This window comes from Ferdinandcohnia jepli (genome assembly GCF_047246645.1).
In the GTDB taxonomy this organism is placed as follows: Bacteria; Bacillota; Bacilli; order Bacillales; family Bacillaceae_L; genus Ferdinandcohnia.
The window spans coordinates 1-42,440 of sequence record NZ_JBFOKR010000029.1; the positions used below are offsets into that span (position 1 = coordinate 1).

Genomic DNA, 42,440 nt, shown 5'->3' on the forward strand with positions numbered 1-42,440 from the left:
TTTTGCCTCTGACGGAGGAGTTGAAATTTCTCGAGTTTCTAGCCGCTGAAGCTAGACAAGTCGTTACACTCCTGCGGGGTCTCACTTGACTTTGCACAGTGCTGACGTCTACGTTCGCCACAGGACGTGGCGGTATTTAGTAGACGATCCTATGACTTCCCGCAGGACTTTGAGATGCTCCTTGAATTCACCCACGCACGAAGAAAATGCAAAGCATTTTCGAGGAGTCTCGTACCATGCGCTCCAATCACCGGTGTAAAATCATTATTCAACTCAAAATAACCTTTCTGAAGAGGTTAAAAAGGAATCAACATAATTTCTCAAAAGAGCCAAAGCAAAAGAACAGGTCAATGACCTGTTCCCATCTATTATTGTTTTTGAAGCACCTTATCTTTTAAGGCACGACGAAGTATTTTTCCTGTTGTGTTTTTAGGAAGTTCTTCTAAGAACTCAATTTTACTTGGAACTTTGTACTTCGCTAAATGTTCTCGGCAGTACTCAAGTATTGCCTCTTCTGTTAATGATTGATCCTTTACTACTACATAGCAGTTAACTGCTTCACCTAGATTTGGATCAGGTACACCTAGAACTGCAACCTCTACTACTTCAGGATGATTATATAGCACCTCTTCCACTTCACGTGGATATACGTTGTATCCACCAACAATGATCATATCTTTCTTACGATCAACGATATAGAAATAGCCTTCTTCATCCATTTTTGCCAGGTCTCCTGTATAAAGCCAACCATCTTTAATTGTTGCTGCAGTTTCTTCAGGTAGCTTATAGTACCCTTTCATAACATTTGGGCCACGAACGACTAGTTCACCGACTTGGCCAGCAGGTACTTCTTCTCCATTTTCATCAACAACTCTATTTTCAACGTTGACAATACTTGTTCCAATTGAACCTGCCTTTCTTGGACGGTCAAGTGGATTAAAGCATGTAACAGGAGAGGCTTCTGAAAGGCCATATCCTTCTGAAACTAAAACATTGAACTTTTGTTCGAAGCCTTTTAAAAGTGCAACAGGCATTGCAGCTCCACCTGAGATACACAAACGTAAGCTCTTTAGATCCTCCGGATTTCCTTCTGGATATTGAAGTAGGAAGTTATACATTGTTGGCACCCCAGCAAATACAGTTGCTTCGTGTGTTTTCGCAATATGGAAAATTTCCTTCGGGCTAAATTTTGGAACAATAAGCAGTGTACCGCCATTCATTAATGGCGCATTCAATGCCACTGATAAACAAAAAACATGGAACATTGGTAATGTAGTGATTACCTTATCCTGATCTGTAATTTTAAGATATTCTGCAATATCCCTTGCGTTACTGTACAGATTCTTATGAGTTAACATTGCACCTTTTGGCTTTCCCGTTGTTCCAGAAGTATACAGGATTACAGCCATATCGTCTTCATCAAGTTCTGGTCCAACGAAAGTCAAATCACCAGAACCGATTACCTCTGAAAACGATTTCAATTTAGGCAAGATTATTAGACTTGAGATGTCAAATCCACTACTGGCCCCCTGAGGCGTTTCACATGCAATGATATGCTCTACATTTGGTAGATGCGCATTCTTTTTTTCAAAGAGAGGTACCAATAAGTCTAGTGTTATGATAGCCCTTACATCTCCGTTATTGACAATATATCCAATTTCATCTGGAGTATAAATTGGATTGATTGGAATAACTGTTGCCCCTAAACGTAATGCACCATAAAGACCGATTACAAAATGTGGTGTATTCCCCAAAACGAGGGCAATATGATCACCCTTTTTTACACCTAATTTTTCTAATCCACTTGCAAATTTTGTGACGGCACCATCCAACTCAGCATATGTACTTGAAGTATTATTAAAAATATATGCTGGTTTGTCGAAGTATTTCTTAGCTGTTTCCCCTAGTTGTTTAGTTAAGTTCACATTTCTCCCTCCCCTGGTCACTATATGAATGAATAGTCATTCACTTTGTGACAAAAAATAAAATTCTAAATATATTATATTGAAAGAAAATTATAGTAGCAAGATGGATTGGAAATATTTTTAAAAAAAGTAGAGAATTATCCTATTACTAATTAAAAACAACAACTTATATCTTCATTACCAAACCCTTATTAATAAAAAGAAAAAGGAGCCGCCTATCCTTATTTAGAATTAACGCAGCTCCTTTATAAAAATCAATATATTAAATTAATAAAATCCTCCTTGGAAATTTTCCCAAAATAATGCTGGATATTAACCTCGGATAATTTTTCTTCCAATTGTTTTTTCTCATAGCGTGTCCCAATTAAAAGATTTTCAATTTCTTCAACATCTCCTACTCCGAAGAAATCTCCGTATATCTTACAATTTTCTACAACACCCTTTTGAACTTCTAAACGAACATCAATTTGTCCAACAGGGAATCGGTGTGTATGCTGAAGATTAAACTTAGGTGATCTTCCGTAGTTCCAATCCCAGTTTTGATACCTTTCTTTTGAAAGTTGATGAATTTTTTCCCAATCTTCTTCTGTAAGTTCATACTTTGGAATCTCTTCATCAGTTGTATTAAAGATGTAACGTAAAAGCATTTCTCTAAATTCTTCAATTGTTAACTTTTCTGTTAAAAATTCACTTATGTTCGCTACTCTACTTCGTACAGACTTAATTCCCTTTGATTCAATCTTATCCTTTTTCACTTTTAGAGCCGAAACAACATGATCTATTTCAGAGTTGAACATCAATGTTCCATGACTGAACATTCTTCCTCTTGTTGAAAATTGTGCATTCCCGGAAATTTTTCTGCCTTCTACTTCTATATCATTTCTACCGCTAAGCTGAGCATTAACACCTAATTTATGTAATGCTTCAATAACAGGCTCAGTGAACTTCTTAAAGTTATGGAAACTCTCTCCGTCATCTTTTGTTATAAAACTAAAATTTAAGTTTCCAAGGTCATGATAAACTGCTCCACCACCAGATAAGCGTCTAACTACTTTAATGCCGTTCCCCTCAACATACTGAGTATTAATTTCCTCAATTGTATTTTGGTTTTTCCCTATGATAATGGATGGCCCATTAATATAAAATAACAAGTATGTTTCATTAATATCTAAATTTTTCAGTGCGTACTCTTCTATTGCCAAGTTAATTTGCGGATCCGTAATTCCTTTATTATCAATAAATAACACGTTTTTTCACTCCCAGATTAATCCTAATTTTGCTAGTTTAATTTCTCCACTATATTCTTGCTTTGCTTGTTCTATTAAATCCTGATGGCTTCCGAAATGTGGCAAGTGAGTAAGCCATAGTTCGTTTACCCCTGCAGAGGTAGCAATTTTCCCAGCCTCTGTACTTGTCATATGACCCATTTTTGAGCCATCTTGGTTAGCATAAAGATTACATTCACATATAAAAAGGTCTGCCCCACTTGTAAAAGGAATAAATTCATCCATATAACTAGAGTCTGCTGAAAATACAACCGTTTGATTACCTGCTTTAATTCGTAATGCATAACACACAACAGGATGATTCGTTTTCAAGAAACCAATTGAAAATGGTCCAATCTTAATTTCTTCCTCCGGGTTATATGGGATACTCTTTGTATATCCTTTATGCTCTAATTTAGAAAATCCTTCTTGATCATCAGTGTGGCCATAGATAGGTAATACCTTATCTAGATTATGTATGTTACTCGTAACAAGTCTTGCATATTGCATTGGACCAATATCTGCAACATGATCATGGTGATAATGGGTTACGATGAGGGCATCAAGCTGGTCAACTGAAATATAATTTTGCAACTGTGCTAGTACACCACTTCCACAATCAACTAATAATCGATAATCATCATGTTCGAATAAATATCCTGAGGTTGCCTCATTTGCTGCAGGGAAGCCACCCCAATACCCACAAACAGTTACTTTCATACAATCACCTTTTCTTTTTAAGAGGATTTTTTATGCTCTCTCCAGTAGCTATCAATGGTTTACCTTAACCTCTTTTACTATAATCCATTCTCTATTTTTTTTCATTATTTTTACCAATTGTTACAAAACAGAAATTGACATATTTTAATCTGTTATAGTACAATATAAATAACAAATGAAACGGAGGGGTTAAAAATGTTAGTAAAAAGTACTGAATTTTTCAAAAATCTCCCACCAAAAAAATGCGTTGAATGCGGAAGCGAAATCGATGAGCAACATGAGTGTTACGGTAACACATGTGATACCTGTATCCAAGTGAAATGAATTTTGAATTAAATGTTAAAAAGGAAGGCAAATGCCTTCCTTTTCCTGTTTTCAATTAGTAACTGCTTTTTTCGCTAGGTATTGTAAAACCTGGTCTACAGCAACTTCACCTTGGTCAATACAGTCTGGTAACCCTAATCCTTCATAAGAGGCACCTGCTAAAAATAAACCTGGCAGCTGCTCCGCCACATTTTTCTTAGCAAACTCAACTCGGTCTTTATGTCCAACTGTATATTGAGGCATTGCATCTTTCCACCTGGTTATAATTGAAAAATCAGGTTTTTCATTAATAGCCATCGTCTTATTCAAATCATCAAGGACAACATTAACAATCTCCTCATCTGACTGATCCACGATTGCTTCATCCCCTGCTTTACCTACATAACAGCGGAGTAGCACCTTCCCTTTTGGAGTTGAGTGCGGCCACTTTTTATGAGTCCATGTGCATGCTGTAATAATGTAATCATTATTTCGTGATACAACAAAGCCTGTTCCATCTATATCTCTTTTAATCGCATCTTCAGGGAAAGCCATTGCTACAGTCGCTACCGATGTAGATGGCATTTCTTTAAAGGGTTCTAAAAAAGGATATTGGCTTAGCATTGCTTGTGTAACATGGTGAGGAGTCGCAACGACGACACTATCAGCCAAGATTTCTTCTCCATTACTTAAACGTAAGAGATATTGTTCTTCATTCTTTTCAATGCTGTCTACCTTTACGCCTTTATAAACAGACCCGGGATTAAGCTTTTCCTCAATTGCATCAATAAACGACTGCAGTCCTGTAGTAACAGTGAGGAATTGGCCTTTTGGACTCTTTGTTTGAGCTGCATTTTTCGGTTTGGCTGGTTTGGTTTGCTTCATCCCAATAATTAAACTGCGGTATTTTTGTTCAACCTGGTAAAACTGTGGAAAAGTTGACATTAAGCTTAATTGGTCAATATCCCCTGCGTATATTCCAGACAAAAGCGGCTCGATGAGATTCTCAACCACTTCATCTCCAAGTCTTCTTCTAAAAAATTGTCCAAGTGATTGATCTTTGCCAGGAGCTGTACGAGGAAGAACAAAATCCATTGCCGCACGAAGTTTACCTAGTGGCGTAAACAATCCCGTTGTAATAAAGGGACCAACTTCAGTTGGAATTCCCATAATGGAACCACCTGGCATTGGATGTAGTTTTCCATTAACAAGTACATATGATTTTCCAGCAGTGTTATTAACTAATTTATCTCCAAGTCCGACCTCTTTTGCTAAACGGGCAGCACTTTGTTTTCGTTCTAAAAAGGAATCAGGTCCTCTCTCGATGACAAAACCATCACGTACAACAGTCTGCACTTTTCCTCCTAGTCTATGACTTGCCTCTAAAAGTGAGCAGTCAATGCTGAGGCCCTTCTCCCTAGCTTCCTTTTGAAGATAATAAGCTGCTGTTAAACCAGTAATCCCACCACCGATGACAATAACCTTTTGATTACTCACTTTAACATCGCCTTCTTTTCCTTTTCAAATAAGGTATATCCGCGTAAACGTCCAATACTTCAAACCTCAAATTAGAAGTATGAAGGTAACGAACACCAATTATAGTAACAAAACTACGTTACTGTCGGATGTAACTAATAATCAGTGGGAGATTAACAAATTCCCACTGATTTAAGTATCACTTTATTTTGCCTTTAGTTCTTTTAATACAACGTTAGCTAAACAATCTATAAATTCTGGTTTTGCATTCGGCATTTCAGGACGGTAATAGCTTACGCCAAGATCTTGAGTGACCACTTTACATTCATAGTCATTGTCGTATAAAACCTCTAAATGATCTGCAACAAACCCAACTGGTATATAAACAAACGCTTTATATCCTTTTTCATTATATAAGTCCCTTGTTAAATCCTGAACATCTGGTCCAAGCCAAGGTTCTGGCGTATTTCCAGCACTTTGCCAGCCAATTTCATAATTTTTCACGCCTGCTGCTTCTGCAATTAAATCTGCAGTTTCTTGTAATTGATTAGGATAAGGGTCTCCTGCGGCAATAATCTTCTCAGGAAGACTATGCGCTGAAACGATTAATACAGCATTATCACTTTCCTCAGCAGTCATTGAAGCGTAGACTTGCTTCACTTGATTAGCCCAGTACTCTATGAAAGAAGGTTCACTATACCAGCTTTCAACAGAAGTGATTGTTAATCCACCAAGTTTTTCAGCTTCTTCTTTTGCACGGCCATTGTATGACTTCACACTGAAAGTTGAAAAATGAGGAGCTAACACGATGCTAACTGCTTCTTTAATTCCATCCGCATGCATCTGAGCTACTGCATCTTCAATAAATGGTTCGATGTGTTTTAAACCTATATACATCTTAAATTCAACTTCGTCTTGAATGTCATTTAAATGTTGTTCTAGTTTTTCAGCTTGTTCTTGTGTAATTTTCGCTAATGGTGAAATACCACCAATTGCTTCATAACGCTGACGTAAATCTTCTAATGCTTCCTCGGAAGGCTTTCTGCCATGGCGAATATGAGTATAGTATCTTTCAATATCTTCTTCTTTATATGGGGTACCGTATGCCATTACTAGTAATCCCATCTTTTTCTTAGTCATTTATAACACCTCTAAAAATATGCTTTTATTTGTTTTTCGCTGAATATTCATGAATGAAAGTTGTTAAACGTTTTAATGTTTCAGGTTGTACCTGTGGAAACACTCCATGTCCAAGGTTAAAGATATAACCTGGTTGTTGCATACCTTGGTCTAACACTTCTCTTGCTCTTTCTTCAATTACTTCCCATGGTGCTAGTAGAATCGCAGGATCAAGATTTCCTTGAACTGTTTTCGTAATCCCCATCTCTCTTGCTTGAGAAATTGGCAGGCGCCAATCTAACCCAACTACATCTAGCGGTAGGTCATGCCATTCAAGTGCTAAATGACTTGCACCTACTCCGAACATTATTAGTGGCACACCTTCTTCACGGAGTTCAGTAAAAATGCGATTCATAATCGGCTTTATGAAATAACGATAGTCAGCAACATTTAATGCTCCTACCCATGAATCAAATATTTGAATTGCCTTTGCACCAGCTGCAATTTGTGACTTTACATAAGTAATCGTCATATCGGCTAACTTGTCCATTAACGCAAACCAAGCCTTTGGCTCAGCATACATAAACGCCTTTGTCTTGTTGTAATTCTTTGAAGGACCACCTTCAATCATATAGCTTGCTAATGTAAATGGTGCTCCTGCAAAACCGATAAGCGGTACAGAAAGTTGTTCTTGAGTTAGAAGTTTAATCGTATCTAACACATAAGGAACATCTTCTTCCGGGTTGATTTCTCCAAGCTTTTCTACATCGTTTAGTGAGCTAATTGGATTGCTGATTACAGGTCCAATGCCAGCTTTAATGTCCACATCCACGCCAATAGCTGGTAGTGGTGACATAATATCTTTGTAAAGAATTGCTGCATCAACATTGTACTGCTCAACTGGTAGTCTAGTTACGTATGCACATAACTCAGGTTGATGAGTAATTTCAAACAAACTATATTTTTCCTTAATAGCTCGGTATTCTGGTTGAGATCTACCTGCTTGTCTCATATACCATACAGGGACATGGTCCGTCTTTTCCCCTCTAGCCGCTCTTAAAAAAGTATCATTAAAACCGTTCTGCATTATGTATATTACCTACCTTTCGACATTTTTCACACATAAACTCTATAATAACATAAAAAGCAATTTTTCATGCTTAAAAAAGCACTGACAGTTCTAATAAAAACCTCTGTTTTATCCCCTATTCATTAGAATCCAAACTTAAAATAGAAGATTCAATAGGTCTTGGATAATTTACATAAATAATTAATTACCACCAAACTATCAGTATTTATAACTTCACTTTATTCTCACCCTACAACTATATATGTTTCTACTATGTATGTATAGCAAACTCGAGTAAATGTCAAAAAATTGACGAACATTTGACAGGGTGGTGAGCAATACGTTACCCACCACCCCAATAAGGTAATATCCTAATTTGAAAAAAAGGCTGGCTTTACTACTTCAGACTTTGTTCCTTCTTCCTTCGTTTGGGAATTATACGGAACGATGAAATAGGAAGGGATTGAAAATATATTTACATTTTCAATTTCAAAGCTTCCATTTCCTTTAACTGAGCCAATATAGGTATCATTCTTAGAATGTTCTTCATAGATTCTATATTCAATTCGATTGTCCTCAGCTGCATTCCAGTTTAATTGGACGGTGAATAAGCTAAGCGGCTTAAATGTGATACTGGCAGCCACATCTGTAATCTCAGGCAAACGAATTGGTGGCTCTAATTCCTTAACATCTTTAGGGGCATCAAAAACAGTAACCTTTTTAAACTCTGATTGATCCAGTATTTTTTTAAACAGTTTTGTTGCTGAGGCACTGCCACTTTTTAGATAGTGTTTTGAATCTGTATAGTCATAGCCCATCCAAACAGAACCTACTACTGAAGGTGTAAACCCTACAAACCAAGCATCCTTAATACCATGATCCATTCCGGGAATATTGGTTGTCCCTGTTTTTCCGGCAAGAGCGCCTGAATAAGAGCCAACTCTTCCGGTACCGTTATCAACAACTCCCTCAAGCATCCTTGTCATATACCATGCTGTTTGCTTTGAAAACGCCTCTGTTTCATGTACAGATGCTATGCCAATAACGTTTCCATCCCGATCAGCTATTTTGCTAATAAAGTGTGGCTCAATTACCTTACCCCCTCTAGCAAAAGCACGATATGCTTTCGCCATATCAAGTGGTGAGATACCTTCTTGGAGCCCCCCTAACGCTATTGAAAGGCCTTGATCAGGAATTGAAATCCCTGTTTTTGTAAGGTACTTTTTCGCTGTTTCAATACCAAGTCTATCAAGCATCCAGACAGCCGGAGCGTTTGCAGATTCTATAAGAGCATCATACATTGAAATTTGTCCCCGATAAATCCCACTTAAGTTACTGGGCTCATACTTTCCATATGCAAGCTTTCTATCGACAAGCATTGAATATGGCTCAAACTGATTTTCCTCCATTGCCGGACCATACACAGCCAATGGTTTAATGGTAGAGCCAGGCTGTCTTTTTACAAGGATACGGTTCGTTCCCTTACTGACGTACGTACGACCTCCAATACTTGCCAAAACACCACCTGTGTCATTATCGAGTAAAACAAAAGCACCCTCTACATTGTTATCAACACCAGGAAAATTTGCTTCATCTTGGAATAATTCATATGCTGTTCGTTGAACCTCAAGTTTAAGTGGTACCGTAACTGTATATCCACCTCTTAATAATTCTTCATTTGACAGCTTGTAACGGGTCCTTGCTTCTTCAAAAACCATGTCAATATAAGTTAGTAGAGAAGGGTCATTATCTAACTGTTGCACATCTAATGCAACTGTTTTACCTTGGACCCGAACTGCCTCTTCCGCAGTAAGAAAACCCTTTTGTTCCATTAAACTTAATACTAAATCTCTTCTCTCCTTGCTTTTTTCAGGATGCAACAATGGAGAATAAGTAGACGGAGCTTTGGGAATTCCAGCTAGTAACGCACCTTCTTCAACTGTTAATTGGGTTGCATCCTTATTAAAATACATCTTTGAAGCAGTTTGAATTCCGTATGCACCATGACCAAAATAGATTTGATTTAGGTACATTTCAAGCAATTCCTGCTTACTGTATTTTTGTTCAAGATTAATGGCTATGATTAATTCCTTCGTTTTCCGTAAAAAAGTTTTTTCATTTGTTAGGAAAACATTCTTAGCAAGCTGCTGGGTGATTGTACTTCCACCCTCTACCTTTCCTCCAGCAACAATATCTTTATAGACCGCTCGTAATATGGCTTGGATATCAATTCCATGATGTTTATAAAAACGTGTATCTTCAACGGCTATAAAAGCCTGCTGAACATAATCTGGTATATCCTGAATTGAAACAATGTCTCTGTTTTCATAATATAATTTCGTAATAAATCTTCCTTCTTCATCAACTAGCTTTGTTGCAGAATTCATAACTAGCTTTTTGTCATCAATTACATAATCACCTGCATATATGATAAGCAAATACCCACATAATCCAAGGACAAAAGAACCGATAATAGCTATAAAAGAGACAATGAACTTCTTTTTCATTAAGATGACCCCCTTGGAAATTTTAAAAAGAACAAAACCTATGAAAATAATATCGACCACGATCTATTTCTGTTGTGGCTTATAAATAAAAACATGCTTTGTTTGTAAAAAATTGTTATGTTATGTTTTAGTATAACTGTAAAGGTTTCTCACTATGTATTCGGATAATAGAGAATTAATAAGGGAGAGAAAATGATGAATTTTTTTATCGCATTTGGGACTGTTGATTTTCTTGAAAAGCTTAAAAGGAAATATAAGAATGAGAAGATGTTTGAGTTTTATAATAATGAAACAGCTATTCTACTCCATGAAACTAATAAGAAAAAATCGGTTTTTGCCATGCCAAAAAAATATGAAGTTATCTCTGGTTATGGTGAACTAGGTGAAGCTCGTTTTGTGGTACTAACATATGCACCTGTTACAGAGGAAGGGAAGCCACTTTTTGAATACAACTTTAATCAACCAGACCTATTTCGATATCTACCTGGCATCGTCTCTCTTCGGGTTCTTCGTCCAGTTAAACATGACACATATCTTATACTTACTGCATGGAATAAGGAATCATTTTATACACAATGGAAGCAATCGGCTTCTTATAATGAATTTGAACAATTGTTAGGGAATACAAAGGTAGGAATTGAACAAACCATCTTTTCTGGAGGTAGCTACACAAAATCGTATTATGCTTTTAAGTATGAAGAATAATTAATAAATTCAGAAGGAATGTCGTTCATTAACCATACACAGAAGACACTCTTATCTTATTTCCACACCTTTTTGTCCTTCATCACCGTTATGAAGGACACATCTCCTTGTCATTTAATGATTGTCACTCCTCTCTACTTTCACATCTTTTTTTCTTCAGCTCTATGGACGTATTTTCCCTAGTCGGTTTGTCCTTAACCCTTGTAAGCAAAAAACTGCTGCTTACTCTTACTATTTTAAAAATTTTCAGTCTCTTTTCACATGTTTTTACTCCATTCATATTCTGTAATTACAAACATAGGTAACCGTCTAATTACCTCTGTTGAATATGTGAAATGGGGGTTTTACAATGCTAGTGGAATTAACAGCACTACATTGGATTTATGTTTCGTTTATCCTCTTCATCATTGGGTTTATGGTTATGAAGAGAGACACCTCACTTATTTGTATTATAGGTATTTTTTTGTTAGCAATTACTGCTACAGGTTCTATTAGCGCATCAATCAGTGGGGTTTTTAACAGCTTTATTTTTGCAATAACCGAACTACTCTCAACAATACTAGTAATATCAATTATCGTCTCAATGAGTAAGGCTCTAACTGTAACAGGGATTAACGATATTATGATATCTCCGTTTACAAAGCTAATTCGCTCTCCTGCACTTGCATATTGGACGATCGGAATTGTTATGATGGTAATTTCTTGGTTCTTCTGGCCTTCACCCGCTGTTGCATTAATAGGGGCAGTTCTCCTTCCTGTTGCGATGAGAGTCGGTCTGCCAGCCTTAGGTGTCGCGATGGCGATGAACTTATTTGGACACGGAATTGCATTATCTGGGGATTTTATTATCCAAGCAGCACCAAAGCTTACTGCTGATGCGGCAGGACTAGATGTGATGGAAGTTGTCAAAGCAAGTGTACCACTCGTTTTTGTGATGGGTATCGTGACAACTGTTGCTGCATACTTCTTCCTTAGACGTGATATGAGAAAAGGAACTCTTTCAGTTAATGGTTCCTCTGAATATAGCAATCCATTAACAAAGGAACTTTCAGCCGAAGAGGAACAAAAATTAAAATCGTTACTTTCACCTACTATGAAGCGTGTTTTTGCAATACTAATTCCAATCTTATTTACACTTGATGTTACAGCCATGTCTGTTTTAAATCTATCAGGAGGAGATGCAACAGCATTAGTCGGTGGAACTTCCATCTTTATTCTCATCTTGATTTCTCTTTTTGCTCATAAAAATGCTGGACTTGAAAAGACGACATCGTATTTAATAGAAGGTTTTCAGTTTGGATTTAAAGTTTTTGGCCCTGTAATTCCAATTGCAGCCTTCTTCTACCTCGGCGATTCTGGTTTCGGAAAAATAATCGGTGACTTTTTACCAGCTAACTCACAGGGAATCGTTAATGACCTTGGTGTAGGCTTAGCTTCTGTTGTGCCATTGAACGCCCCAATTGGTGCCATCACTTTAACAGGTGTAGGTGCGATTACCGGTCTAGATGGTTCAGGTTTTTCAGGTATCTCATTAGCCGGTTCAATCGCCACATTATTCTCATCAGCAATTGGTGCAGGTGCTGCCACGTTAACCGCACTCGGCCAAATAGCAGCGATTTGGGTTGGTGGGGGAACATTAGTCCCATGGGCGCTTATTCCAGCAGCAGCTATTTGTGGAGTTGACCCATTCGAACTTGCTCGTAAGAACTTACTACCAGTAACAATTGGATTGGTTGTAACAACTATTGTTGCGATGTTTCTGATATAATTTAAATTTCAATGAATCCCCCTGCCAACTGCTGTGGGGATTTCTTTGTTTCATAAAAAATTTGATTATTTTTACATATATAATAGAATATAGTTTATACAAAATTGAATGGTAGTACATTTGGAGGCACTATGATACTTGAAAAACTGAAACCCTTTATTATAAAAGTCTGGCAATCTATTAAACGTTTTTGGCGAGAAAAACATATTACGAAAATTATTTTGCTGATTGGTCTATTATTCATTTTACTGTCTATGTTGTTTTTTGCTTTTATGGCGAGTCAGGCAAATGTTCAGTCGTTGAAGGATGGGTTACGACAAGCAACTGTTATTTATGATAAGGATGAAGAGGTCGCAACCAATATCGTCACGAATCGGACTGATGGTGTTTCTGTAGACGAGTTACCAAAGCATGTAAAAGATGCTGTAGTCGCAATTGAGGACGAACGTTTCTATCGTCATAATGGTTTTGACATTAAAGGAATTACACGAGCATTTGTTAAAAATCTATTTACTGGCAGAATAACCGGTGGTGGTAGCACTCTAACTCAACAGTTAACGAAAAATGCACTACTCTCACCCGAAAAAACCTATAAGCGTAAAATTGAGGAGCTTTTTTTAGCATTAGAAATTGAAAAGCACTATTCAAAAGATGAAATTTTGCAGATGTACGTAAACCAGGTTTACTTTGGAAGTGGAGCGTGGGGAATTCAACGAGCATCTCAAAAATATTACAATAAAGACATTGAGAACGTGACAATAAGTGAAGCTGCTCTACTAGCAGGTTTACTTCAAGCTCCTTCTGCACTTGATCCTTACAGAAATCTTGAAGGTGCTGTTAAACGTAGAAATATCGTTCTTACTAAAATGAAAGAATTAAAGATGATTACAGAAGATGAATACTCACAAGCTATTAAGCAAGAAATTCAGCTTGAAGATGGTGGAGGCAGTAATATTCAGAGAAGTTATCCATATTATGTGGATGCTGTTTTAGATGAAGCAATAAAAAAATATGGACTAACTCAAGATGAAATACTGACACGCGGATATAGAATTTACACAGAAATGGACCAAGACATTCAAGCTGCCTTGGAAGATGTATATAAACGTGATTCTTTATTTCCTAGAGGTAAAGATACTCTTGTTCAAAGCGGTGCTGTCATTTTACATCCTGAAAGTGGTGGTGTTCTTGGTCTTGTCGGTGGACGTGGTGAACAGGTATTTCGAGGCTTTAACCGAGCAACCCATCTAAAGGCACAGCCAGGTTCAACAATGAAACCATTAGCAGTTTACACTCCAGCACTCGAGCAAGGTTATGAGGTTACTTCTCCCCTTGTTGATGAGTTAAAAACTTATGGTGATTACACTCCTGAAAACTTATCAAGGTCTTATCAAGGAGAAGTCAAGATGTACGAAGCATTAGAAAATTCATTAAATGCACCAACAATTTGGTTATTAGATCAGATTGGTCTTGAAAAAGGTTTGGATGCTTTAACAAGGTTTGGCATTCCTTATGAAAAGGAAGATAAATATTTAGGGATAGGACTTGGCGGTATGCATAAAGGTGTTTCTCCACTACAACTCGCAGAAGCATACTCGGCATTTGCAAATGAAGGGAAACGCTCAGAAGGTCATGTAATTAAAAAAATTGTGGGACCAACCGGTAACATTATTGCCGAGCATCAATCTAAAACGACGAAGGTTACCTCCAAAAAAGTAGCGAATGAGATGACCTCTATGCTTTTAAACGTTGTTGAAACAGGGACCGGAAAAGGTACGAAGCTTAAAGGAGTAGAACTAGCCGGAAAAACAGGAACAACCCAACTTCCATATAAAGATATCAATGGAACAAAGGATCAATGGTTCGTTGGATATACACCTAATTTAGTTGGCGCAGTATGGCTTGGTTATGATAAGACCGATCAAACACATTATATTCCTGGTTCAAGTTCAGATTATGTTGTTCCCTTGTTTCGAGCAATCATGGAATCTGTTAACCCGCATATGGAGATAGAAGAGTTTGATGTGTTATCTGTTAATGCTCAACAATCTGGAGCAGAAGAAAAGAAGATTATTACTAAGGAAGAACTTAAAGAACAAGCTGAAAAAATTGAAGAAACACTAAAAGAAGAAAGTGTTAAGTGGAAACAAGTATTAAAAGAAGCAAAAAAAGATTTTGATGAAATAAGCCAAAAGGTCGGAGACAAATTAAAAGATATTATTGGAAACTAGAGTTGATAATGTAAAGGTCTCTCAGTCCTGTTTCCCAAATACCGATTGCAGTTCCTACTTAATAAACAGCCCCTTCCTGGGGCTGTTTATTTTTCTTCAAGTACATCTATAAAATGCTTTAATATCCCAGCCGTCAATCCCCAGATTACACGATCTTCATAATAATAAAACAACTCATCCATTCCACGGATTTGCCATTTATAATTTTCCCCACCAATAATATCGTTGTAAGGGAAATTTTCTTCTGGTTCAATCTTAAACTTTATTTCGTATTTTTGTGGCGGATTTCCCTTAAAAAACGAAAGAGGAACAGTGAATACCTCTCCAACCTCGGCTGGGTTTGGATGGAGAAGGTCTAGATTTTTTATAGTACCTATATAGGGATATATGATCGTTCCAAACGGTGAAACGAAATAATCTAACGGATGTACATTTGTAATCATGCTCTCCTCAATGCCCAATTCCTCCATTGTTTCTCGAATCGCTGTATGCTTTTCATCACGGTCAGTTGGATCAATCCTCCCGCCAGGAAAACATACTTCACCTGGTTGTCGTCTTAATTGACTTGAACGGGTTTCAAAGAGTACATGGACCTCATTGTCTTTTTCAACTAAAGGTATTAAAATTGAAAACCTTGTAAAGCTACCTCTCCCCAGCATAGAAGGCGTTCTCTTTTCTATTTTGTTAACAATCTTTTCAATTTCCATGATTCACCTCATTGTGTTTCGAGTTTACGTTAATTCTTTATTTCTTTGAATGCTTCTATAAAATAGATAGGACTTTCTTTTACCTGATAAGAGAATACACCTTGGTTAGTGTGAAGGTATAAAAAGTTCGTCCGATACGAGACATCATAGACATGTTCAAGTTGAAACTCATTAGATGTTGAAAGAATACGATCTTCAAATAACCTTATAATATGTGTTGTTTCAATATATTTTTGTTCGTTCCATTCAATTTTTCTAGTTATAACGTAATACGGGTGCGATGCAACTACTCTCACGTTACCTCCTATTTGCCTTTTCTATATTGTAACAAATAATATAATTTAAGTACCAGTTTAGTTAGCTTTTTGTGTAATATAGAAATCCCTAAAAATCTTTTGCCTTTTTATTTTGGAAGTAAAGGGTACAAAGTTTGGTGATTTCCGCTCCAGGCACTCGCTTTCCGCGGGCGGACCGTGAGCCTCCTCAATGAAATGCTGAAGCGGCTTGGTCAGAAACGAGGAAATTGGCCGCCAATAACGCCACGTCCTGTGGCTTTGGCGGCACTAGCACATCCTGTGCGTCGGAGACTCCGACATAAGAGGCGCCTTTTGCCTCTGACGGAGGAGTTGAAATTTCTCGAGTTTCTAGCCGCTGAAGCTAGACAAGTCGCTATGCTCCTGCGGGGTCTCACTTGGTCACGCTATTCCCGCAGGACTTTGAGAGGCTCCTTTGAATTCTCCCACGCACGAAGAAAATGCAAAGCATTTTCGAGGAGTCTCGTACCATCCGCTACAATCACCCTACTGGAAAACTGGAAAAAATAATCCCAAAATTGCATCAAAATTATTAAATAACAGACAATAGAAAAAACAACCACAATGATTATCATCATGGTTGTTTCTAATTTTTTATTGAGTTACTGTTTCTTTTTCAAGTGCTACCAGGCGTTCAGTGATTTGCTCTACTGTTAAACCATGCTCAGCAACATAGCGGTTACGTGGGTGAACACGACATTCGTGTGTACATCCGCGAAGGTGTTTATGCTCATTTTCTTCTGAACATAAAATTTGTTTGTTACATTCTGGATTTGCACAGTTTACATAGCGTTCGCAAGGTTCACCAGTAAAATGGTCTTTACCAACAATCACATGTTCTTTATGATTTACTGGAACGGCAATTCTTTCGTCAAATACATAAAGTTGTCCATCCCATAAGTCACCTTGAACTTCTGGATCTTTTCCATAAGTTGCAATTCCGCCATGAAGTTGGCCAACATCTTCAAAACCTTCTCTTACTAACCAGCCTGAGAACTTTTCACAGCGAATACCACCTGTACAATACGTAAGGATTTTTTTGCCTTCAAGCATTTCTTTATTTTCACGAACCCATTGTGGTAGGTCACGGAACGTTTCAACATCTGGTCTAATTGATCCTCTAAAATGACCAAGGTCATATTCATATGTGTTTCGTGCATCAAGTACAATCGTATTCTCTTGCTGCATTTTTTCGTAAAATTCTTTCGGACTTAGATAATTTCCTGTTAATTCAAGTGGGTTAATGTCATCCTCTAAGCTTAAGTTAACAAGCTCTGGACGTGGACGCACATGCATTTTCTTAAAAGCATGCCCATCTGCTTCGTCTATTTTGAACATAATATTCGCAAAACGAGGATCTTTTCTCATCGTTTCCATGTATAGGTCAGTTTGTTCAACTGTACCAGATACAGTACCATTAACTCCTTCAGTCGCTACTAAAATACGACCTTTTAATCCAACTTCTTTACAGAAAGCTAAATGCTCTGCTGCAAATTCCTCTGGATTCTCAATGTTTACATACATGTAGTAGAGTAAAACTCTATAAGGCTTTTTTTCTACCATATTTTTTCGACCACCTATCATTATATTTGCAAGATATGAATGTACTCAGGATCGAAGGTTTTTATATACACTTTTCTCTTACATCAGTGTATTGTAACAAAATTATACGGGAATAATCAACATATTAAGTTCTTCCTTTTTTTGCAAGGGGGATTTTCATTCGGAAAAAGATGTTTTTCCTATTATTTTTTTGCCATTGATATATAATAGAACTTGTCAAATTTTTAATTAATGGGGGTTTCATATATGAGTCTACCTAAAGCGTTAACCATTGCAGGTTCTGATAGTAGTGGTGGTGCAGGAATACAAGCGGATATAAAGACATTCCAAGAGCACGGTGTCTATGGAATGTCTGCCTTAACTGTAATTGTTGGAATGGATCCGGAAAATAATTGGAGCCACCAAGTGTTCCCAATTGAACATAATATAATTAAAGCTCAGCTAGCAACAATTCTTGACGGAATAGGCGTTGATGCTGCTAAAACAGGAATGCTTCCAACTGTCGATATTATTGAAATTGCAGCTGATGCTGTTAAAAAGCACAACCTACAAAAGTTTGTAGTTGATCCAGTTATGGTTTGTAAAGGTGAAGACGAAGTACTCTTCCCGGATCATGCAGTAGCTCTTAGAGAAATCCTTACTCCATTAGCAACTGTTGTTACTCCGAATTTATTCGAAGCAGGACAACTAAGTGGGTTAGGTGCAATTACCACTGTTGACCAAATGAAGGATGCAGCAGTAAAAATTCACGACCTTGGTGCAAATTATGTACTTGTTAAAGGTGGAGGTAAACTAAACCACGACAAGGCTGTTGATGTACTGTTTGATGGTAGAGAGATAGAAGTGCTTGAAGGAGACCGAATTGAAACTTCATATACTCACGGAGCTGGTTGTACGTATTCATCAGCGATAACTGCTCAACTTGCCAAAGGTCTTGATGTTAAAGATGCTATTTATGAAGCTAAAAAATTCATTACTGCCGCAATTCGACACTCATTCAAATTAAATGAGTATGTAGGACCAACAAACCATGCTGCTCGACGTTTTTATGGAGATAAATAATCAATTTTGCTTAAAAAACCTCAAGGATATCGCTTCCTTGAGGTTTTTTAATATAGACTTTTCTGAGTCACTGCGGCCTATAAGCGTTATTTCGTTTCTATAGGCGTTAATTTAATTCTATAAGCGTTATTTCATTTCTATAAGCGATAATTCACTATAATAGTCGTTATTTTGATTCTATAGTCGTTAGCACTTTTAGACAGTTTTAAGGTACTACTTTAAAATCAGTTCGTCTCTTAAGCCAATCGACTTCAGAATTACTCCCCTAGTTTTTGAATAATAAATTCACAAATCTCATGTGTCTGTAGCGCATCACTGCTTGATATTGAAGGCTCACGGTCACCTTTAACAGAGGCAATAAATTCTGCTACAAGCTGCTCAAATCCGCGCTTATGTAACGTTGGCTCCCAGTCATTTGATGCAAGCTTGATCACCTGACTATTTTTATGTATCTCAGCTTCTGCGACATTATAAATCACTCTTTTTTCAGCTGAACTCATTACTTCAACCTTTTCTTCTCTTGTACCACTATCACGGTTCATGATTCCTATTGCAGTACAGTTCTCGCTTTGAAATTGAACAACAACATGGTAAAGGAGATTATCCTTTTTTCTCCCCTTTACGGTAATCTCTTCAATTTGGTATGGATACAAAAAACGCATCGTATCGATTACATGAATAAAATCATCCATAACAAAGGTTCTTACATCGTTTGGCAATCCATTTCTGTTTTTTTGAACAATCATCATGTTCGGTTCTGGGATAGCCTTCTTCAATTCTGAGTTTACTGGTGCAAATCTTCTATTAAACCCTACCATAAGTATACGATTTTTTTCTTCTGCTAGCGCTACTAATCCCTTTGAAGTTTCGTAATTATACGAAATTGGCTTATCTACATAAACATGAATATTATTATTCAAAAGCTCTCTAATAATTTCCGGATGTGATTCAGTTGATGAATGCACAAAAGCTGCAACTATCCCACTTTGAACCATGGAATCAATGCTTTGGTGTACGTTTTGAAAACGATATGTTTCCGCTACCTCTGTTAGAGTGTCTTGATTTCTTGTATACAAATGAAACTCAACATCTTTTACACTCGCATAAACCGGTAGATATGCTTTTTTAGCAATATCACCTAAACCTATTATTCCTATTTTCATAATGATGTCCCCTTCCTTCTTAGTATCCTCTGTAAATTGTACTCTTTTTAAGCCGACTATGGAAATATCAGATATAGATTGTAACAAATTCGATTATTTTCCGACTAATCAATTGATAAATCATTCATTTAGGGTAAAATTACACTATAATAAACTTTTATTGGAGGCAGTTAGTATGAAACTAGTGGTCTTTTTTGGAATAATTATCCTAACACTTTTCCTTTCTCTATTGGTAGGTCGATATTCATTACGAACAAATCAAAAGGTCTTGATTGCTTTATTGAAAGCACTTCTACTAAACATCATTGTACTTGGACTAAGTACAATTTGGTGGTTTGCAACTGAGTTAGATGGAATAAGTCAAGGAATTGGTGCGATGATTAATATAGGAGCTGCAGTAACTATTAGCTTGCTGGACTTGATATTCTTTACTATCTGGTCTAGAAAAATTGGTAAATAAATTCCTACCTAGACGTAACATTTGTATAATGGTAAGATAATGCATGTCATAGAATAATAGAAAAATAGACTTTATTTACAGTTACTATCTACATATAAAAACTTGAGAACTACAGGTAGGAGTTGAACAATATGCCTAGGATGAGTAAGGAAATCGTTAAGTTCTTACGAAAAAAAAATAACATGACCCAACGTGATTTCGCTAAAGCCGTTAACTGTAGCTTCGCTCTAATTGCCCTAGTAGAAGTTGGGAAACGTAGAATTACAACAAACCTTGAAACCAAAATTAAAAATACCTTCAATTTAGATGACAAACAACTATCAACCATAGCTTCTGTTGTGGAGGAAATTAGCAAAGGCGTACACCCTTTTATCTAAACAAAGAAAAGCAATTGTTGCATCCTCTGTGCAACAATTGCTTTTTTTATTACTCTACTTCGATAAATCCATATTCCTCAAACTTTTTTAACACAGCCTCACTTTGTAGATACTCATGAAATCTCATTGCTTCTTTATATTTATTCGTTGATGTAATAATTCCTACTGGATAAATAATTGCTGAGTGAGAGACCGGAACTGCAGCTACTACCGACTTAACTTTTTCAGACTGCATTGCATCCGAAAGGTACACGATTCCGGCATCAACATTTCCAGTTTCCACATATGTTAGTACTTGACGAACATCCTTTGCAAAAATCAGCTTATCTTCTATCCGATCCCAAAGGTTACTATTCTCAAGAGCTTCCTTTGCGTACTTACCCGCCGGAACAGATTCTGGTATCCCTATTGAAATACTATCTGCTTTTGTAAGTAAATCATCGAATGTCTGGATTTCTTTTTGTGAATTTTTAGGAACAACTAAAACAATTTGATTTCCAACTAGATTTCGTTTTGTTTTTTGATCTATTAACCCTTTATCAACTAATAAATCAAACTTATCCACTGAAGCAGATAAAAACACATCAACAGGTGCTCCCTGTTCAATTTGTTGCTGCAGTGCCCCGGAAGAACCAAAATTAAACACAACTTTTATATTCGAGTGCTCTTTTTCATAAGATTCCTTAATGTCGTTTAATACATCCTGCATACTCGCTGCGGCAGAAACCGTAAGTTCAACAGTTTCGGATTTTTTTTGACCAGATGCTCCGCAGCCAGAAACAACAGTAATTAGTAAAAGCATTAGAAGTATGTGTTTCATGCAGCACCTTCCTTTTGTTAGTTAGGCAATTATTTTATATATGCATTAGGAATCTTACACTTTTTGAGATAGGAGGACCTTATCTTTCGATTTCACCTTTCTAGTCGATAGGAAGACCCCAAATAAAATAATAAACAATCCTATTATCAATTGTGTTGTGATCGGCTCTTTAAAAAATACATATCCCCAGAGAATTGCTGATAACGGAATTATATAAGTAACAGTAGATGCGAATTCTGGGCTTCCTTCCCGTACCATAAAGTAATACAGGAGTTGGGCGATACCTGAGCCAAAACACCCTAACCCAATAATAACGAGTAAAACTTTTGGTTCTATTAGTTTCTCAATCTGAATTGGGTGGGTAAAAATCATACCAATGACTCCTACGGCTGCTCCTACGAGCAAGGAGATTGTGGTAAGTGCAACTACTCCGATATTACCTAATTTCTTTTTTGCATATTGAGTTGAAAAACCGTAGCACGCTGTAGCTACAAGCATAGTACCAACACCAAAAAAGCTTTCTCCAAATAGAGTTTGAATATTAAAATCCATCAATACTAAAATACCAACAAATCCAGTTAATATACCTATCCACTGTCCCTTTGATAGCTTACTAGAAAATAGCAGATACCCAAGTAAGCCTGTCCAAATTGGTGTTGTCGCATTTAGTACAGACGCTGAGCTTGTTGTAATCTTTGTTTCACTTAAGGTAATAAGTCCCCATGGTAATCCTGCATTTAATACTCCAATAATGACAAGTGACTTCCATGGAAGCGGACGAACAATTTCTTTGCGCTTTAGCCAAAGTATTGGCAGTAAAATGACTACTCCTGCTATACATCTTACAAAAACGGTTCCCCAAACTCCTGCTGCCTCTAAAAGAATTTTTATAAAAACGAATGACAATCCCCAAATCAAACTTAACGACAGCAGTGCACTATATAAACGTAACATGATGTGATCTCCTTGTATCTTTATGTATAAAAGCATTTTACCACACTCTGTAGTTGTTGATTATAAAAAAACTGATGGCTAAAAAGCTCCTACCTCTTTCCCATTCTAAATTTGTCCCAACTTCATAAGTATAAATATATACAAGTAATAGAGGTGGGCCGTATGAAACAAAAAACTGAGCGTATAGGTGTACCTAGAATGATTCTTTTATTTATAAGCGTAGTTCTAGCTTGTTTCATTCTTGCAGGTACAGTAGCTACCGTAAACAAAGAAATTATATATTCTGGAAGTGTTGGAAGTACAATTGAAAATCTACCCACTCAGTGGTTACAACAATTAGTTGGGATGGAGAATCATTATTGGAGCGATGGAAATCAAAGTTCTGAAATACTCTCAATGGGATTTGAATTTTTCACAAATATAAGGATTGATGATATTCGTACACTTATCGGAAATGAACTACCGGGATATGCGTTTTTCGACTCTGAAATAGTTGTTCCAGGTGATGGAACTGACTTTTCTTCTCTTCCTTATGAATCAGCTCCACCATTAGATGTGCTTCTTCAGGAAAGAGAAATGGCGGACGAACAATTAGAGGAACTCAACAGAGGAAGTAACTCTAACGACCCACCTGTTTCTTCTCCCTCAGATAAAAATGTATTTGTTTATCATTCGCACAGCTGGGAATCTTATCTCCCTCTACTTGGTCTACCAGATGACGCAGATGAAAACAAGGCAGTTGATGCCAAAACAAATATTACACTAATCGGTGATTTATTAGGAAAGGAACTTGAACAGCGTGGAGTTGGTGCACTTGTTGATAAATCAAATATTGGCCAATTATTAAAAGAGAAGGAGTGGACGACAGGTAAATCGTATGATGTATCACGGTCAATTGTTGAAGCAGCCCAATCCGGGAATAAAAACTTACAGTATTTTATTGATATTCACCGTGATTCTCAAAGGAAAAAGTTAACTACCGCAACTGTTAATGGAAAGTCATATGCAAGACTCGCATTTGTCCTTGGTAAAGAAAACGGCAATTATGAAAAAAACCTAGCCTTTGCAACTGAATTGCATGAAGCTTTGAATAAAAAATACCCTGGACTAAGCCGTGGAATTATCGCAAAGTATGGAGAAGGAGTAAATGGAGTCTACAATCAAGATTTATCACCAAATTTACTTGTTGTTGAAGTTGGTGGAGTTGACAATGATATGAAGGAGTTAAAAAACTCTATAGCAGCACTTGCCGATGTAATTAGTGAGTACTACTGGAAGGCAGAAAAAGTCGATGGCGAATCGGAGTGAGTTATATTTTTGGTTATGCTGGATGTTTGCTACAACGATTATTGCGCTTCTTTATTTGACGCTAACCCTACTAATTGCATTTTTCCTTTCAGGTATAATTATGTGCTGTAAATTACTGATTACCGATATTCAAAAATAACCGCCGGAATTATCCAGCGGTTATTTTTTATTCACTCATTTCCTCAAAGGCTAACGTAGCCAATTTTGCAATTGTCATGTCATCCATTGGAGGATTATGAAGACCTGCTCTGACGTCACGATAATAGCGCTGTAACGGATTTGTTTTTTGAAGACTCTGTGCGCCTACAATTCGCATTGCCTTATCAACTACTGAGATGGCACTGTTTGTTGCTACATATTTTGCAAGCCCTAGTTCAGGACCTAAAGTATCGCGGTTACTCGCTTGATCCCATTTTTCAGCCACCGAATACAATACATGTCTTGCTTGTAGTAGTTCTGCCTCCATCTCCCCTACCATCCGCTGGACATTGGGAATATTTTTAATAGGTCCATTCACACTATTCGGAGAATACTCATTTGCAAATGTAGCTGCAAAGTTTCTGGCAGCCATAGCAATGCCTAAATAACAAGCTGGGATATGAAGTAGCCAGCCACTTGGCTTTCCTTTCATTTCAGGTGTTGCTATTTCCACCAAATCATCTTCTTCTAATACTACTTCATTTAAAACAAGGTCGTGACTACCTGTTCCTCTCATAGAAATTGTGTTCCAGGTTTCTTCCACTTCTACTCCAGGTAAATTTCGATTTACAAGGAATTCCCCTGTTTGGTCTGTTCCCTCAATTGATGCAATTACACCAATATGAGTAAGAACTGGAGCCATAGTAGTGAACGTTTTTCTACCTGTTAATATCCATTTGTTGCCTACCTTTTTAGCTGTTGTTTGTGGCTTCCCACCGCGGGTGGGGCTTCCCGTTTTCGGCTCAGTTGCCGCTCGGTTGAATAACGCACCATTACGTGCTGCTTCAGCCATAAAAACTAGCTTATCCTCTTTCCAGCGTTTTTTCTCAAAAAGGTCCATCATGATCCCAACATGCCAGCCAATTGATAAAGCTGTCGGTCCATCTCCTTGTGCAAGACGCTCCTGCATAAGAACAAATTCATATAAACTTAGCTCCTCTTTGCCTCCATACTCCTTAGGAATAGTAAATGATGTATACCCGAAGTCTTTTAAATCATTGATGTTTAATAATGGGAAATCTCCACTTTCATCATAAGCTGCAGCTCTTTCATGAAAAGTATCAGCAAGGTCACCAATCATTTTATATAAACGCTCTTGTTTTTCTGTTTTGCAAAATGAAACCGGCATAATCACCTCTCCTTACTTTATAGGTTATATCTGTTTATTTTCGTGTAATATATCCATTATACTATTACGTAGTTGATATTGAAAAAACTAAGACTTGGAGGAAAACAAATGCCTACACATATCGCAGATATAACAACACTACATAATGGTGTGAAAATGCCATGGTTTGGATTAGGTGTTTACAAAGCTCAAGAAGGTGAGGAAGTTATCTCAGCTGTAAAATCTGCTATTCAATCTGGCTACAGGCATATCGATACTGCTGCTCTTTATAAAAATGAAGAAGGAGTTGGTCAGGGTATTCGAGAAGCAGGAATACCTCGTGAAGAGCTTTTTATTACTACAAAGGTATGGAATGACGACCAAGGCTATGAAAATACTCTAAAAGCCTTTGATGAAAGTCTTACCAAGCTTGGACTAGAATATGTCGACCTCTATCTTATTCATTGGCCTGTCAAAGGATTGTATAAAGAAACATGGAAGGCGTTAGAATCACTTTATGAATCCGGTAAGGTACGTGCTATCGGAGTAAGTAATTTTCTAATCCATCATTTAGAAGACTTACTTAGTGATTGTAAAATTAAACCTATGGTAAATCAGGTTGAATTCCATCCTTGGTTAACACAAGAGGATTTACAAGCTTTTTGTAAAGAAAACTCAATCCAATTAGAAGCATGGTCACCATTAGCAAGAGGCCAGCTCTTAGATCACCCTACAATTGTAGATATTGCAGAAAAATACAACAAATCTACTGCACAGATAATTTTACGTTGGGATCTTCAGCACGAAGTAATTACAATACCTAAGTCAGTAAAACCCGAACGAATAAAACAGAATGCAGAAGTATTTGACTTTGAGTTATCCACAGAGGACATGGAGGCACTTGATGCGATAAATGAAAACAAACGTACAGGAATGGATCCACGTTCATTTGACTAATGATATGTACACCGTTACTACATAGTAGCGGTGTTCTTTTTTTGGCTAGAACCGACAATTTATCACAATAGTAATTTACACATTTATCCAACTTGTTTATAATAGAATTCTGAAAATTTTTGATTTGAAAGGGGAAATATCTTGAATCCTATTATCGAAGTTTCCAATGTAACAAGAACATACCGACTTCCAAAAAACCAGAAAAAAACAGCCCTAAATGGTATCTCATTTACCGTTAATCAAGGAGAAGTATTTGGTCTATTAGGACCAAATGGAGCTGGAAAAACAACTACTATGAAAATATTAACCACACTCTTAACTCCAACTACTGGTTCAGTATCTATATTAGGAAATGATGTTATCAAGGATGGAGAAAAGATTAGGAAGAGTATTAACTTTGTGTACGGTGGTGAAAGAGGAGTATATGGACGCTTAACAGCGTTTGAGTATATGTCTTACTTTTGCACACTTTATAAAATAAAAAATAAAGAACAAAAAGAGTTAATTGAAAATCTTCTTTTACAAGTAGGCTTAGCAGAAGCATCAGATCAAAAAATACATACCTACTCAAAAGGAATGATTCAACGGTTACATATCGCCAGAAGTTTAATCAATGAACCTAAAATTCTATTTTTAGATGAACCAACAATAGGCTTAGATCCAATTGGTGCAAAAATGCTGAGAGAACTTGTTAAGACTCTCTCAAATCAAGGGATCACTATTATTTTAACCACTCATTATATGCACGAAGCAGACGAACTTTGTGACCGCATTGCTTTTATTAAAAATGGAGAAATCACACTTATTGGTGTTCCAGAGCAAATTAAAGAAGAATGCAATCACCTACACCTATATGAAGCAACAATGAATCTTCATCATGAGCAGGAAATCAACTATGATTCTTTACTTCAAACTGTCGAAATAGATACATTACGTGACTCTTTTAAAATAGTGAGATTCGAAGTACATAATCAAGACTTAACCCTCTCTGATTTAGAAGAACATCTTTCGAAATACGGAGAGGTTTTACGCTTACGAAAACGAGAAATCACTTTAGAAGATGCCTATATCCATCACATGAAGGATGTGGGGTGACCAATGTTGTTTCTCTCACTGTTAAAAAAGGAAATCGCATACTTTACAAACTTTGATAACAAAATGTATCAATTTCTATTATTCTTTCAGCCTTTAGTATTTCTTACAATCTTTTATTTCCTATTACAATTTCGGGAAGGTGTAGACCCTGGCCGTTATGTTGTTGCCTCTGCACTAATTAGTATGTGGAGCTATGTCCTGTATTCATCAGGTTCCGCACTCATTTCACAAAAATGGTCAGAAACATTAAAACTATTGATTGCCGCACCAATTAGCTTATTTACCATCTTATTAACAAAAGCGATTAGTAACTCGTTTATTGCACTTTTAACCATGTTTATTAGTTTTTTATATGCCACAGTGATTTTTAGATTTAACATTCAATTTGAGCACTTCGGTGTTTTCCTTCTCGCTGTTGTTGTATTACTCGCTTCTCTTGCAGTAATAGGTATGATGTTGGCTGTTGTTTTTGCAGCATTTCAAAATGTGTACGATTATCAAAATCTTATTCTAACTCCAATTCTATTATTATGTGGAGTGTTTATACCGGTAAGTGAGATGCCTGCCATACTTCAATGGATTGCATATCTCTTCCCAATGACCTGGGGAATAAAAGGAGTTTATGAATCTATTACAATGGCAAACGGAGTATATTTATCTTTAATTATTTGCTTTGTCTGTAGTGCCTTTTACCTCCTCTTATCATGGGTAGTTATTAAGCGCATGGAATCAGTATTAAAGAATAGTGGAAAGGTAGGTGCCTTATAATGACCTGGTTCAATCGATTTGGATTTACTTACTTATCTTATAAAGCCCTATATTCTTATCAAACTATTCGTCTATTTCTACTGTTTCGTATTCTTGATCCTGTCATGCATTTTTTATTTTTTGCTACCCTAGCAGGTGCCTTAGTCGGAAGTGGTTATCTCTCTTATGTTGTTTTAGGGAATATCGCATACTATACAGCGCACACAATGATTATTAACTTTATGACAATGTTTCGGATGGAAAGACGCTTTGGAACACTCGAATTAAATATAGCAGCCCCCCTTTCTACATTACTGATTATCATTAGAAAATCAGTTGTACCCTTAGTAGATGGAATTCTTGTATTTATTATCGGATTAGGGATTGCTAATTTTCTATTTGATGTTTCCTTTTCCCTTGATTCTCTGGCATATTTAGGGATAACCTTTGTCGTTATGATATTCTCTTTATTTAGCATATCTCTTTTATTAGGGGGTATGGCTCTTTTATTCTCGAATATCAACTTGTTTTTAAACTTAGTATTGGCTTTCTTTCAAGTATTTTGTGGAGTTAACTTTTCGGTTACACTGTTTCCGACGTCTCTGGAACATTTCGCACGACTCCTTCCTCTCACACATAGTATCGAAGCACTTAGATTCATCCAAGGTGGTACATTCGACAGTGTATCTTCTTTACTCTGGACTGAGGTAAGAATTGGATTCGTTTATCTGATTTTCGCAATTTTTCTAGTGAAGATTATGGAGACTGTTGCTAAGCGAAACGGAGCTCTATTAAAGGATGTGTAACAGAAAAACACTCTTACTCTAGGATTTAAACCAATTTGTAAGAGTGTTTTTCTTTATTTCATTACCAATAAATTGGTTGTACCGTTATAAATAGTTGACCGATTTCTCCCAGCAAATTTCGAATCATATAGTGCATTATCTGCTCTTTCAACAATTGGTTTGTAATGTGTATCTTCTGGATAAAACTCAGTTATTCCTATAGAGATAGTAATCTTATGTCCTGTAGGATTGTCTTGTTCTGCAAACAATGTACGTAGCTTTTCAGCAACTACGAAGGCTTCTTTTTGATTTTTCCCCTTAAGTAGAAGGCCAAATTCCTCTCCACCATAGCGAAAACATACATCCCCCTTTTCAGCTACTGATTTCATCAGCGTAGCGAGATGCTTTAACACATCATCACCAACTAGATGTCCATATGTATCATTAACCTTTTTAAAGTAATCTAAATCTAATAAGATGATAGAAAATAATTCTCTCTTCTTAACCAAATCACTAATAACAAGATCAAAGGTTCTTCTGTTGGCCAAACTGGTTAAACCATCCAATTGAATCTGATTATTCAATAAATCAAAGTAGTTTCTAATCGAATCATATAGCTCACGTATTTCATAAATACTAGATTTTGTTATAATTTTCTTTAACGGTATCGTAGAATTTTTACGATTACTTGCCTCTTCAGACAATCGAGCTAACATATTAATTGGTTTAGATAGGTTATTCGTTACTAACCAAGCAAAAATAATAATTAATAAGAGTAACGGTAAAGAACGAAGAAGCATTTTCTTCGTTAAGCCTTGTAAGGGTCCTTCAATTACCGCGATAGGTGTTTGTGAGACAATTCCCCATCCAGTACTCTCAACTTGTGCAAAACCCGCAAAAAATTCATTACCTTCCGTGTTCGTAATTTGCATTGATCCATATTCACCTTTAACCACCTTTGCAACTACACCATTGCGAATAACACTAGCATTTATCCTTTCAGGGTTAGGGTGAAAGATAATTTTGCCAGAAGAATCAACAACGTATACATAAGAACCATTTTCATAATCGTGATTATTTAGCATGCTTTTTAGCACATTATCACTTTCTAAATGGATTGTTCCACCAATTAGTCCTTCATACTCTCCATTTTGGTTAAAAATAGGAGCCGAAATGAGTAGTATTAACTGTCCCGATGTAGCTTTGTATGGTTCTGATATAGAAGGTTGTTTTGTCAAAAGAGCATTTTTTACTGTTTGAGATTCTATCTTTGTGCCGACCTTGACCTGTTGTTTAAATTCTACAACCTTAGGGCTTATTATTTGAATAACTCCTTCATGATCTGTGACAAAGACTGAATTAAATTGATTACTATTGGCCTTTTTCCAATCATCCATCTCCTTCTGGGTCAAATTATGGCTACCAATAATCTTACCCAGGCTTGTTATATTGACTAGCATTTGATTTAGTAAATCGCTTGTACTTGAGGATAGTTTCTTTGCATACATAAAATTGCTTTCCATATAGTTTTCTTTCAGTGTTTCTTTCAGTGCGAGTCTTGAGGAGAATAAACCAACAATAATTGTCAAAATCAGTGTAACGATAACCAATAAACCAAATGCTAGCTGAAGCTTCATTCCTCTATTTTTCAACATTTTCTATACCCCTTTAGTAAAAAAGACCTATAAAAACAACATAATTTAGTAGATTATAAGTTCGTTCCCTCTTGAACAATTTTACAAGTGAATTTTTATCATAACCGACTGTGAAAGTAAGTAATATATTAATAGGTAATTTATCCTAAACTTCCAAAAAACGACAATACTCTTATAAATTTTAGCAGTTTTTCTTAAGGGCGTATATCATTTTAATTGTATAATTATATTTTCAGCAATAAGTGTCGAAAAGTAACTTTTCCCTGGAAAGAACAAAAGCGCAAGCGCCTTGATCAGCCCCGACAAGCGCTGGAACCCCGACGAGGAGGCTCGAAAAAAAGCTAAGCTTTTTTCCTGCGAGGATTAACCTCACGAAGCATTCCTTAGTGTTGCCGCCGCAGGAGGGGTGAAGCGACCTCGAGGGGCTAGGCGCTGGAGCTGGACTTGGATAACTTTTTTGAAGTTATCAACATCATAAAATTTTATAATTTCCTAAACAACAAAAAGACCTCAGCAGCTTTTGCCAAGGTTAATTACCTACTATTAATTTTTATCTTTTCCTTTAGCATCCTTCTCCCACTTTTCGTGGTGCATTGGTAAATAACCATGCTCTTTCACTTTGCTATAATGCTCTTCAAACCATTTTAACCTTTTATCTGCTTTTTCTTGCGTTAGAACACCATACTCTACATATTTGTTAATAATTTTCTTTTTTGTTTCTAAAAGTTCTAGGTAGATGGCATCAAGTTCCTTTTTTTGAGCATCAGAAAGCTCAACCATAGGTTTTTCATCTTTGCTATCCATTTCAGCACTTGCGAGATTACCACCCACTAAAGCGAATGCGAGTAATAGCAGCAAACTTACAGGCAAAAACTTTTTCATATTATTCCTCCATTCATTATTACTAAAAACGTTTATAGTATCTTATATACTTTTTGTTTTATACCCATAAATTTTATCTTCAGGAAACAATTGCTAACATTTTTTTGTAACTTAGGCTCACTTTTAACGTATATAAAGTATACGTTCCAACCTTAAGGAGGTAACCTATGCTAAAGAAAATTATTAAGGCCGTTTTAAAGGAAGCCATTAAAAGTCCTAAGAGATCCCATTATTCTAGTAGTGATTACAAATACAAACATAAAAAACATTCCCATCTAGGACACCATTATTACAAAAAGAGCTATAAGAAAAAGTTCTTCTCAAGCTGATGAATTTACTTACAAGAGTTCGTGAGAAGGTACATCAGCCTGGGACACTATTGTTGGGCTATAGCATTCATTCTGTTATTGGGATGGGAAGTTATGGTGTACTATATCTTGCTACCTCACCTAAAACGAATAAACAGGTTATCATTAAACAACTTAGGTGTCGTAAGCTTACCAAAGCTGGAAGAGAGTCCTTTAACACGGAAAAAGAAATCTTGATCAAATTGTCGCATCCTTCTTTACCGAAGCTCTTGGATTCTTTTACTTACTTAGGAAAACCATATCTTGTGATGAGTAAAGTTTACGGAGATAACTTGGATAAACTGATCTTTAAAGAAAAGAAACTATTTTCAAAAGAGGAGAGCTTCCTGTTACTAGAAGAAGTAGTAAAGGTTGTTCAGTATTTCCATAATAACGGAATTGTTCACCAAGACCTTCGTCCACCCAACATTATAGTAGATGGTAGGAAGATAGGTATTATTGATTTTGGTTTAGCTGATTTTATTAACCTAGATACGGAACTTCCCTCGCCATCTTTGATGAGAGAAAAGCTTCCTAAAAGCGATTTTTATGCACTGGGACATACCTTGCTTTTTGTTTTGTATTCTTCCTATTCTCCGAGTTCAAAGAAAAAAAGGACATGGGAAGATGAACTAGACTTATCGAAAGAGGAAAAGCATTTTATTCGCAGGTTATTACAAATTGAGGAACCTTTTGAAAATGTGGCTGAGGTATTGTTAAATTTACATCTAATATTGAATCGATAAATACTTAAAAGGCAGCCCTTCATTGGCTGCCTTCTTTATTCACTGTTTTTAATATGTATGGTTGACCTTCAACGTTTTCCTTACAATAATTTCTTCTTACTTGGGATTATTTTATTTAGATACGTATAAAGCATAATACACCCAACTAAAAAGACAAATCCAAATGCGAAGCCGCCAAATACATCTGAGGGATAATGTGCATTTAAGACAATTCGACTGAACCCAATATTAAAAATTAGGATAGCGGTTATTCCAGCAACATAAAGCCTCGCTTTCTTGTTCGCAAGCTTTGTAATGATGTAATAGCCTATAAATCCATAAAAAGCTAAACCGACCATAGCATGTCCACTTGGAAAACTAAAGCCTTCTGCATAAATCCCCGGGTCAAAGGATGGTCTTTCTCTAGCTGTGACTTCCTTCAGCCATTTATTAAGTTGATCTCCACCAATTACAGCGATTGCTAGAATTATCATAGCTGCGTAATCCCTAAACTTCCACCAAATAAGTAAAAGAGAGAGCACAAATAAACTTCCAATGCCCATTACCGAGCCCAGTTCAGTAAATAATGTAAAAATACCAATTATAATTGCATTTTCTGTAGCATGAAACATTGAAGAAATAGTGCTGTCACCTACTACTTGTCCGTTTTTCAATTGTAATAAGATAGAGGTAATTATTGCCACCGAAACGATAATACCAAGTAATATCAATCGCATAAACTTAGTGTTTTCAACCTTTTTTTGTTGTATCTCCAATCATTAACACCTCCCTACAGTTATAGTAACAGATTTATTGTAAAAAAATAGGTAGTTTCGAACCTAAATAACACATTAAAACATTTCCCCGTGCTATAATTTATCGTATAAAGCATTAGAAAGCATAAGATGAGGGGAGAAAAGTTCATGTTACATAACTTATTTAATCTTTTAGAATCCAATTATTCTGAGATGGTTGATATTCGTCGTTATTTACATCAACACCCAGAAGTGTCATTTAAAGAATATAAAACGGCAGAATATATTGCAAACTTCTATGAAAAATTAGGTATTGAAGTAAGAACAAATGTAGGTGGCAATGGTGTTGTTGCAAAGATTTATGGAAAAAAGCCTGGACAAACTGTTGCACTACGTGCTGACTTTGATGCTTTGCCAATTCAGGATGAAAAAGATGTACCATATAAATCAACAGTTCCTGGTGTTATGCATGCTTGCGGTCATGATGGCCATACAGCAACATTATTAGTTTTAGCCAAGGCGCTATATGAAATAAAGGATCAGCTTGAAGGAACAGTCGTTTTCATTCATCAACACGCAGAGGAATACGCTCCTGGTGGGGCAATTGCTATGATTGAAGATGGCTGTTTAGAGGGCGTGGATGTTATCTTTGGTACTCATCTATGGGCAACTGAACCGACCGGAACGATCCAATACCGCGTTGGTCCAATTATGGCTGCAGCAGATCGTTTCGAGGTAACCATTCAAGGTTCTGGTGGTCATGGTGCACATCCTCATACAACAAAAGATGCGATTGTAATTGGCTCACAGCTTGTATCAAACCTGCAGCAAATCGTAAGTAGAAGAGTTGATCCAATCGAATCAGCAGTTGTTTCAGTTGGATCGTTTATCGCTCAAAACCCATTTAATGTAATTGCAGATACAGCAAAACTAGAAGGAACCGTTAGAACCTTCAATGAAGAAGTTCGTTCACAGATTGAATCCGAAATTGAGCGTGTTGCAAAAGGAACTTGTTTAGCAACAGATTCTTCATACAGTTATTCATTCCATCGTGGCTATCCAGCAGTTGTAAACCATAAAGAAGAAACAGAAATTCTTGTAGAAACTGCAAAGCAAGTACCAGAAGTGACCGAAATACAAGAAAGTGCACCACAAATGGGTGGAGAAGATTTTGCATATTACCTTCAACATGTAAAAGGAACATTCTTCTTTACTGGTGCAAAACCTGTAAATTCTACTCTTGCATACCCACATCATCATCCTAAATTTGATATTGACGAAAAAGGTATGCTTGTTGCAGCTAAAACACTTGGAGCAGCAACATTGCAGTATTTAACTCAATCCGCTAAATCAGAAGAAGCTACTGTCTAAAAGAAAAGCCAAGTAACGGTTTACTAGTTACTTGGCTTTATTATTGTTTAATACTCGAACCCGATAGCAGTTTTTTGCAGTCTCACCAAGATGCTCTAATAAATTATAATTCGCATATGCTCCAATAACTGCACCAATACCCGGTAAGATTTGAAGTAATTTCACCAGGTCTATATAGTCCCGGTATTCCTGTTGAAATACGCGCCAGTCCACCTCAGCTAACCCCTTCTTTTTCTCCTCCCAGTGTTCAATAATATTTAATGTGTGTTGCTTGTGCTTTTCACTTGAAAAGGCCAATTGGAAAATGTGTAAAAGAAATAGGCGTTCCTCATAGTTTTTTGTATCAAAACCATGAATGGCCGCAACTTCAAAGAGAAACTTCATTTTAATCGTTAATAGCAAAGGAAAATCTGCAAGTGAGAGAAGAATCCCCCCTGCACCTGTCCCTGCTCCTTCGGCTGCTGCCGTTCTCTTATAGATATTTAGTTTCTCTGCGATTATCTTTTCCTTTTCTTCAAGCGTCATATTAATCGGGTAAGTTGCTCTTGTCGTATACTCTGACCCGATCAACGTTGCTTGAATCATCTTTTTAATGCTCTCTGTGACAATTTGATGTGCTTTTTCTGGAATGAGGTCATTGATTTTCACTTGTGCTTTTTTAGAAAAACGATGTAGCATCGTTGACTTTTTGATCATCTTTTTACGCCATTGAAATAGTTCTTCTTCAACTATCGCCAAATACGGATCGCTCATATTTTTCACCCTTCTTGGTTGGTTTAGTTGTACGGGCCTGACTCTCTAAAAAAAGATATAATAAAAATACGAAACCATTTTAAAAAGGTTTCGCATCTCTATTTAGATACGTGATAATTTTTTTACCTTAGCTTTTACATATAAGTAAACAAATACATACACAAATAAAATACCGGCAACCAATAGTAGGATGGAGAAACCTAGTTCTAATGTAAATAGTAAAATTACCGTATATAACAAACATTGAACAATTAATAGTGAAAACAGCAATTGTAAGTATGAAGACAGCTTTGCCTCTTCATTTACAGGATACAATTGAACCCATATCTTCAAACTATGGTGTCGCCAAAGAGTTATCAGCTGATAACCTGTGAGATATAAGAACAAAATCATCACAAATGCTTTTCCATATTGATAAGGTACGAAATATATAACAAGTCCTCCAATAATCGAGAGTCGGATATATAGTCCCAAGTAATCACTTGTCCTTAAAAATGTCCTCGTATATAGGTATTTAAATGTATTTTTCTTCGAATACATAATGAAGCCAGTTACCCAATTCAACCAAGCTCTCTTCTTTACGCGTTCTTTGAGCTTTGGAACATCAGTGAATAAATTTGCTAAACGGTAAAAAGTAAGCATTCTTTTTGATTCCAGATCAATTAGTGTATTCCATTTTAGACCCTTGTTATCAGCAGCCTTGTGGAAGTATAAAAGCAGTCCTATCATAATCACCAATATACTGCCTACAAATAGAATTGATGCTCCTGCAAATAGTAAATACATTAAGACAATATTTATGACAGCTCTAATGGAGACATCCAGATAATAAGCTGATTGCTCCATAAAATACTGCGAAAACCAACTAAGCAGGAGATTCCAGGCCTTCGTTACTAGAACAATCATAAATATTGAAAGTAATGAAGAAAATGGCCGATTAGTTGCAGCTAAATACATTGGTGCAGCAACTGCAAAAAGAAATAATAGAAGATAACTTTGTGAAACAAGACTATACCAAAATGCTTTTTGAAAATATGGGGTAAGCTTTTTCTCAACTGGCAATAAAAATACAAGATCCGGTTCTTTAATATGTGTTTGAATACGGCTATTTGTAAGAACCAGTCCTAAAACAAAACCAAGGATAATAGCATACGGAAAGTTTTCAGGAATGTCCTGCAGCCAGGAATTATAATAAAATGCACCACCGCCTCCAAGGAAGAGAAGCGCAATTAAAAGATGGTCGTTTAACATATAGCGCAAGTATCTGCTTATTTCCTTAAAATGTTGAATTGATCTCTTTTTCCACAGCTCTTTTACATCAATCATTGTCTTCTTCCTTTGTTAAACGGATATAAATATCGTCTAAAGTTGCGTTTGCCATATCAAACTGTGAACGCAAATCCTGCAATGTACCAGATGCACGTACTTGTCCATTATGTAGGATAATAAAAGAATCACAATACCTCTCAGCAGTAGCCAAAATATGGGTTGACATCAGTATACCTGCACCTTGGGCTTTCATTTTGTTCATTAACTCAAGAAGAGATTGAATACCTAACGGGTCTAAACCAACGAAAGGTTCATCAATAATATAGAGGGATGGTTCAACCAAGAACGCACACATAATCATAACCTTTTGTTTCATCCCTTTTGAAAAGTGTGCCGGGAAAAATTTAAGCTTCTTCTCCATTCTAAATTCTCTTAATAATGGAGTGAGTCTTTTTTCGAACTCCTCTTTTGGTAATCCATACGCCATTGCTGTTAATTCAAGATGCTCATACAAGGTTAACTCATCATAGAGAATCGGTGTCTCTGGGATAAAGCTAAACATGGAACGATACCCTTCCATATCCTCCTCAATTGACTTGCCGCTTATCTGTATCGACCCTTTTTTCGGTTCCATTAACCCAATAATATGTTTAATTGTGGTACTTTTACCTGCACCATTCAGTCCAATTAAACCTACAATTTCATTTTTATTTACTTGGAAGGAAACATCCTTTAAGACAGGGTTTCTTGTATATCCACCGGTAACATTTTTTATCTCTAACAGTGCCATTTGAAGCTCCCTTCTACATTACTCATTTCTCTTAATCATATCAAAAATTGGTAATATTACCTAGTCAAAACTCCCTTACTTTTTTGTATATATCTAAACCAAAAAGCCATACTAATTTATGAAGAGGGCAAGACAAAAGCTTGATGGTGACAAATCATCTATCTGAGATGAGGTGTTTGTTAAAGACAATATCCTTATTTTAGACGTTCGCTTTTAAAAGTGTTATAAGGGGATGGTCACTTTGGGCAATGTGAGAGAAAACCAGTTCGAAACAAATAACCAAATTTAACTATAAATGAGGTGTTTGTTAAAGACTATCTACCCGTACTATAAGTTGTGAAACTTATACTATAATAAGGGGATGGTACGCTTGAACTATGGGATTGACTCACTCCATTAGATAAAACAACCTTTCATTCTTAATAAAATGAGGTGTTTATCAAAGACAATCAAATCTTATAACCAATGCCCTTCTTCAGAGCAGGATGCATCCTTTGCGATGGCATCCTGTTTCTTTTTATTCTATGCAGGATATGAAAATTTTAACATTTTAAAATCATATGATAGAATATTTAGTAAAACAATGGTTGGAAAGGATGATGTACAAGATGAGCGATTGCATTTTCTGTAAAATAATTAATGGTGACATACCAAGTGCTAAGGTATTCGAGAACGAACACGTTCTGGCATTCCTAGATATCAGTCAAGTTTCAAAAGGACATACCCTTGTTATCCCAAAAGTACATAAAGAAAACGTATTTGAACTGACTAATGAACAAGCTCGAAACATTTTTGAGGTCGTACCTAGTATTGCAAATGCGATCAAAAAAGAGTTTAATCCAGTTGGGCTGAATCTCTTACAAAATAACGGAGAGCAAGCAGGCCAATCTGTGTTCCATTTCCACATGCACATCATTCCGCGTTACGGTAAAGGTGATGGCTTTGGCGTAGTTTGGAAGTCCCATGAAAACCAATATTCTGGGCAAGCTTTACAGGATATTGCATCAAAAATTTCAGAATCGATTGAGAAATAGTATTTAGTAAGAGTGAGACGCTTTGGTGGCGTCTTTTTCTTTTGGGTGTGAGTAAACAAACACGCACAAATATGTCAGCGAGGGCCGCAGACTCACAGTTTTCACTGGAGGTAAACTATGGGCCGAGAAATTGTAATTTTGGCTAGTGCTACTTTTTGGCTTTTTCTACCGATCTGGCTCTTGCTGTACACCTTTTGCTTGGGTTCTGGTTTTCGTGTATCGCATCTGGCTTTTGCGATACACCTTTTGCTTGATTTCCGGTTTTTTTTGTTTGGTGCTCGCTACCCTTTTTAACCTAAGCACCACTCGTATCTTCCTTCTTCGGGTGGCGCTTGATACCTCTTTGCCCCAAGCACCACACGCATCTTCCTTTTTCGGGTGGCGCTTGGCACCTTTTTACCCCAAGCACCACCCGTATCTTCCTTTTCCCTGTGGCGCTCACTACCACTCTAACCCTAGCATCACACGCATCCTCCTTTTTCGGGTAGCGCTCGGTACTGACTAAGCCCCAACCAGCCCCATCTTCCTCTCTCATGTCCGTGAATCAATGTATTCCCAAAACTAACTCCCTAAGCTATACAAACCGAAACACCTTTTGAATATTTGAAAAATAAACTCTCTATATCTATAAAAACATGTTATAATACTTAATATTTTAATCATGTAAAGCAGTAAACTGAGGAGGAGATTATTTGAAACGTGCCTATAATTTCAATGCAGGGCCATCTGCGTTGCCTTTTGAAGTGTTACAAAGAGCACAGGCTGAGCTTTTGAACTTTAACGATACAGGTATGTCTGTGATGGAACTGAGTCATCGAAGTAAGGAGTATGATAAAGTTCATCAACATGCCATTACAGATTTAAAAACCCTTTTACGAATTCCAGATAACTACCATGTTTTATTTTTACAAGGTGGGGCTAGTCTCCAATTCTCCATGATTCCACTAAATTTTTTATCATCTACGTCTACTGCAGATTATGTTCTAACTGGTTCCTGGTCTGAGAAAGCTTTAAAGGAGGCTCAAAAAGTAGGCTCAACTACAGTCATTGCATCAACCGAACATAATCATTATTCCTATATTCCTGAGATATCTGCGAGCAGCGCTTCCTCAAATAGCAGCTATGTACATATTACTTCAAACAACACCATTTACGGGACTCAATGGGAATCTTACCCAAATTTCTCTCAAGTTCCTCTGATTGCAGATATGTCTAGTGACATTTTAAGTAGAGAGATTAATGTTGAACAGTTTTCCATGATTTACGCAGGAGCACAGAAAAACTTAGGCCCATCCGGTGTAACTGTTGTCATTATCAAAGATGAATTTCTTCAGAAAGCAAACGAGAATATTGCAACTATGCTCGATTATAATACGTATGCCAAATCGAATTCTCTTTATAACACACCACCTACCTTCTCAATTTACATGCTTTCACTCGTTTTGGATTGGGTAAAAGAACAAGGCGGTGTACCTGCAATAGAATCAAAAAATAAAGAGAAAGCTAACATTTTATATCAAAGAATCGATGAGTCAGATGGTTTTTATAAACCACACGCTGAACTTGGGAGCAGATCGACTATGAATGTAGTTTTCACTTTACCAAGTGAAGACTTAACAAAAAAATTTCTAGCTAAGGCCAAAGAGCATGGTTTTGTTGGACTAAGTGGGCACCGTTCAATCGGTGGTTGTCGTGCTTCTATTTACAACGCAGTACCATTGGATACTTGTGAAGCTTTGTCCGATTTTATGAGGGTGTTTAAATCTGAAAATTAGCTTCAAATGAATCTATGAGTCTGCTATACTTATTAATAAGATTTTCGCAATGGGCAATGAGTGCATCATTGGAGAGTCTTACAAAATAATAGCTTAGAAAAGCTGAGGAGAGATGAGAAATGAATACGAAAGTACTAGTGTTTTTATCATTATTAATTGGAATGGGTGCTGTTTTGCATGCTGCAATGCCAGGTATCTATCTTGGTATGAAGCCTGATTTGTTGTTAACCATGATGTTCCTTGGAATTATGTTGTTTCCTGAAAAGAAATACGTTTTGCTTGTTGCAATAGTAGGTGGAATCATTTCAGCAATGACCACTACATTCCCGGCAGGCCAAATTCCAAACATCATTGACAAACTTGTAACAGCCTTTGTATTTTACGGACTATTTACATCCATAAGAAAATACAATACCTCCATTGTAATGATTAGTGCTATTACTGCAGTAGGAATTTTAGTTTCAGGATTTGTCTTCTTAAATTCTGCGCTTCTTATTGCTGGTCTACCAGGAACATTCCTTTCACTGTTTATAGGAGTTGTTATTCCTGCAACTGTTATGGGAACAATTGCTATGGCAATTATCTATCCAGTTGCTCAACAGATCATCAAGCGTACGAAATTTACAGTTAGTGCTTAATTGTAAGCAACTCCAATCTTCTGATTGGAGTTTTTTCTTTTGTAAATCTATTAATTATTGTGATAAGTCTACCTCTCTGTTCATATAGTAGAAGTAAAAGTAGGACAAGGGGTGGTAAGGATGGTTTCAATTCCGTGGTTTGTATATGTGGCTCTTTTTGGAGTACTTTTTAGTGCCTACATGGTGATACGTACAACAAGAGAAGAAAAACTAGAAGAAAATTCCTATATCGAGCAAGAAGGTAATGTTTATATTGAGAGAATGAATGAAGAACGTGAAAAACGTGGAAAACACGTTAAAAAGCCAGAAGCAATGTGAAAAAGGGCCCCATCAAGGGCCCTTTTACTATTAATTATTCAGTTGGAGCTTCAGTTGTAAATAAGTCTTTAAAATCTTTGTCCTTAACTTTTACATCAGCATTTTCGATTGCTTTATCTAATGCTTTTGTAAGTGCATCTTGATTAGTTTGTAATAATGCAGTACGGATTTCAGATTTCTCTGCGTCTTCCATCTTGTCAAAGTTCTCCACTACACCCGTTACTTTAATGATATGGAATCCATAGTCTGACTCAACGATTTCACTAATTTCATCTTTCTTTAAAGCAAACGCTGCTTCTTCAAATGCTGGAACCATTTGTCCCTTTGTGAACCATCCTAAATCTCCACCAGCTTGTCCAGATCCATCATCAGAGTATTCCTTTGCTAATTCTGCAAAGTCTCCACCATCAGCAAGCTTTTGTTGAACTTCTTTAATCTTTGCTTCAGCTGCAGCTTTGTCTTCTTCTGATGCATCTTCAGCAACACGAACTAAAATATGACTAGCTTTAATTACTTCGCCATCTTTAACTTCGATTTCATCCATTGCTGCCTTTTCCTTTAATAGGTCAGAACGAAGGATTTCGCGAACAAAATCTTCCCCATTTTGAGCAACGATTGCATCAAATTGAGCACCTAATTGTGCTTGCATTTCATCATATTTTGCATCTACTTCTTTATCTGTTACTTCATATTTCTCTGATAATACCTTTGTATAAACTAAATCCTTAAGGATTGCATTTCCTGCTTGATCCTTCATTGCATCATAAAGTTCTTGTTTTGTAACATTTCCAGCACTTGTTTCAACAAGTACTTCTGAATCATTTGCATTATTACATGCGCTCAACGCAAAGATGCTTGCTGCCGCTGTTAGAGCGATCATTGTTTTTTTCATTATTACACACTCCTATTATATCCGTTTTTATCTATTGTTGTTGTACAAGGGTACAACAGATACTATAACATACTTTTAAAAAAGAAAGAAAACATTTTCGTAAGAAATTCCAAAAAGTAGGACATTCACACAGTCAAGAGTTTGTTAGCGGAATAGGATACATTGAGCATGAAAAATGGTTTAATTAGCCATTTTCATCATGTGAATTAAGAAAATTATCAAAGGCGAGACAAACGCCTATTCGTTCACAAATGTGGTTGCATAAAATACAGTATTAACACACAGGAGGTGTTATTATGGGTCACGGATACGCTGGTGGATTCGCGTTAATTGTCGTGTTATTCATTCTTTTAATTATCGTAGGCGCAGCTTGGTTCTAAAAATGGCTTAAACGCCTAATAGAATTAGCTAACGATGAAGTTGATTAAAAGTATGTAAAAAGGATGACCAAATTAAAATGTACCCTATAGAATAGACACTTAAAAAAAGTGCTCTTTCTATAGGGTATTTTTTGTATAATTTAAAGTACA

At 36.6% G+C, this 42,440-nt stretch carries 40 protein-coding genes; 19 read left to right on the top strand and 21 right to left on the bottom strand.

Annotation, left to right across the window (positions count from 1 at the left end; translation table 11 throughout):
* Nucleotides 1–368: 368 nt before the first annotated feature.
* The 3 genes from AB3M96_RS22115 to AB3M96_RS22125 all read right to left on the bottom strand — a co-directional run bounded on the left by AB3M96_RS22115 (nt 369) and on the right by AB3M96_RS22125 (nt 3,910).
* Nucleotides 369–1,925 carry a fatty acid--CoA ligase family protein gene (locus AB3M96_RS22115; RefSeq protein WP_412969777.1) on the bottom strand — a complete coding sequence of 519 codons (1,557 nt, stop codon included), beginning with the start codon at nt 1,923–1,925 and terminating at the stop codon, nt 369–371.
* Between the two features lie 254 nt (nt 1,926–2,179).
* Nucleotides 2,180–3,172, bottom strand: coding sequence for a lipoate--protein ligase (lplA, locus tag AB3M96_RS22120; protein ID WP_412969778.1), 993 nt, complete (start codon nt 3,170–3,172; stop codon nt 2,180–2,182).
* Nucleotides 3,173–3,178: 6 nt separating this feature from the next.
* Entirely contained in the window at nt 3,179–3,910 is a 732-nt protein-coding gene (locus AB3M96_RS22125; RefSeq protein WP_412969779.1) for an MBL fold metallo-hydrolase, read from the bottom strand.
* A 195-nt stretch (nt 3,911–4,105) separates the two neighbouring features.
* Here AB3M96_RS22125 and yhfH point away from each other — a divergent pair, with 195 nt between their 5' ends.
* On the top strand, nt 4,106–4,234 hold the full coding sequence (gene yhfH / locus AB3M96_RS22130) for a protein YhfH (protein ID WP_412969780.1): 129 nt from the start codon (nt 4,106–4,108) through the stop codon (nt 4,232–4,234).
* A 51-nt stretch (nt 4,235–4,285) separates the two neighbouring features.
* On the opposite strand, the gene hemY is transcribed toward yhfH, so the two are convergent.
* The 4 genes from hemY to AB3M96_RS22150 all read right to left on the bottom strand — a co-directional run bounded on the left by hemY (nt 4,286) and on the right by AB3M96_RS22150 (nt 10,384).
* The gene (hemY, locus tag AB3M96_RS22135) at nt 4,286–5,710 is read right to left on the bottom strand and encodes a protoporphyrinogen oxidase (RefSeq protein WP_412969781.1); all 1,425 of its coding nucleotides are present in this window, start codon (nt 5,708–5,710) and stop codon (nt 4,286–4,288) included.
* 183 nt (nt 5,711–5,893) lie between these two features.
* Nucleotides 5,894–6,829 (bottom strand): ferrochelatase, encoded by a 936-nt coding sequence (gene hemH, locus AB3M96_RS22140; protein WP_412969782.1) that lies wholly within the window; start codon nt 6,827–6,829, stop codon nt 5,894–5,896.
* 25 nt (nt 6,830–6,854) lie between these two features.
* Nucleotides 6,855–7,895, bottom strand: a complete 1,041-nt coding sequence (hemE, locus tag AB3M96_RS22145; protein ID WP_412969783.1) for a uroporphyrinogen decarboxylase — start codon at nt 7,893–7,895, stop codon at nt 6,855–6,857.
* A gap of 353 nt (nt 7,896–8,248) precedes the next feature.
* On the bottom strand, nt 8,249–10,384 hold the full coding sequence (locus AB3M96_RS22150; RefSeq protein ID WP_412969784.1) for a transglycosylase domain-containing protein: 2,136 nt from the start codon (nt 10,382–10,384) through the stop codon (nt 8,249–8,251).
* A 195-nt stretch (nt 10,385–10,579) separates the two neighbouring features.
* On the opposite strand from AB3M96_RS22150, the gene AB3M96_RS22155 reads away from it, so the two are divergent.
* From AB3M96_RS22155 to AB3M96_RS22165, 3 genes are all read left to right on the top strand, one after another.
* The gene (locus AB3M96_RS22155; RefSeq protein WP_412969785.1) at nt 10,580–11,089 is read left to right on the top strand and encodes an antibiotic biosynthesis monooxygenase family protein; all 510 of its coding nucleotides are present in this window, start codon (nt 10,580–10,582) and stop codon (nt 11,087–11,089) included.
* Nucleotides 11,090–11,438: 349 nt separating this feature from the next.
* Complete coding sequence (locus AB3M96_RS22160; protein WP_412969786.1) at nt 11,439–12,857, top strand: hypothetical protein; 1,419 nt, start codon at nt 11,439–11,441, stop codon at nt 12,855–12,857.
* A gap of 131 nt (nt 12,858–12,988) precedes the next feature.
* Nucleotides 12,989–15,088, top strand: coding sequence for a transglycosylase domain-containing protein (locus AB3M96_RS22165; RefSeq protein ID WP_412969787.1), 2,100 nt, complete (start codon nt 12,989–12,991; stop codon nt 15,086–15,088).
* An 86-nt stretch (nt 15,089–15,174) separates the two neighbouring features.
* Here the strand turns inward: AB3M96_RS22165 and AB3M96_RS22170 are convergent, their stop codons facing one another.
* The 3 genes from AB3M96_RS22170 to trhO all read right to left on the bottom strand — a co-directional run bounded on the left by AB3M96_RS22170 (nt 15,175) and on the right by trhO (nt 17,672).
* Nucleotides 15,175–15,795, bottom strand: coding sequence for an NUDIX hydrolase (locus tag AB3M96_RS22170; RefSeq protein WP_412969788.1), 621 nt, complete (start codon nt 15,793–15,795; stop codon nt 15,175–15,177).
* A gap of 29 nt (nt 15,796–15,824) precedes the next feature.
* Nucleotides 15,825–16,091 (bottom strand): hypothetical protein, encoded by a 267-nt coding sequence (locus AB3M96_RS22175; protein ID WP_412969789.1) that lies wholly within the window; start codon nt 16,089–16,091, stop codon nt 15,825–15,827.
* A gap of 612 nt (nt 16,092–16,703) precedes the next feature.
* Nucleotides 16,704–17,672 carry an oxygen-dependent tRNA uridine(34) hydroxylase TrhO gene (trhO, locus tag AB3M96_RS22180; protein ID WP_412969790.1) on the bottom strand — a complete coding sequence of 323 codons (969 nt, stop codon included), beginning with the start codon at nt 17,670–17,672 and terminating at the stop codon, nt 16,704–16,706.
* 246 nt (nt 17,673–17,918) lie between these two features.
* Here trhO and AB3M96_RS22185 point away from each other — a divergent pair, with 246 nt between their 5' ends.
* Nucleotides 17,919–18,734: a bifunctional hydroxymethylpyrimidine kinase/phosphomethylpyrimidine kinase gene (locus AB3M96_RS22185; RefSeq protein WP_412969791.1), complete on the top strand. Its 816-nt coding sequence runs from the start codon at nt 17,919–17,921 to the stop codon at nt 18,732–18,734.
* A 257-nt stretch (nt 18,735–18,991) separates the two neighbouring features.
* Here the strand turns inward: AB3M96_RS22185 and AB3M96_RS22190 are convergent, their stop codons facing one another.
* Entirely contained in the window at nt 18,992–19,897 is a 906-nt protein-coding gene (locus AB3M96_RS22190) for a Gfo/Idh/MocA family protein (protein ID WP_412969792.1), read from the bottom strand.
* A 175-nt stretch (nt 19,898–20,072) separates the two neighbouring features.
* Between AB3M96_RS22190 and AB3M96_RS22195 the strand changes: the two genes are divergently transcribed.
* A complete protein-coding gene (locus AB3M96_RS22195) occupies nt 20,073–20,357 on the top strand; it encodes a hypothetical protein (RefSeq protein WP_412969793.1) in 285 nt (94 codons plus the stop codon).
* Between the two features lie 131 nt (nt 20,358–20,488).
* The gene (locus tag AB3M96_RS22200; protein ID WP_412969794.1) at nt 20,489–20,734 is read left to right on the top strand and encodes a helix-turn-helix transcriptional regulator; all 246 of its coding nucleotides are present in this window, start codon (nt 20,489–20,491) and stop codon (nt 20,732–20,734) included.
* Between the two features lie 49 nt (nt 20,735–20,783).
* Here the strand turns inward: AB3M96_RS22200 and modA are convergent, their stop codons facing one another.
* Both modA and AB3M96_RS22210 read right to left on the bottom strand, forming a co-directional pair.
* Nucleotides 20,784–21,554 carry a molybdate ABC transporter substrate-binding protein gene (gene modA / locus AB3M96_RS22205; RefSeq protein WP_412969795.1) on the bottom strand — a complete coding sequence of 257 codons (771 nt, stop codon included), beginning with the start codon at nt 21,552–21,554 and terminating at the stop codon, nt 20,784–20,786.
* Nucleotides 21,555–21,608: 54 nt separating this feature from the next.
* On the bottom strand, nt 21,609–22,508 hold the full coding sequence (locus AB3M96_RS22210) for a DMT family transporter (RefSeq protein WP_412969796.1): 900 nt from the start codon (nt 22,506–22,508) through the stop codon (nt 21,609–21,611).
* A gap of 162 nt (nt 22,509–22,670) precedes the next feature.
* On the opposite strand from AB3M96_RS22210, the gene spoIIP reads away from it, so the two are divergent.
* Nucleotides 22,671–23,816 (top strand): stage II sporulation protein P, encoded by a 1,146-nt coding sequence (gene spoIIP / locus AB3M96_RS22215; RefSeq protein ID WP_412969797.1) that lies wholly within the window; start codon nt 22,671–22,673, stop codon nt 23,814–23,816.
* Nucleotides 23,817–23,982: 166 nt separating this feature from the next.
* On the opposite strand, the gene AB3M96_RS22220 is transcribed toward spoIIP, so the two are convergent.
* Nucleotides 23,983–25,143 (bottom strand): acyl-CoA dehydrogenase family protein, encoded by a 1,161-nt coding sequence (locus AB3M96_RS22220; protein ID WP_412969798.1) that lies wholly within the window; start codon nt 25,141–25,143, stop codon nt 23,983–23,985.
* 108 nt (nt 25,144–25,251) lie between these two features.
* On the opposite strand from AB3M96_RS22220, the gene AB3M96_RS22225 reads away from it, so the two are divergent.
* From AB3M96_RS22225 to AB3M96_RS22240, 4 genes are all read left to right on the top strand, one after another.
* Nucleotides 25,252–26,079: an aldo/keto reductase gene (locus AB3M96_RS22225; protein ID WP_412969799.1), complete on the top strand. Its 828-nt coding sequence runs from the start codon at nt 25,252–25,254 to the stop codon at nt 26,077–26,079.
* A 141-nt stretch (nt 26,080–26,220) separates the two neighbouring features.
* Nucleotides 26,221–27,174 carry an ABC transporter ATP-binding protein gene (locus AB3M96_RS22230; protein ID WP_412969800.1) on the top strand — a complete coding sequence of 318 codons (954 nt, stop codon included), beginning with the start codon at nt 26,221–26,223 and terminating at the stop codon, nt 27,172–27,174.
* A gap of 3 nt (nt 27,175–27,177) precedes the next feature.
* Nucleotides 27,178–27,942 carry an ABC transporter permease gene (locus tag AB3M96_RS22235; protein WP_412969801.1) on the top strand — a complete coding sequence of 255 codons (765 nt, stop codon included), beginning with the start codon at nt 27,178–27,180 and terminating at the stop codon, nt 27,940–27,942.
* Nucleotides 27,942–28,727, top strand: a complete 786-nt coding sequence (locus AB3M96_RS22240) for an ABC transporter permease (RefSeq protein ID WP_412969802.1) — start codon at nt 27,942–27,944, stop codon at nt 28,725–28,727. The genes AB3M96_RS22235 and AB3M96_RS22240 overlap by 1 nt, the downstream gene beginning before the upstream one ends.
* Before the next feature lie 53 nt (nt 28,728–28,780).
* Here the strand turns inward: AB3M96_RS22240 and AB3M96_RS22245 are convergent, their stop codons facing one another.
* Together AB3M96_RS22245 and AB3M96_RS22250 are read right to left on the bottom strand one after the other, a co-directional pair.
* Nucleotides 28,781–30,361, bottom strand: a complete 1,581-nt coding sequence (locus AB3M96_RS22245; RefSeq protein ID WP_412969803.1) for a sensor domain-containing diguanylate cyclase — start codon at nt 30,359–30,361, stop codon at nt 28,781–28,783.
* A 543-nt stretch (nt 30,362–30,904) separates the two neighbouring features.
* On the bottom strand, nt 30,905–31,243 hold the full coding sequence (locus AB3M96_RS22250; RefSeq protein WP_412969804.1) for a YckD family protein: 339 nt from the start codon (nt 31,241–31,243) through the stop codon (nt 30,905–30,907).
* A 328-nt stretch (nt 31,244–31,571) separates the two neighbouring features.
* Here AB3M96_RS22250 and AB3M96_RS22255 point away from each other — a divergent pair, with 328 nt between their 5' ends.
* Nucleotides 31,572–32,336 carry a serine/threonine protein kinase gene (locus tag AB3M96_RS22255; RefSeq protein WP_412969805.1) on the top strand — a complete coding sequence of 255 codons (765 nt, stop codon included), beginning with the start codon at nt 31,572–31,574 and terminating at the stop codon, nt 32,334–32,336.
* A gap of 80 nt (nt 32,337–32,416) precedes the next feature.
* Here the strand turns inward: AB3M96_RS22255 and AB3M96_RS22260 are convergent, their stop codons facing one another.
* Complete coding sequence (locus AB3M96_RS22260; protein ID WP_412969806.1) at nt 32,417–33,091, bottom strand: phosphatase PAP2 family protein; 675 nt, start codon at nt 33,089–33,091, stop codon at nt 32,417–32,419.
* Nucleotides 33,092–33,238: 147 nt separating this feature from the next.
* On the opposite strand from AB3M96_RS22260, the gene AB3M96_RS22265 reads away from it, so the two are divergent.
* Nucleotides 33,239–34,441 carry a M20 family metallopeptidase gene (locus tag AB3M96_RS22265; protein WP_412969807.1) on the top strand — a complete coding sequence of 401 codons (1,203 nt, stop codon included), beginning with the start codon at nt 33,239–33,241 and terminating at the stop codon, nt 34,439–34,441.
* Between the two features lie 27 nt (nt 34,442–34,468).
* Here AB3M96_RS22265 and AB3M96_RS22270 read toward each other — a convergent pair whose 3' ends face one another.
* The 3 genes from AB3M96_RS22270 to AB3M96_RS22280 all read right to left on the bottom strand — a co-directional run bounded on the left by AB3M96_RS22270 (nt 34,469) and on the right by AB3M96_RS22280 (nt 37,253).
* Nucleotides 34,469–35,194, bottom strand: coding sequence for an EcsC family protein (locus AB3M96_RS22270; protein ID WP_412969808.1), 726 nt, complete (start codon nt 35,192–35,194; stop codon nt 34,469–34,471).
* 102 nt (nt 35,195–35,296) lie between these two features.
* The gene (locus tag AB3M96_RS22275) at nt 35,297–36,520 is read right to left on the bottom strand and encodes an ABC transporter permease (protein ID WP_412969809.1); all 1,224 of its coding nucleotides are present in this window, start codon (nt 36,518–36,520) and stop codon (nt 35,297–35,299) included.
* On the bottom strand, nt 36,513–37,253 hold the full coding sequence (locus AB3M96_RS22280) for an ABC transporter ATP-binding protein (RefSeq protein ID WP_412969810.1): 741 nt from the start codon (nt 37,251–37,253) through the stop codon (nt 36,513–36,515). The genes AB3M96_RS22275 and AB3M96_RS22280 overlap by 8 nt, the downstream gene beginning before the upstream one ends.
* A gap of 608 nt (nt 37,254–37,861) precedes the next feature.
* On the opposite strand from AB3M96_RS22280, the gene AB3M96_RS22285 reads away from it, so the two are divergent.
* The 4 genes from AB3M96_RS22285 to AB3M96_RS22300 all read left to right on the top strand — a co-directional run bounded on the left by AB3M96_RS22285 (nt 37,862) and on the right by AB3M96_RS22300 (nt 41,018).
* Nucleotides 37,862–38,287 (top strand): HIT family protein, encoded by a 426-nt coding sequence (locus tag AB3M96_RS22285; RefSeq protein WP_412969811.1) that lies wholly within the window; start codon nt 37,862–37,864, stop codon nt 38,285–38,287.
* 692 nt (nt 38,288–38,979) lie between these two features.
* Nucleotides 38,980–40,062, top strand: a complete 1,083-nt coding sequence (gene serC / locus AB3M96_RS22290) for a 3-phosphoserine/phosphohydroxythreonine transaminase (RefSeq protein WP_412969812.1) — start codon at nt 38,980–38,982, stop codon at nt 40,060–40,062.
* A gap of 119 nt (nt 40,063–40,181) precedes the next feature.
* The gene (locus tag AB3M96_RS22295; protein ID WP_412969813.1) at nt 40,182–40,700 is read left to right on the top strand and encodes a tryptophan transporter; all 519 of its coding nucleotides are present in this window, start codon (nt 40,182–40,184) and stop codon (nt 40,698–40,700) included.
* A gap of 120 nt (nt 40,701–40,820) precedes the next feature.
* On the top strand, nt 40,821–41,018 hold the full coding sequence (locus AB3M96_RS22300; RefSeq protein ID WP_412969814.1) for a sporulation YhaL family protein: 198 nt from the start codon (nt 40,821–40,823) through the stop codon (nt 41,016–41,018).
* Nucleotides 41,019–41,052: 34 nt separating this feature from the next.
* Here AB3M96_RS22300 and AB3M96_RS22305 read toward each other — a convergent pair whose 3' ends face one another.
* Complete coding sequence (locus AB3M96_RS22305) at nt 41,053–41,910, bottom strand: peptidylprolyl isomerase (RefSeq protein WP_412969815.1); 858 nt, start codon at nt 41,908–41,910, stop codon at nt 41,053–41,055.
* A 296-nt stretch (nt 41,911–42,206) separates the two neighbouring features.
* Between AB3M96_RS22305 and AB3M96_RS22310 the strand changes: the two genes are divergently transcribed.
* Nucleotides 42,207–42,290 (top strand): YjcZ family sporulation protein, encoded by an 84-nt coding sequence (locus AB3M96_RS22310; protein WP_099362462.1) that lies wholly within the window; start codon nt 42,207–42,209, stop codon nt 42,288–42,290.
* Nucleotides 42,291–42,440: the final 150 nt, after the last annotated feature.

Coding starts and splice junctions, on each gene's coding strand:
- AB3M96_RS22125 (WP_412969779.1), bottom strand. CDS start 3,910: ATGAAAGTAACTGTTTGTGGGTATTGGGGTGGCTTCCCTGCAGCAAAT.
- yhfH (WP_412969780.1), top strand. CDS start 4,106: ATGTTAGTAAAAAGTACTGAATTTTTCAAAAATCTCCCACCAAAAAAA.
- hemH (WP_412969782.1), bottom strand. CDS start 6,829: ATGACTAAGAAAAAGATGGGATTACTAGTAATGGCATACGGTACCCCA.
- hemE (WP_412969783.1), bottom strand. CDS start 7,895: ATGCAGAACGGTTTTAATGATACTTTTTTAAGAGCGGCTAGAGGGGAA.
- AB3M96_RS22150 (WP_412969784.1), bottom strand. CDS start 10,384: ATGAAAAAGAAGTTCATTGTCTCTTTTATAGCTATTATCGGTTCTTTT.
- AB3M96_RS22155 (WP_412969785.1), top strand. CDS start 10,580: ATGAATTTTTTTATCGCATTTGGGACTGTTGATTTTCTTGAAAAGCTT.
- AB3M96_RS22160 (WP_412969786.1), top strand. CDS start 11,439: ATGCTAGTGGAATTAACAGCACTACATTGGATTTATGTTTCGTTTATC.
- AB3M96_RS22165 (WP_412969787.1), top strand. CDS start 12,989: ATGATACTTGAAAAACTGAAACCCTTTATTATAAAAGTCTGGCAATCT.
- AB3M96_RS22170 (WP_412969788.1), bottom strand. CDS start 15,795: ATGGAAATTGAAAAGATTGTTAACAAAATAGAAAAGAGAACGCCTTCT.
- trhO (WP_412969790.1), bottom strand. CDS start 17,672: ATGGTAGAAAAAAAGCCTTATAGAGTTTTACTCTACTACATGTATGTA.
- AB3M96_RS22185 (WP_412969791.1), top strand. CDS start 17,919: ATGAGTCTACCTAAAGCGTTAACCATTGCAGGTTCTGATAGTAGTGGT.
- AB3M96_RS22190 (WP_412969792.1), bottom strand. CDS start 19,897: ATGAAAATAGGAATAATAGGTTTAGGTGATATTGCTAAAAAAGCATAT.
- AB3M96_RS22195 (WP_412969793.1), top strand. CDS start 20,073: ATGAAACTAGTGGTCTTTTTTGGAATAATTATCCTAACACTTTTCCTT.
- AB3M96_RS22200 (WP_412969794.1), top strand. CDS start 20,489: ATGCCTAGGATGAGTAAGGAAATCGTTAAGTTCTTACGAAAAAAAAAT.
- modA (WP_412969795.1), bottom strand. CDS start 21,554: ATGAAACACATACTTCTAATGCTTTTACTAATTACTGTTGTTTCTGGC.
- AB3M96_RS22210 (WP_412969796.1), bottom strand. CDS start 22,508: ATGTTACGTTTATATAGTGCACTGCTGTCGTTAAGTTTGATTTGGGGA.
- spoIIP (WP_412969797.1), top strand. CDS start 22,671: ATGAAACAAAAAACTGAGCGTATAGGTGTACCTAGAATGATTCTTTTA.
- AB3M96_RS22220 (WP_412969798.1), bottom strand. CDS start 25,143: ATGCCGGTTTCATTTTGCAAAACAGAAAAACAAGAGCGTTTATATAAA.
- AB3M96_RS22225 (WP_412969799.1), top strand. CDS start 25,252: ATGCCTACACATATCGCAGATATAACAACACTACATAATGGTGTGAAA.
- AB3M96_RS22235 (WP_412969801.1), top strand. CDS start 27,178: ATGTTGTTTCTCTCACTGTTAAAAAAGGAAATCGCATACTTTACAAAC.
- AB3M96_RS22240 (WP_412969802.1), top strand. CDS start 27,942: ATGACCTGGTTCAATCGATTTGGATTTACTTACTTATCTTATAAAGCC.
- AB3M96_RS22245 (WP_412969803.1), bottom strand. CDS start 30,361: ATGTTGAAAAATAGAGGAATGAAGCTTCAGCTAGCATTTGGTTTATTG.
- AB3M96_RS22250 (WP_412969804.1), bottom strand. CDS start 31,243: ATGAAAAAGTTTTTGCCTGTAAGTTTGCTGCTATTACTCGCATTCGCT.
- AB3M96_RS22255 (WP_412969805.1), top strand. CDS start 31,572: ATGAATTTACTTACAAGAGTTCGTGAGAAGGTACATCAGCCTGGGACA.
- AB3M96_RS22265 (WP_412969807.1), top strand. CDS start 33,239: ATGTTACATAACTTATTTAATCTTTTAGAATCCAATTATTCTGAGATG.
- AB3M96_RS22270 (WP_412969808.1), bottom strand. CDS start 35,194: ATGAGCGATCCGTATTTGGCGATAGTTGAAGAAGAACTATTTCAATGG.
- AB3M96_RS22275 (WP_412969809.1), bottom strand. CDS start 36,520: ATGATTGATGTAAAAGAGCTGTGGAAAAAGAGATCAATTCAACATTTT.
- AB3M96_RS22280 (WP_412969810.1), bottom strand. CDS start 37,253: ATGGCACTGTTAGAGATAAAAAATGTTACCGGTGGATATACAAGAAAC.
- AB3M96_RS22285 (WP_412969811.1), top strand. CDS start 37,862: ATGAGCGATTGCATTTTCTGTAAAATAATTAATGGTGACATACCAAGT.
- AB3M96_RS22295 (WP_412969813.1), top strand. CDS start 40,182: ATGAATACGAAAGTACTAGTGTTTTTATCATTATTAATTGGAATGGGT.
- AB3M96_RS22300 (WP_412969814.1), top strand. CDS start 40,821: ATGGTTTCAATTCCGTGGTTTGTATATGTGGCTCTTTTTGGAGTACTT.
- AB3M96_RS22305 (WP_412969815.1), bottom strand. CDS start 41,910: ATGAAAAAAACAATGATCGCTCTAACAGCGGCAGCAAGCATCTTTGCG.
- AB3M96_RS22310 (WP_099362462.1), top strand. CDS start 42,207: ATGGGTCACGGATACGCTGGTGGATTCGCGTTAATTGTCGTGTTATTC.